The 57671-nt window shown below is 45.9% G+C and carries 41 protein-coding genes and 1 other RNA gene (1 of these 42 running past the window's edge); 29 read left to right on the forward strand and 13 right to left on the reverse strand.

The genetic code is table 11. From position 1 onward, the window contains the following. Positions 1 to 297: 297 nt before the first annotated feature. Both ssrA and smpB read right to left on the reverse strand, forming a co-directional pair. Positions 298 to 653, reverse strand: a transfer-messenger RNA (tmRNA) gene (ssrA, locus tag KO533_RS04705). Between the two features lie 71 nt (positions 654 to 724). Beyond that, on the reverse strand, positions 725 to 1216 hold the full coding sequence (smpB, locus tag KO533_RS04710; protein ID WP_006080832.1) for an SsrA-binding protein SmpB: 492 nt from the start codon (positions 1214 to 1216) through the stop codon (positions 725 to 727). A gap of 278 nt (positions 1217 to 1494) precedes the next feature. Between smpB and KO533_RS04715 the strand changes: the two genes are divergently transcribed. Continuing rightward, positions 1495 to 1932 carry a type II toxin-antitoxin system RatA family toxin gene (locus KO533_RS04715; RefSeq protein ID WP_028760728.1) on the forward strand — a complete coding sequence of 146 codons (438 nt, stop codon included), beginning with the start codon at positions 1495 to 1497 and terminating at the stop codon, positions 1930 to 1932. Then, positions 1922 to 2254, forward strand: a complete 333-nt coding sequence (locus KO533_RS04720) for an RnfH family protein (RefSeq protein WP_106651167.1) — start codon at positions 1922 to 1924, stop codon at positions 2252 to 2254. Before KO533_RS04715 ends, KO533_RS04720 begins: the two co-directional genes overlap by 11 nt. Positions 2255 to 2343: 89 nt before the next feature. Here KO533_RS04720 and bamE read toward each other — a convergent pair whose 3' ends face one another. Next, positions 2344 to 2835 carry an outer membrane protein assembly factor BamE gene (gene bamE / locus KO533_RS04725; protein ID WP_028760727.1) on the reverse strand — a complete coding sequence of 164 codons (492 nt, stop codon included), beginning with the start codon at positions 2833 to 2835 and terminating at the stop codon, positions 2344 to 2346. A 429-nt stretch (positions 2836 to 3264) separates the two neighbouring features. Here bamE and KO533_RS04730 point away from each other — a divergent pair, with 429 nt between their 5' ends. The 4 genes from KO533_RS04730 (at position 3265) to KO533_RS04745 (ending at position 8225) form a co-directional block, all read left to right on the forward strand. Continuing rightward, entirely contained in the window at positions 3265 to 4056 is a 792-nt protein-coding gene (locus tag KO533_RS04730) for an SAM-dependent methyltransferase (protein ID WP_219234076.1), read from the forward strand. 58 nt (positions 4057 to 4114) lie between these two features. Continuing rightward, complete coding sequence (locus KO533_RS04735) at positions 4115 to 4327, forward strand: hypothetical protein (RefSeq protein WP_219234077.1); 213 nt, start codon at positions 4115 to 4117, stop codon at positions 4325 to 4327. Positions 4328 to 4390: 63 nt separating this feature from the next. Further along, positions 4391 to 6124, forward strand: a complete 1734-nt coding sequence (locus KO533_RS04740; RefSeq protein ID WP_219234078.1) for a GGDEF domain-containing protein — start codon at positions 4391 to 4393, stop codon at positions 6122 to 6124. Positions 6125 to 6455: 331 nt separating this feature from the next. Then, entirely contained in the window at positions 6456 to 8225 is a 1770-nt protein-coding gene (locus KO533_RS04745; protein WP_028760723.1) for a monovalent cation:proton antiporter-2 (CPA2) family protein, read from the forward strand. Positions 8226 to 8317: 92 nt separating this feature from the next. On the opposite strand, the gene KO533_RS04750 is transcribed toward KO533_RS04745, so the two are convergent. Next, the gene (locus KO533_RS04750; protein ID WP_219253065.1) at positions 8318 to 10762 is read right to left on the reverse strand and encodes a TonB-dependent receptor; all 2445 of its coding nucleotides are present in this window, start codon (positions 10760 to 10762) and stop codon (positions 8318 to 8320) included. Between the two features lie 859 nt (positions 10763 to 11621). Between KO533_RS04750 and aceB the strand changes: the two genes are divergently transcribed. From aceB to KO533_RS04765, 3 genes are all read left to right on the forward strand, one after another. Then, positions 11622 to 13271, forward strand: coding sequence for a malate synthase A (aceB, locus tag KO533_RS04755; RefSeq protein ID WP_219253067.1), 1650 nt, complete (start codon positions 11622 to 11624; stop codon positions 13269 to 13271). Positions 13272 to 13411: 140 nt separating this feature from the next. Further along, positions 13412 to 14737: an isocitrate lyase gene (gene aceA, locus KO533_RS04760; RefSeq protein WP_028760720.1), complete on the forward strand. Its 1326-nt coding sequence runs from the start codon at positions 13412 to 13414 to the stop codon at positions 14735 to 14737. A gap of 536 nt (positions 14738 to 15273) precedes the next feature. Continuing rightward, positions 15274 to 15642, forward strand: a complete 369-nt coding sequence (locus tag KO533_RS04765) for a hotdog domain-containing protein (protein WP_006080843.1) — start codon at positions 15274 to 15276, stop codon at positions 15640 to 15642. An 80-nt stretch (positions 15643 to 15722) separates the two neighbouring features. Here KO533_RS04765 and KO533_RS04770 read toward each other — a convergent pair whose 3' ends face one another. From KO533_RS04770 to yiaY, 3 genes are all read right to left on the reverse strand, one after another. After that, on the reverse strand, positions 15723 to 15929 hold the full coding sequence (locus tag KO533_RS04770) for a hypothetical protein (RefSeq protein WP_028760719.1): 207 nt from the start codon (positions 15927 to 15929) through the stop codon (positions 15723 to 15725). A 288-nt stretch (positions 15930 to 16217) separates the two neighbouring features. After that, positions 16218 to 16583: a hypothetical protein gene (locus tag KO533_RS04775; protein WP_028760718.1), complete on the reverse strand. Its 366-nt coding sequence runs from the start codon at positions 16581 to 16583 to the stop codon at positions 16218 to 16220. An 850-nt stretch (positions 16584 to 17433) separates the two neighbouring features. Beyond that, complete coding sequence (gene yiaY, locus KO533_RS04780) at positions 17434 to 18582, reverse strand: L-threonine dehydrogenase (RefSeq protein WP_219253069.1); 1149 nt, start codon at positions 18580 to 18582, stop codon at positions 17434 to 17436. 601 nt (positions 18583 to 19183) lie between these two features. Here yiaY and betI point away from each other — a divergent pair. The 6 genes from betI (at position 19184) to KO533_RS04810 (ending at position 25814) form a co-directional block, all read left to right on the forward strand. Beyond that, positions 19184 to 19795, forward strand: a complete 612-nt coding sequence (gene betI / locus KO533_RS04785; protein ID WP_219253071.1) for a transcriptional regulator BetI — start codon at positions 19184 to 19186, stop codon at positions 19793 to 19795. Continuing rightward, positions 19780 to 21249, forward strand: coding sequence for a betaine-aldehyde dehydrogenase (gene betB / locus KO533_RS04790; RefSeq protein WP_219253073.1), 1470 nt, complete (start codon positions 19780 to 19782; stop codon positions 21247 to 21249). The genes betI and betB overlap by 16 nt, the downstream gene beginning before the upstream one ends. 9 nt (positions 21250 to 21258) lie before the next feature. After that, positions 21259 to 22944, forward strand: a complete 1686-nt coding sequence (betA, locus tag KO533_RS04795; protein ID WP_219253075.1) for a choline dehydrogenase — start codon at positions 21259 to 21261, stop codon at positions 22942 to 22944. A gap of 354 nt (positions 22945 to 23298) precedes the next feature. Then, a complete protein-coding gene (locus tag KO533_RS04800; protein ID WP_219253077.1) occupies positions 23299 to 24516 on the forward strand; it encodes a BCCT family transporter in 1218 nt (405 codons plus the stop codon). Between the two features lie 14 nt (positions 24517 to 24530). After that, entirely contained in the window at positions 24531 to 25235 is a 705-nt protein-coding gene (locus KO533_RS04805; RefSeq protein WP_173246025.1) for a TorF family putative porin, read from the forward strand. A 102-nt stretch (positions 25236 to 25337) separates the two neighbouring features. Further along, a complete protein-coding gene (locus KO533_RS04810) occupies positions 25338 to 25814 on the forward strand; it encodes a MarR family transcriptional regulator (protein ID WP_011846259.1) in 477 nt (158 codons plus the stop codon). Positions 25815 to 25943: 129 nt separating this feature from the next. Here the strand turns inward: KO533_RS04810 and KO533_RS04815 are convergent, their stop codons facing one another. Further along, positions 25944 to 26573: a peptidylprolyl isomerase gene (locus KO533_RS04815; RefSeq protein ID WP_173497052.1), complete on the reverse strand. Its 630-nt coding sequence runs from the start codon at positions 26571 to 26573 to the stop codon at positions 25944 to 25946. A gap of 566 nt (positions 26574 to 27139) precedes the next feature. Between KO533_RS04815 and malQ the strand changes: the two genes are divergently transcribed. The 9 genes from malQ to KO533_RS04860 all read left to right on the forward strand — a co-directional run bounded on the left by malQ (position 27140) and on the right by KO533_RS04860 (position 45929). After that, complete coding sequence (malQ, locus tag KO533_RS04820) at positions 27140 to 29566, forward strand: 4-alpha-glucanotransferase (protein ID WP_219253078.1); 2427 nt, start codon at positions 27140 to 27142, stop codon at positions 29564 to 29566. A gap of 128 nt (positions 29567 to 29694) precedes the next feature. After that, on the forward strand, positions 29695 to 31929 hold the full coding sequence (gene glgB, locus KO533_RS04825) for a 1,4-alpha-glucan branching protein GlgB (RefSeq protein WP_219253080.1): 2235 nt from the start codon (positions 29695 to 29697) through the stop codon (positions 31927 to 31929). 1 nt (position 31930) lies between these two features. Then, the gene (gene glgX / locus KO533_RS04830) at positions 31931 to 34147 is read left to right on the forward strand and encodes a glycogen debranching protein GlgX (protein ID WP_173246012.1); all 2217 of its coding nucleotides are present in this window, start codon (positions 31931 to 31933) and stop codon (positions 34145 to 34147) included. Continuing rightward, positions 34140 to 36674, forward strand: a complete 2535-nt coding sequence (locus KO533_RS04835) for a glycogen/starch/alpha-glucan phosphorylase (RefSeq protein WP_219253082.1) — start codon at positions 34140 to 34142, stop codon at positions 36672 to 36674. The genes glgX and KO533_RS04835 overlap by 8 nt, the downstream gene beginning before the upstream one ends. Positions 36675 to 36857: 183 nt before the next feature. Next, positions 36858 to 38120: a glucose-1-phosphate adenylyltransferase gene (gene glgC / locus KO533_RS04840; RefSeq protein WP_006085131.1), complete on the forward strand. Its 1263-nt coding sequence runs from the start codon at positions 36858 to 36860 to the stop codon at positions 38118 to 38120. Between the two features lie 103 nt (positions 38121 to 38223). After that, complete coding sequence (locus KO533_RS04845; protein WP_219253084.1) at positions 38224 to 39843, forward strand: glycogen/starch synthase; 1620 nt, start codon at positions 38224 to 38226, stop codon at positions 39841 to 39843. A 128-nt stretch (positions 39844 to 39971) separates the two neighbouring features. Continuing rightward, positions 39972 to 43019 (forward strand): EAL domain-containing protein, encoded by a 3048-nt coding sequence (locus tag KO533_RS04850; RefSeq protein ID WP_219253086.1) that lies wholly within the window; start codon positions 39972 to 39974, stop codon positions 43017 to 43019. 129 nt (positions 43020 to 43148) lie between these two features. Further along, positions 43149 to 44567, forward strand: a complete 1419-nt coding sequence (locus KO533_RS04855; protein ID WP_131522993.1) for a DEAD/DEAH box helicase — start codon at positions 43149 to 43151, stop codon at positions 44565 to 44567. Positions 44568 to 44822: 255 nt separating this feature from the next. Further along, entirely contained in the window at positions 44823 to 45929 is a 1107-nt protein-coding gene (locus KO533_RS04860; RefSeq protein ID WP_219253088.1) for a GTP-binding protein, read from the forward strand. Positions 45930 to 46008: 79 nt separating this feature from the next. Here KO533_RS04860 and KO533_RS04865 read toward each other — a convergent pair whose 3' ends face one another. Then, the gene (locus KO533_RS04865) at positions 46009 to 46770 is read right to left on the reverse strand and encodes a transporter substrate-binding domain-containing protein (protein ID WP_219253091.1); all 762 of its coding nucleotides are present in this window, start codon (positions 46768 to 46770) and stop codon (positions 46009 to 46011) included. A 380-nt stretch (positions 46771 to 47150) separates the two neighbouring features. Here KO533_RS04865 and KO533_RS04870 point away from each other — a divergent pair, with 380 nt between their 5' ends. Beyond that, complete coding sequence (locus KO533_RS04870) at positions 47151 to 47675, forward strand: DUF3087 domain-containing protein (RefSeq protein ID WP_219253093.1); 525 nt, start codon at positions 47151 to 47153, stop codon at positions 47673 to 47675. Positions 47676 to 47774: 99 nt separating this feature from the next. Here KO533_RS04870 and KO533_RS04875 read toward each other — a convergent pair whose 3' ends face one another. Beyond that, positions 47775 to 49316 (reverse strand): MFS transporter, encoded by a 1542-nt coding sequence (locus KO533_RS04875; protein WP_219253095.1) that lies wholly within the window; start codon positions 49314 to 49316, stop codon positions 47775 to 47777. 400 nt (positions 49317 to 49716) lie between these two features. Between KO533_RS04875 and KO533_RS04880 the strand changes: the two genes are divergently transcribed. From KO533_RS04880 to KO533_RS04895, 4 genes are all read left to right on the forward strand, one after another. Next, entirely contained in the window at positions 49717 to 51072 is a 1356-nt protein-coding gene (locus KO533_RS04880) for an MATE family efflux transporter (protein WP_219253097.1), read from the forward strand. A 388-nt stretch (positions 51073 to 51460) separates the two neighbouring features. Beyond that, positions 51461 to 52972: a hypothetical protein gene (locus tag KO533_RS04885; protein WP_113941018.1), complete on the forward strand. Its 1512-nt coding sequence runs from the start codon at positions 51461 to 51463 to the stop codon at positions 52970 to 52972. A 121-nt stretch (positions 52973 to 53093) separates the two neighbouring features. Beyond that, positions 53094 to 53561 (forward strand): DUF6386 family protein, encoded by a 468-nt coding sequence (locus KO533_RS04890; protein WP_242068337.1) that lies wholly within the window; start codon positions 53094 to 53096, stop codon positions 53559 to 53561. A 108-nt stretch (positions 53562 to 53669) separates the two neighbouring features. Then, positions 53670 to 54023 carry a hypothetical protein gene (locus KO533_RS04895; protein ID WP_251073351.1) on the forward strand — a complete coding sequence of 118 codons (354 nt, stop codon included), beginning with the start codon at positions 53670 to 53672 and terminating at the stop codon, positions 54021 to 54023. An 11-nt stretch (positions 54024 to 54034) separates the two neighbouring features. On the opposite strand, the gene KO533_RS04900 is transcribed toward KO533_RS04895, so the two are convergent. From KO533_RS04900 to KO533_RS04910, 3 genes are all read right to left on the reverse strand, one after another. Further along, complete coding sequence (locus KO533_RS04900; RefSeq protein WP_219253101.1) at positions 54035 to 55213, reverse strand: AAA family ATPase; 1179 nt, start codon at positions 55211 to 55213, stop codon at positions 54035 to 54037. Positions 55214 to 55845: 632 nt separating this feature from the next. After that, positions 55846 to 56415 carry an LUD domain-containing protein gene (locus KO533_RS04905; RefSeq protein ID WP_219253103.1) on the reverse strand — a complete coding sequence of 190 codons (570 nt, stop codon included), beginning with the start codon at positions 56413 to 56415 and terminating at the stop codon, positions 55846 to 55848. A gap of 1 nt (position 56416) precedes the next feature. Then, positions 56417 to 57671, reverse strand: partial view of a lactate utilization protein B gene (locus tag KO533_RS04910; protein WP_219253105.1) — the 3' portion only. Its footprint extends 140 nt past the window's final position; only the last 1255 of its 1395 coding nucleotides appear in the window; the start codon falls outside the window, past its right edge; it ends in the stop codon at positions 56417 to 56419.

The following is a 57671-nucleotide window of genomic DNA, read 5'->3' on the forward strand; positions in this document are numbered from 1 at the left end:
CATTAAACCGTTTCTAAAACCGAAACCACCTTGCCGTGGATCTTGGTGGTATTGGGGTCGACTTGGTACTTATCACCAGCATGGAACAGATAGACATGGCCATCTGGCAGCATACGTAAATCACCAATTTGGTAAGTATCATTAATCGCAAAACAAATAACAGCCGCTTGAAACTAATGTTTCATTTGAGTTGATTAAAAGCAATTTACCTGACTCTTCGACAACGCGCTACACGTTAGCGTTATTCAAGGCAAACAAAAAGGGCTTAACCTTGCGGTTAAGCCCTTCTGGTAAAATTGGTGGAGGCGGCGGGACTTGAACCCGCGTCCAGAACACCTACATCCAAGGCACTACATGCTTAGTCTCTCTTTTAATTAACCCGAATAAACTCCGAAAGACAGGATTTCATCGGGCGAGTCCGGTACTATTTCGCGGTTCACCCCCGGACGGAGTTCCCTCGCTATCAAATGTAAGATGACCATCTGTATACACCGCCCATTTGAGAGACCTGTGTCAGATGGCTAGCTAGCCTAAGCTGCTAGAGCGTAGTTATCGTCGTTTGCAACTATAACTGTGCGGCTTTTTACGAGGCCAACCGCCCCTCGGCATGCTCCCAGGGTTTCGTGAATCCTGTCGAATCCAGAATCGCCCCCAAGAATTTGATTGTAACCCGTAGCACTATGATCACCTAGCATCATTTGCTTCAAGTTCAATCGTTTGTTCATTATCCGTGCGTTTTTTCTTTTTTCATCACGCGGGCTTTTTCAACTTCCCATTCACGCGCTTTAGTATCTTCGCGCTTATCGTGATCTTTCTTACCTTTACCTAGGCCAATTTCCACTTTCACCCATGCACCTTTACGCCAGTACATTGAGATAGGAATAATAGAGTAGCCTTGGCGCTCAACTAAGCCCGCTAGTTTATCTAGCTCTTTACGGCTGAGTAGCAGTTTTTTCAAACGTAGGGGATCGCAGACAACGTGTGTCGATGCCGTATTCAAGGGAATAATGGTGCAGCCATGCATAAAGGCTTCGCCATTTTTCAGGAATACGTAACAGTCGGACAAGTTGACCTTACCCATACGGATAGATTTCACTTCCCATCCCATAAGGGATAGGCCGGCTTCCATTTTCTCTTCGAAACGGTATTCGAAGGTTGCGCGCTTATTACGTGCGATAGTCGCAGGCGCGGCTTTGCTTGAATTTTTCTTTACCATAGTGGCGCCATTATACGCACGGTGATTCAATTTGGTATTGATATAAGGTTTTATTTAGTTAATTTCAAGCCTCTATCGTGTTGTTGCTTGTTTTTTGAACGCCATTAAGGGGTTGAGTATCAGCTTAAGTGCACAAGGGGTGCGTTTTTTACGTATCGTGATAAAATCCGTGCAAATTTTGATTGCTTGCCTAAGTTGTTTATTGCACGTGCGTTATTTTCGTGCGTTTGAGTTTGCTTAGGTCGCTGTGAATACGTTAGTGAAGAGTACTAAGTCCTATGCCGCAAATTTCTCGAAGTGTGTTAGTCCGTTTTAGTGCGATGCAAATGTATGACTTAGTGAATGATGTCGAGTCGTATAAGGAATTTTTACCCGGTTGTGTGGGTGGCAAAGTCTTAGAATTTGATGGCAAGACTATGTTGGCATCTGTTGATGTGAGTAAAGCGGGGATCCGTAAGACATTTACGACTCGCAACCAAGTGGTTCCTGGTAAGAGTATTGATTTAACATTGGAAAATGGGCCCTTTAAGCATTTATTGGGGCAGTGGCGTTTTACTGAGCTGACTGAAGAGGCCTGCAAGGTAGAATTCGAGCTGAGTTTTGAGTTTTCAAGTTCGTTAGCCGATATGGCCTTTGGTAAAGTGTTTAATGATCTTATGGTATCAATGGTGACGGCATTTACGAGTCGCGCTAAGGTGATTTACAGTGACAAATGAGACAGATAAGTTTGTAGTTGATGTGGTTTATGCCTTGCCTACACAGCAAAAAGTGATTTCGGTGAATGTGAATCCTGGCACGTCAGCGATTGAGGTGGTGCGTTTAAGTAACATAGTGAGTTTTTTTCCTGAGATCGATTTAGAGACGGTTAAGCTCGGTGTGTTTAGTAATGTGGTTAAGCATGACCAAGTGATTTTACCGGGGCAAAGGGTTGAGATTTATCGTCCTTTGATTGCTGATCCTAAGGATGTGCGTCGTCGCCGAGCAGATAAAGCTAAAGATGAAGGCCGCGCGAATAAAGTGACGGGTGGACGAGCTTAAATATTGGCATCATAGCTCAATAAAAAAGCGCCCTTGGGCGCTTTTTTATATTTGATTGACTGAGAAGAGCATAAGCAAAGTTTAGGATATTACTTAATTGGTTTTTGAACTTGCGCTTCAGCTTGATTTTCTTTAACTAATGGCTTTTCATCGGCGCGCTGTGCTGGAATTTGTGGTACTAGCTCAGTTTTATTACCTGTTGGTAAGCTGCTTTGCTCTAGCGGCGTACTAAATTCTTTGCTCAGTTCATAATCGCCTTTCACTGAGGTAAGTTTATCGCCCGTAAAGTGCAGTATGAGTTCTTTATGCGTAATGCTGGCATCACGCCCACTCTTGTAGTGATACACGTAGTACCAAGTATCGTCAGCAAAACTATCTCGTAATACCGGACGGCCGAGAATGTATTCGGCTTGTTCTTTGGTCATGTCAATGCGCAACTTTTCAACTTGTTGCGGTTCCATGTAGTTGCCCTGTGGAATATCGGGCTTATAAATCAACCAATCGAACACGCTACAGGCACTGAGTGAAACAGAGAGCGCCACAGCGCCCAGTAGGGTAAGACTTTGCTTTTTATTGATCATTGTATGCGCTACTTCTGAAAATCTGGCGGCCATAATACCCAAGCATTCCCCCTCATGACAAGGGCAATCGGGCTTTGCAACCGTCATAGATCGAATTGTGTGACTTTTCGACCCAGTATGTTGGCTTTAGTTCTCAATCTTTAAGGATATTTATTCGCTGAATTCATATGGGACTATGAGTATGATTTTCTGCTTCAGAGCCGTACAGGTTTACTGTTGGCTGGATTGGGAAAAGAGTAAATGTGAGCGATTTCTTCTTTAAAGCCAAGCAATTAGTTAGCAAGTCGATAGGCAGTATGTGTGGCGATAAACATAGTAATCTCATTAAAATCAGATTAAAGTTACCGATATGTTTTTATTGTGTTCTTGTACTGTGGCTTTTTTGCCGTAAGTTTGCAGTGTTCGAAATAAAATAGTGGGATAGATGCATTGGGTTCTTTAGTTTGCGTAGGTACGGGTTTACAACTGGCCGGACAGATCAGTGTGATGAGTCGTAGTTATATTGAACACGCTGATATCGTGTTTTCACTCTTGCCCGATGGTTTTTCGCAGCGTTGGATCCAGAACATTAATCCCAATGTCATCAATTTACAGCCGTTTTATGCACAAAATGGTGAAGTTAAAAATCGCCGAGAAACCTATGAACAAATGGTTAATTCTATATTGGAGGCCGTGAAGGCTGGCAAAAAAACCGTTTGTGCGCTCTATGGTCATCCTGGAGTCTTTGCCTGTGTTTCCCATATGGCGATTACGCGGGCTAGGGCAGAAGGGTTTTCAGCGAAGATGGAGCCGGGGATTTCTGCCGAGGCGTGTTTATGGGCTGATCTGGGTATTGACCCCGGCAGCTCTGGGCATCAAAGTTTTGAAGCTAGCCAGTTTATGTTTTTTAATCATGTGCCCGATCCGACAACCCATTTATTGTTATGGCAAATTGCGATTGCTGGCGAACATACCTTAACTCAGTTCCATACTACGAGTGACAGGCTGCAGATTTTGGTTGAACAACTGAATCAATGGTATCCGCGAGATCATCAAGTATTGATCTACGAAGCCGCTAATCTGCCAGTTCAAGCCCCTAGAATTGAGTATTTGCCGTTGAGTAAGCTGCCCGAGGCAAACTTGTCTCCGATCAGTACCTTACTGATCCCTCCAGCAAAAAAACTCGAATACAACTATGCTATTTTAACTAAATTAGGCATTAGACCTGAAGATTTAGGCTAATTGTGAATGCTGTACTTCTGAGCTGAATTCGGGAGTCACCATATAAATAAGGAAAGGTATGTCTGCATTATCCGATTTTTTTACCCAGTTAGGCCAAGATGCACAACTGATGGAAGCGTATCAACAGGACCCTGAGGCCGTAATGCGCGCCCATGGGTTAACTGATGAAGAAATTAGCGCTGTAATGACTGGGGATATGACAAAACTAAAAGTTTTGAGTGGCGACCAAAATTATCAAACATTTATTTTAGTCAATCATGGTAATAATTAACTAATCTTGAAACGGTTACGTTGTGTCCTATTAGCCATTTTCGCCTTGTGTTCGACAGCTTTGATGGCTAACTCTCTCGATTTTGATCAGGCACTTAATGAGCTTGATGTATTACTGCAATCTGATCTTAGTGCTGCGCAGAAAAAGCTTGCCGAATATGAGAAAGAATTCAGTCGTTTAACTACAATACAACAAGGACGACTGAGGATAGATAGAGCGATAGGTTATTTTTTCATCGGTGAATATACTAAAGCGTTAGATGATCTTCACCAAGCCGAAACCTTAGTGACAAATACTGATTTATTAGCGTCAGTTTATAGTTACAAAGCCACTGTATATATAGGGATACGTGACTATGACAAAGCCTTGGCTGCAGTCGCTCAAGCATTAGCCCTAGTGGTGAATATTGATGATGTCACGATTAAACGGCACTCATATTTAAGAATTGCCAATATTTATTCCGAAATGGATGCTTATAGCGATATGGGCCTTTATGCCAATAAGGTGCTACAACTCGCAAAGGAAACCGATGTCCGCGATATTTGCCATGCCAAATTGTTGCGCGCTATTTATTTACTCGGCGTGAAAAATCCCGACGCCTTCGATGCCTTCGAAGATAGCCGTCAATACTGTGATGCGAAGCAATTCCCCCTTCTGGCGACTATGTCGATGAAAGGCAAAGCTATGGTTTTGCAGGAGCGGGGCGACTTTTTAGGCGCGAGAGCGATTCTGCTATTAGCCTTAAAAGGGTATGAAGCTTTTCAATTTCAGTTAGAAATTAGCCATGTACATGCACTACTTGCCGAGAATTACTTTGCCATGGGTGAGCAGGTTCAAGCGAAAAGTCACGCCGTTAAAGTGCTTTCATTCCCCGATGATAATAGTTACATCGAACATAAGCATATTGCATATAAGGTATTTGCCGAACTGATGGCGGCGGATAAACAATTTGAGCAAGCCTATGAATACACAAGAAAAGAACAATATTATAATCAATTGATTTTTGACCAATCTAGAATGAAAACCCTCGCTTATCAGGCGGCTAAGTTTAATGCTGATGAACAGTCGCGTGAAATCAATTTACTCAATAAAGAGCGTGAACTTTACATCGCTCAGCAAATGGTAAAAGAGCGGGAATACACCAATATGCTGATGTTTATCACTATTCTAGTGGGTGGGCTGTTCTTCCTTGGGATTTTGTTAGCCGTAGGTCAGATGCAGAAACGTAAGTTTATGCGTATGGCGAGAATGGATGCCTTAACAGGCATATTGAATCGTGGTGCAGGGCAAGAGTTGGGAGAAAACCTTTTTGTGCAAGCCACGGCGCGTAGCGGGGGGTTCTGTGTCATTTTATTCGATTTAGATTTCTTCAAACGCATCAACGATTCTTTTGGTCATGGAACTGGCGATTGGGCGCTTAAAAAGGTGGTTGACTCCCTTAAATCCCATATCCGAAATGGTGATGTTTTTGCTCGTATCGGCGGTGAGGAGTTTGCGATTTTATTACCTTATGCCGATGAAGAGAAAGGCATGGAAGTGGCGGAGCAGTGCCGAGCTCGTATCGAGGCCATTGATACCCAACATTCAGGGCATAAGTTCGTCATAACGGCAAGTTTTGGCGTGAGCGGTTTAATGGCTGATGATCTGAGTTTGGATCCATTATTTCACCGAGCCGACATGGCGCTCTATGCCGCTAAGGCCAATGGCCGCAACACCGTAGTACGCTATTCTGACATATTAAAATGTGACAAGCAGGCAACTGATTTACGGCGTCATATCGCATCGCCCTCTGTGTAATGCAAGTCGAGTGAGCATTTAGTCTCATCCAGAGTTGGCAAGCCCTTACTGGTTTTATCCTTCCTTAGTTTATTGCTCGTTTTTTATTTTGCAGCCACTCACTAAAATGCAATAACAGTCTAAGGTGTCTCTAAGCGCTCTTTTACTCTGCTTTGTTGCTCCAGTTGATTTCCCCCACGCTTAAGTGTTTTCCGTATCAAAAATTTCTTATTTTTAATGAATTGCCTTGACCTTGTTAATAAATAAATGGGATATCATAGCTGATAATTGCCTAGCTATTGCTGGGTCCTTACATAGAACAATGCGCATTCCTTTTTCCGTTGGAGCCTTCATGGAACAGTCGAGTTTACTCACGTCGGTGCTGCTATTTTTATTGGCGGCGGTTATTTTTGTTCCCTTGGGTAAACGTTTTGGCGCGGGCCCTATTCTTTCCTATTTGGCCGCAGGGATTATTTTAGGCCCAGGTGGTATGGCGTTGGTTTCTGATCCTGCAGCCGTGTTGCATTTTGCCGAGTTAGGTGTGGTACTTATGCTGTTTGTACTTGGACTCGAATTGAATCCAAGTAAATTATGGGAACTTCGCAGTGCTATCTTTGGTTTAGGTAGTGGTCAGCTGTTGTTGTCATGGGCTGCGATTGGAGGTTTGGCTTGGGGCTTTGGCTTGTCTATTGAGGCGGCTTTAGTGGTTGGTGCCGCGCTATCTTTATCATCGACAGCCTTTGCCGTGCAGTTAATGAGTGAGCATAGGTTGCTCACAACCCCACTTGGACGTGATGCTTTTGGGGTCTTGTTAATGCAAGATCTTGCGGTTATCCCTATGTTGCTGCTGACAGCATATTTGGCGCCCAATTCTGCTCAGATTGAACATCATGCGGTGCCTTGGTACTGGACGTGTCTTGCGCTCGTTGGTTTTGTGTTAGTGGGGAAATATTTACTGCCTAAATTCCTTAAACTAGTGGCAAGCAGTGGGGTGCGTGAAGTGCTCACCGCTTTTGCATTATTGTTGGTCATGGGTAGCGCTGAGTTAATGGAGTGGTTGGGACTTTCCGCGGGTATGGGGGCATTTTTGGCGGGTATTATGCTCGCTAACTCAAGTTATCGGCACCAGCTCGAAACTGATATAGAACCTTTTAAAGGCTTATTGCTTGGGCTGTTTTTCATGGCTGTCGGTATGAGTATGGATTTGAAATTATTGATATCTGATCCGTTGCTTATTCTGGGCATTTTAATGGCTATGTTGCTGATTAAAACCTTTGTGCTTATGGTGCTGGGGCGCATTCGGCACCACAAATGGCGACCGAGTATTGCATTGGGGTTGATCCTTGCAGAAGGCGGTGAATTTGCCTTTGTGCTGTTATCCCAGGCGCAGTTATCTGGCATTGTCGGCGATAAAATTGCGCAAGTCCTTGTGCTTGCTATTGGTTTGTCTATGGCGGTGACGCCGATATTGTTTACCCTGTTTCGTGCGACTAAAGCCAAAGTGGTGGATACTCGTCTGCCAGATACGATTAATGTCACCGAATCTGAAGTGGTGATTGCTGGATTTGGTCGAGTAGGCCAGATCACGGGGCGTATTTTGGCCTCATCAGGTATCCCTTTTGTCGCATTGGATAAGGATGCGAGCCATGTGGATGTGATTCGCAAATATGGCGGTGAGGTCTATTTTGGTGATGCCAGACGCTTAGACATGTTGATGTCAGCGGGGATTGCTCGGTCTAGATTACTATTGCTTGCCGTGGACAGTGTTGAGGATTCCATTGAAATTGCTCAGCAAGTGAAAACGCATTTTCCCCATATCAACATAGTCGCGCGGGCGAGGGACCGTAACCATGCTTATCGTTTGATGAGCCTTGGGGTGACGGATGTGTTTCGTGAGACCTTTGGTTCGGCGCTATCGGCCAGTGAGAAGATTCTCCAAGGCCTAGGTTTATCGCAGGTACAAGCCAACGAGCGGGTAAAAATCTTTGCTGAACATGATAAGAAACTGGTGATTGCGAGTGCGGCTCATCAGAATGATTTAGCGACGTTAATCAATTTATCGAATAAGGGTAAGGCAGAGTTGGAATCCCTCATGCGTGGCGATAGGGAGAATGTGAGCTAATGTTGTCACTCTGATTTGGATATAAAAAGAGAGCATAAATGCTCTCTTTTTTATTGGTTTAAAACATCAAATATAACGCTGATGTTTAGGTGTTAAAAGCTATAGCTGTATTGCAGTTTGACGTTGCGTTCTTCACCCGGCATACCACCGAGGAACATGGCTTTACTGTAATAGTCTTTATTGAAAAGGTTATTGATGTTCAGCTGGATTTTCCAAGAATCCGCGTTGTAGCTCACTGCCGAGTCAACGACGGTATAGCTAGGCACGTAACCGTCTGGAATACCAAATGAGCTTGAGTGCGTACTGCGATCATCGACAAATTTTGCACCAAGGCTCAGCTCGATTGGGCTTGATAATCTAAACCAATCCGCGCCATAGGTAACCCAAGCACTGGCGGTGACATAAGGCACACCTTTTTGACGGCTGTCGTAATTTGCGACGTCATTCGGGTTTTGCTTATCCCTTGCATCTTGGTACATGCCATTAAGGTTAACGCGCCATTGATCATTCAGGTGGGCATTGAGATCGAGTTCGACCCCCTGAGTATCTTCGCTGCCATCGTAAAAATACACGGGAATATTAGGGGTTAATATGCCATTGGTATAATCAGGGTTGTTATAGGCGACATTAGTACGCGAGCTTTTAAAGAATACCAGTGAGCCAAGCAATTGATCCTCAAATGCTTTAAAGCGCATACCTAGATCATTGCTAATTGATTCTGAATCATCTCGGTCGGTAGCATTATCTTTTACTGCATCAAGTACACTGTAAGCGGTTCGCCCTTTAGAATGGTTGATGAAAAATGATAAATCCTCAATCGGCATGTAGGTTAACCCTAGGTTATAGGTCATACCGTTATCTGTGGTATCAGCTTCTGGTGTCGCTTGGGATTGGCTAGTGCTATAGCGTGGATCAACACCAAAGTGCTCATAGGCTTGTTTAATTTCATTAAAGGCAACACCAATACGTGTGGTAAAGCCGTATGGCAGATAACTGACATGTTGTAAGCCTACGCCCCAAGCGCTGACTTTTTTGTCATAGTTAGCGGTTTTGAGTGGGTCATAGTCCTCGAATTTACCTGTGCCCCAATTAGGATTGCGGATGTCGTATATATAAGGCAGAGATCCTTGGTAAATGATTTTGCCATCTTTGTTTTTAAAGATTTGATCCGCATCGTAGATAGAATATTGCTGGAAGCGAATATTACGGTCTTCATAGTTGGCATTGACCAATAATTCATTGTCTATATTGCCAATTTGGAAGTCATAACGTAAATCGGCAAAGTACTGCCACGAAGTCTCGTCGGCATCCACTTTACGGTATTCCTGACGTCTTGCAGCAAAAGGATAAAGTTCGCCGTTTTCAACTAATGGCGCGCGGGGATCAGCGTTGATCGGGTTTTTGCCTTGTTTCCAGTAGACGTAGTTATAAGCACCTGTTTGGCGGGCGAAGCCTGAAGTGTAGTCGCGATACTGTAATTGCTGATTAAGAAACAGATTATCGTTGAAGTAAATATTATGGGTTAGTTTAAATCTTAACTCTTCGCCTTCATTGTCCTTCGCCATGGGTGAAATCAGCCCTGCATCACCAAACGAATAGGGCCTTAAGCCGTCAGCGCCCGATAACGAGACCGCTAGCTGCTGACGCTGTGCATCGGTCAGTTGTAGACCCTTACCACTTGGATCGTTGATCAAATCCTGCCAAGTGACCTCTCCCGCGCTCTTACCGCCGACTGAATCGGCATTGTAAATTCGAATCGGGTGGCCAATAGAGTCAACGGCAATAGCATCTTTGATGTAAGCACCTGAAAGCATTACATCTTGGCTATCACTTAATACCCATTTTAAGGCGCCATAGATTTCGTCTCTGTCTGTGCCTATATCGCGATAGCCATCACTGCGGCCGGATTTGGCCACTAAACGGTAGGCGACATCATCATTCAGGGCGCCCGTGCTATCCAGAGCAAGAGAGTAGGTATCCCATTGCCCAACTTCGGCGGTAAATTTGTTTTTTGACTCGAATTGCGGTTTTTTCTCAATTAAATTGATGACGCCGCCAGCACTCCCCATGCCATAGAGTCCAGTCGCTGGGCCTTTTAATACTTCTACGGATTCAACGTTGGTTAAAGAGCGCGTGGGGTTAAAAGTGTTACCAAGGCCAGCACCGCCATACATACCGTCATAGGTGTAATTTGCGCCTAAACCACGGATGACTATGTTGTCACCGATGCCATAGTTATTACCCGCTTGAGTCACACCACTGATGTTACGGATCAAGTCTTGCAGATTATCAGTACCTTGGGTTTCGATCAGTTCTTGGTCAACAATTACAACTGCAGCGGGTGTTTCCATGAGAGACATGTCGGATTTAGTCGCTAGCCCTGAATTTTTCACCACTGAGTTTTGTCTGCCATAAACCGTGATGCGCTCAACGTTGGCTTCAGTATTTGCTGATACCGAGTTAGCTTCGGCGGATGCAGTTTGCGATAAAACGGAAAGGCAGGCGAGTGCAGTTAGTGACAAACGAAATGATTTCATTAATGGTTCCCCCAAATAAATAGGTCGCGAATAGTAATGATTTGCATTTAAGTTGGCAACATATGTTTCAGATGTCGTGGTTGAAATGTGCAGTGCTGCGAATAAGTGTTACGAAAAGGCATGTATTTGAGGAAGTAAGATATGGGTTCTCGCAGGAGAAAAGCTTCATAAAAAGTCGCGTCTAAGTTCCATCCCGCTGTAATGTCAAATTTGTTTCATTTTTTTTATAAAAAAGTGATTTATTTTTTGAGTTAACCATCACATCCCACCTTGTTGATCGGGAAACGCAACCTGGCACTTAGTTTGAATCGCACACGACACTTGTTTCGTTTACGTAAACGTCAGAATGAAACGGTCGTTTTAATTTGTGGCAATAGCAACAGTCTTTATCATTATGATTTATATGAATTTATCTGACTTACCTCTAGGTTAGTTCAAAACATTGAGCATTTTCTACTTAGGTCTAATAGAGTAAAAATGATGTAATAATAAATTTACTATTGGTTATTTAATTACGTAATTAATTACTTTGCGTATTGATTGGTAAAGTTGTCTGACAAGTTTCATTTAATTGCAATTGTCATATGTGATTAAAATGTTTAATTTCATATTTATCAGTTATTTGTTGTTTATTTTATTGCTTGGTCAGACCAATTTTAGCATGGTTTTTACTTAGGTTAATGCAGTTTTTGTCAATCTTGGACTGTTGCAAATACAAACGTTTGTCGGTAAGTTTTAGTTCGAAACAAACATTTGATGGTTTTTTGGTGAGTTTATAAGCAGTGGTGATTGGGGATGCTACTGCTTTATATGTCAGCGTTAAGCCTGTGATAGTGGAGCCTCTTGGGAGGGCATCAAGATGACGGAACACACTTTGAGTGAACAGCAATTGAATTCGACACTGGGTAAAGCTACAGCAAACGCCACGCTTAATATTGTGGGTCGTGACATTCCAGGCCAAGAAGTCATATTTACCGAAGGGGCTGTCGCCTTACTCGAATCCCTTTGTCGTGAGTTTGCCGACGAAGTACCCGCCTTACTCGCTAAACGTAAAGATAAACAAGCACGTATTGATAAAGGAACATTACCTGACTTTCTGCCGGAAACCCGCGCTATCCGTGATGGTGCATGGCAGATTCGTGGTATTCCCGATGACTTACTCGATCGCCGCGTAGAAATCACAGGTCCCGTTGAACGTAAGATGGTGATTAACGCACTCAACGCCAATGCCAAAGTGTTTATGGCCGATTTCGAAGATTCTTTAGCACCAAGCTGGGAAAAAGTCGTCGAAGGTCAAATCAATCTACGTGATGCCGTGCGTGGTGATATTGAGTACACAGCACCGGACACGGGTAAGCACTATAAATTAGGACCAAATCCGGCAGTGCTTATCTGCCGCGTTCGTGGTCTGCACCTTAAAGAAAAACACGTACAGTTTAATGGCAAAGCGATTCCTGGCTCACTGTTTGATTTCGCACTGTATTTCTACCACAACTATCGCCAACTTTTGGCCAAGGGCAGTGGTCCATACTTTTATATTCCTAAGTTAGAAAGTCATATAGAAGCGCGCTGGTGGGCAAAAGTGTTTGCTTTTGTTGAGGAAAGATTTTGTCTGCAAGCGGGCACGATTAAATGTACTTGCCTGATCGAGACGTTACCGGCCGTGTTCGAAATGGACGAAATTCTCTATGAACTACGTTCCAATATCGTCGCACTGAACTGTGGTCGTTGGGATTACATCTTCAGCTATATTAAAACATTAAAACGTCATAGCGACCGAGTCTTACCGGATCGCCAAGCCGTCACTATGGATACGCCTTTCTTAAGCGCTTATTCAAGACTCTTGATTAAGACCTGCCACAAACGCGGTGCCTTAGCGATGGGCGGCATGGCAGCCTTTATTCCTGCTAAAGATCCTGCTCAGAACGAAGCGGTATTGCAGCGAGTTCGTCGAGATAAAGAGCTTGAGGCGCGTAACGGCCACGATGGCACTTGGGTAGCGCACCCTGGCCTTGCCGACACCGCTATGGGGATTTTCAACGAATACATAGGCCAAGATCACTGTAATCAATTACATATTACCCGTGATGTAGACGCGCCAATTCTGGCTAGTGAGTTACTTAAAACCTGCGATGGTGAGCGCACTGAACAAGGGATGCGTCTGAACATTCGTATCGCCCTGCAGTATTTAGAGGCGTGGATCAGCGGTAACGGTTGTGTGCCCATTTACGGCTTAATGGAAGATGCGGCGACGGCTGAGATCTCTAGGGCCTCAATTTGGCAATGGATCCAACACGGTAAGTCGCTGTCCAACGGCAAACTCGTTACCAAACAACTCTTTAAAGACATGTTGGTTGAAGAGCTGTCGAACGTGAAAAAAGAAGTGGGTAGCGACAGATTCACCCATGGCAAATTCACCCAAGCAGCGGTGTTGCTTGAAGACATTACCACCTCCGACGAGCTGGTCGATTTCTTAACCTTACCCGGTTACGAAATGCTGACAGCTTAGAATGAACTCATTTGCTTGAACCGTTTTAGGTAAACCAGATTTAGCTGTGGCGGGGCTACCGTCAACCAAACAATTTAGCAGAGTGAAACTGGGGGGCAGTTTCATGATAGCTACAACATCAAAGATAAAGGAGCGACACTATGACTAAGGCAACGACTCAGACTTCACGTCAAGAACAGATTGATGCAATCAAGCGAGATTGGGCTGAAAACCCACGTTGGAAACACGTGCGTCGTCCTTATACCGCAGAAGAAGTGGTTGCACTTCGCGGTTCAATCGTGCCAGAGAATACTATCGCTAAGCGCGGTGCAGCTAAGTTATGGGAATTGGTTAACGGTGGCGCTAAAAAAGGCTATGTGAATTCACTGGGTGCGTTAACGGGTGGTCAAGCGGTACAACAGGCGAAAGCGGGTATTGAAGCGATTTACCTTTCAGGTTGGCAAGTGGCAGCCGATGCTAACTTAGCCGGCACTATGTACCCAGATCAATCTTTATACCCAGCCAACTCAGTGCCAGCTGTGGTGTCACGCATCAATAACTCATTCCGTCGCGCCGACCAAATTCAGTGGGGCAATGGCGTTAATCCAGAAGATGAAAAGTTTGTTGATTACTTTCTGCCAATTATTGCTGACGCAGAAGCGGGCTTTGGCGGTGTATTAAATGCCTTCGAACTGATGAAGTCGATGATCGACGCGGGCGCTGCCGGTGTTCATTTTGAAGATCAGTTAGCTTCAGTGAAGAAATGTGGTCACATGGGCGGCAAAGTATTAGTGCCAACCCAAGAAGCGGTACAAAAGCTGGTTGCTGCACGTTTAGCGGCGGACGTGAGCGGTGTCGATACACTAGTTATCGCCCGTACCGATGCTAACGCGGCCGATTTGTTAACTTCAGATTGCGACCCATACGATCGTGATTTCGTGACTGGCGAGCGCACCAATGAAGGTTTCTACCGTGTGAAAGCGGGTCTTGACCAAGCGATCTCTCGTGGTCTTGCTTATGCCCCTTATGCAGATTTGATTTGGTGTGAAACCGCTAAACCGGATCTTGAAGAAGCGCGTGTTTTTGCTGAAGCGATTCATGCTCAGTACCCAGATCAGCTGCTTGCTTACAACTGTTCGCCTTCGTTCAACTGGAAGAAAAATCTGGACGACGCCACTATCGCGCGCTTCCAACAAGCATTGTCAGACATGGGCTACAAGTACCAGTTCATCACTTTAGCCGGCATCCACAACATGTGGTACAACATGTTCGACCTCGCTTACGACTATGCGCGCGGCGAAGGTATGAAGCATTATGTCGAGAAAGTTCAAGAAGTTGAGTTTGCTGCAGCGAAGAAAGGTTACACCTTTGTGGCGCATCAACAGGAAGTGGGCACAGGTTATTTCGACCAAGTGACTACGGTTATTCAAGGTGGCCATTCTTCAGTGACTGCACTGACAGGTTCCACCGAAGAAGAGCAGTTTTAAGCAGTAAGCAGCGCTTAGGATGATCCATTGTGATTGTGGATCACTCCTCAGCACGCCTTACATTGATATATGTGGTGAGGCGTGGTTAAAAACTCGAAATAGAGGGCAAGGGCGGACTGTGATGAGTTACCGACCTTGCAGCCTAAATCTCGAGTCGAGTATGAAAGAGTGTTACCCGTAAGCCTGTGTTTAGCTGCTCTGCAGCTGTTGTCCCCCGTGCAGTTCGCCTACATGTGCTGTGCGGGTTTTTAAGTCAAATTTTGTGGCTTAACTTCCTACCCAGTAAGTTTTTGCTTGCCTTAGCTTGGCGACTCTATGAGTCGCTATTTTTTTGCTTATTGGTTCACTATTACGCTGATTAATATGGTGCAACTCTGATACGACTTGGTGCAATAATCGGATTATTTTACAGCAGCTTATTGCTATCTCATTGTTATTTAATGGCGATCAATAGTGGCCTGAAAAATGCTCTGAATAATGTGGAAAGTTATAGCGTATTAAAGCTGATTATTGGCATTCACATTGAGGTCATCGCCATGAAATATTACAGTCGCCGTTTAGTTAAACCTGAACATTTAAATCCAGCAAATACACTGTTTGGCGGTCAGTTGCTCAGTTGGATAGACGAGGAGGCCGCCATCTTTGCTGCCTGTCAGATGAAGAGCACGAGCCATGTGACTAAGCTGATTTCTGAAATCAACTTTATGACGCCAGCGCATCAAGGGGATGTGATTGAGTTTGGTCTGGAGCTCGTGAGTCTCGGCCACAGTTCTATTACCGTAAGCTGCCAAGTACGTAATAAGATGACGCAGGCGCCAGTGGTGAGTATAGATAAGATGGTGTTTGTGCATGTGAATGCCCAAGGATTGCCTGTGCCCCATGGTATTCGGGCGAATGCGGCTTAAGGGGCGTGGCGCTTAAAATGCGTGATGCTTAAATGTATAAGATGCTTAAAATGAGCAGTGACGCCTAGGCGTCACTGTCATTAGTCTTTGGTTAAATCCTCTTTTACCGATTTGACCGCATCCCGTGAAGCATGACCTATGGCTTTTGTCGTGTCTCGAGTCGCGTGGCCTATCTCAGTGGTGACTTCTTTAGTCGTTGTGCCGATGGCACGGCCTGCGTCCTTTAAATCCGCACAGGCGGATGTAGCGAGTAATAAAGGAATAATAATGAGCGTCGCTTTATTCATTGTGATGCCAATCCTCAATTTAAGTTCGTAACTCAATTTACTGGGCCTTGCCATTTTTACTGTGCTAAATGACATTCGGGACAATATAACAGATCTTGAGCTGAATCACGCTATGGTGACATTATCTGCTGAGCCGCTGTTGCAATGCTTCTGGGCGAGTATCAACCGAGTGAGTGAAACTAAGAGCATTAAATGACGTCGCGGGTTGAGTTATCGAACTCGACAAATAAAAACGCCAGTGGCGTTTTGCGCACTGGCGTCTAAGGTCGCTAAATAATACTGCAAAGATTATTCGAGTTTGGCTAAGCGTTGTTGATAGTCTTCAATCAGGTGCTGCATAATTTCTTCTGGCGCCGCATCGTCACAGCAATCGTCTAAAAAGATTTTAAAGGTGACTAAGGCATGGCCGTCATTTTTGAGTCTGTCACTCTGCATTGAGAAGTAAGCATCTTCATTTTCGGCTTTACGAACCACAAACTTATTTGTTTCGAAGGTTTTTTCCCCAGAAAGCTCGTGCCATTTAGTGATGCGATTTAACGCGATCTCACAGGACTGGTTCATTTCAATATGATTTAACCAAGTAACGGGATGTTCAGGATCTTTGTAATGTGGACATCTAACTGTGTAGTTATATACATGGGTGATTGCAGTCATAGCGTACCTACCTGTTCGAGGATATTGTTGCCATCATAGGCATCGTTTTTGAATTCGGTCAATCATTAATTAAGTCTATATAGCCTTGATGTTTTTTGACGGAGAAGGATAGTTACTGCATGAAAATTAACCATTTACTTAATCTGTCATGTCTCTATTTAGCATGAGTTTTATGCCAATAACTTTGTGCTAGATCTCAGTTTTGGGTGAAGTTTCGCTTTTGCTGAATTACTGATTAATAAAGCAACAACTTGGTCGTCAGTAAGTCTTATTGATAAAAAGAGCGAACAGCGGAGTAAATAGGTTAATTAAACTTTGATGGGAGCTATATGAGTAAGTGGCAGCATAAGTTGTCGCAGAGGAAACGCAGAAGGTAGAATGGACAGAGGCCCATTCGTTAGAACGGGCCTCTCAGCTGGCTTCATCTTTTGCAGGGAAAAAGCGAACTGGGGCCATCTTATCGGATCTGTAACAGTCTGTAACCCACAGAGATCACGTTTTTTATATCATTTTGCTATGAATATTTGAGGTTCAGATCCTTTCTTCTTGAATATGCAGATTTGTGAGTGTTTTGTCAGTGCAAAGGTGCATAGACACTGAGTTTTATGTTGGTTTTTGTTACTCAATTTTTAAGATAGTAACTTACCTCACCATCTTGTTGATACAGGTGTAAAAAAGGCCCCAATAGTGCAGCAATAATCTGTGCACTATTGGAGCCTAAAACGAATTCATTGGAGGATGAAGTCGTGTTTACGCACTAGCAGGACAATAAGTCGTTATCCAGCAAGTTAGCGCACGATTGTTGTGTGCTAACTTGCGATTGGTAAGGTATGGCGATTACAGCGCACAATTACAGCGCATTAGTGAAGATCTGACAGATCTCCGCATGGGTCGCTTGTTTTGGATTGGTGAATCCACAGGCATCTTTTAACGCGTTATCCGCAAGTGTTGGAATATCTTCCGCTTTCACGCCTAACAAGGTCAGGTTTTCTGGGATCTTAACCGCAACAGACAGTTTTTTGATTGCCGCTATCGCCGCACTAGCACCTTGCTCATCTGTCATCGCAGACACATCGACACCCATAGCCTTGGCAATGTCTTTTAAGCGAGCAGGGACGACCTGGGCGTTGTATTCCTGCACATGTGGCAGCAGCAGAGCGTTACACACGCCGTGGGGCAGATCGTAGAAACCGCCTAATTGGTGCGCCATCGCATGCACATAACCTAAGCTGGCATTGTTAAACGCCATACCTGCTAAGAACTGGGCGTAGGCCATTTGTTCACGGGCGTTGATGTCTTGACCGTTTTCAACTGCGTTGACTAAGTTAGCTTGAATCAATTCCATAGCCTTGATCGCACAGGCGTCGGTGATCGGGTTCGCTGCAATAGACACATAGGCTTCAACCGCGTGAGTCAGTGCATCCATACCTGTTGCGGCAGTTAGGCTCGCAGGCTTTTTCAGCATTAACTCAGGGTCGTTGACCGACAGCAAAGGCGTGGTGTGTTTATCGACAATCGCCATTTTAATGTGGCGGGCTTCGTCGGTAATGATACAGAAGCGCGTCATTTCACTGGCAGTACCTGCCGTCGTATTAATGGCCACTAACGGCAACTGTGGTTTCGCGGATTGATCTAACCCTTCGTAGTCTTTGATGCTGCCACCGTTGGTGGCAACAAGGGCGATACCCTTGGCACAATCATGGGGTGAGCCGCCGCCGAGTGAAATCACAAAGTCACACTTGTTAGCTTTTAACAGGGCTAAACCCGCTTCGACGTTCGTCACGGTTGGGTTAGGTTGTACACCATCATAGATGGTGGAGGTAATACCATTTTGACCGAGTTTTTCGGCCACTTCAGCCACTAAGCCAATCTTGACTAAGGGTTTATCTGTCACTATGAGTGCGTGTTTAAAGCCTAAGGTTTTGATGTCACCGATAGCATCATCCACTGCGCCTTGGCCTAATACGTTGACAGAAGGAATAAAAAATTTAGCAGCCATAAAATCCACCTATTTGCTTATAAAGATTAAGTTGTGTTCTTTTCTGGTGATCAAGCTACCAATTTGGAGGTAGTGAAAGTGTGAGCTTGATCGAGTTCGGCGCTTATCTGAGGGTAATTTCCCACTAAAGTTGGAACTGGGTAACTAAATTTCGGACTTTTATGACGGGTATTAGTGTTGGCGTACGATATGGTTTTTTTAGCGTTGTTAGCGCCCCTGGTGATGCATCATTTCTGTGCATTTTTCGTTTACTTTTTATCCCACTTTCTTATCCAGAGTTTGACGGCTCAATTGTTAAATCTAACAGAGGTTAAACCTCATGAATACTCTCATTTGTAGCATTAACTCCAATTAATTAGTTTGATATCTAATATTAATTTATGCGTGCTGCAGTGGTTGTGGTAGGGCCGTAAGTCAAAGAAATCTATACATTTAACTTGTTTTTACACATTAATTCTTTTTTACATAACTAACTTGTGAGCTTTGTCACTGTGCTATTTTAGGTTGATAGTTACATCACTAATCATTATCATGATTGTTAATTGAACGTTCAATTAACGTCGTTCAGAGTATTGAGAGAGTGGTTATTCCTTGAGTATTTATGCCTAAAGCCGCAATGAAATTGATACGCAGACAGCAGCTTATCGATGCGACATTAGCATCGGTTGCCTTGCATGGATTGCAGCACACGACCATCAACAGCATTAGTCAGTTGGCGGGGATGTCGTCGGGGATCATCAGTCATTATTTCAGTGGTAAGCAGGGCTTAATCCAAGCGACGCTGCGCCACTTGCTCGAGCAGTTAAAGCAGGCGTTGCTCAATCGAATCCAAGGACAAGTGTTGGCGCCAACAGAGCGCTTAATGATGATAGTTGAAGCGAATTTTACCGAGTTACAGCGCTCACGAAATGTCACTCACACTTGGCTGAGTTTTTGGGCACAGGCCGTCCACGATCCCCAGTTAGCCCGTTTGCAGAATATCAATTGTCGCCGCTTATACAGCAACTTACATTTTTCCTTTCGGCACGTGTTGCCCAAAGAGTTTGCCCTGATGGCTGCTGAGCAAACGGCGGCGATGATCGATGGATTCTGGTTACGCAGCGCCTTAAGTGAAACCCCTGAGCAGGATTTTGTTCAGGCCGAAAAATTATGTAAAACCTTTATCCATAACGTGATAAAGCAGCATGGAGTTAATACATGTCAGTATCAGTAGAAGTTCAGTACAACTTTATTGCGGGTCAGTTGCTCGCTAACGACAGCGGCGAAACCTTCGACGTCGTCAATCCTGCCACGGGGCAATTGGCGTATCGAGTGCAAGTGGCCGATGAAAAAATTCAGCAAGCGGCCATCGATAGCGCCAAAAAAGGCTTTGCTATTTGGTCTACCATGAGTGCCACCGAACGCAGCCGTATTCTGTTAAACGCGGTCGCATTATTGCGGGCTCGTAATGATGAACTCGCGGCAATCGAAGTGTGCGATACAGGTAAACCTTGGCAAGAAGCCTCAGTGGTTGATGTGGTCACAGGCGCAGATGTTATCGAGTTTTTCGCCCATATTGCCCCTGGGCTTGAAGGTGCGCAGCAGCAAGTCGGTGGGGATTTTTATTACACCCGCCGTGAGCCTTTAGGCATTTGTGCTGGCATTGGCGCGTGGAATTACCCATTACAAATCGCCTGTTGGAAGGCCGCACCTGCCTTAGCTAGCGGCAATGTGATGATTTTTAAACCTTCGGAAGAAACGCCGCTTGGCGCACTGAAATTAGCGCAACTCTTAAGTGAGGCGGGTTTACCTGATGGCGTATTTAATGTCGTAATGGGCGATGGCAAGGTTGGCGCTTGGTTAACGGGGCATCCGGATATTGCCAAAGTGTCCTTCACGGGCGAAGTCGGTACTGGCAAGAAAGTCATGGCCGCGGCGGCAAGTTCATTAAAAGACGTCACTATGGAACTCGGCGGTAAATCACCGCTTATCGTATTTGACGATGCCGATATCGATAATGCCGTTTCAGGTGCCATGCTCGGTAACTTCTATACCCAAGGTGAAGTCTGTACTAATGGGACGCGGGTGTTTGTCCATGAGTCGGTTTATGCACGCTTTATCGAAAAACTGCTTATGCGTACTCAAACCAATATTGTGGTGGGCGATCCTATGGCGCCAGAGACTAACTTTGGCGCCTTGATCTCCAAAGACCACCAGCAAAAAGTACTCGATTATATTCAGCAAGGTATCGATGACGGCGCAACTCTGCTCACAGGTGGCACAGCACTAACGCCGGAAAATGCTCCCAATGGTTACTTTGTTGCCCCGACGATTTTCACCCATTGCACCGACGAGATGCGCATCTGTAAAGAGGAAATCTTTGGCCCTGTGATGTCGGTACTCACCTTTAAAGAGGAAGCCGAAGTGATTGCTCGGGCAAACAATACCGCCATGGGCTTAGCCGCTGGGGTGTTTACCCAAGATATCAGCCGTGCTCATAGGGTAATTCATCAGTTACAGGCGGGTATTTGCTGGATCAATGCTTATGGCGCCTCGCCAGCCGAAATGCCTGTGGGTGGCTATAAGTTGTCGGGTATTGGCCGTGAAAACGGTAGCGAGACACTCAAGCATTACACCCAAATTAAAGCCGTTTATGTGGGTCTGCAGCCCTTAGAAAGCCCATTTTAAGGAGGCATTTTGACTCAGTCATTAGAGCAAAAATATTATAACTACATCATAGTTGGTGCAGGATCAGCGGGTTGTGTGCTCGCCAATCGCTTGTCAAAGGATCCTAAAAACGAAGTGCTGTTATTAGAAACCGGTGGTAGCGATAAGAGCATCTTTATTCAAATGCCGACGGCGTTATCAATTCCGATGAACAGCCCTAAATATGCTTGGCAGTTTGAAACTGAGCCTGAGCCATATTTAGATAATCGCAAGATGCATTGCCCTCGGGGCAAGGTGCTTGGCGGTTCATCCTCGATCAACGGCATGGTGTATGTCCGTGGTCATGCCAGGGACTTTGATGAGTGGCAGGCGCAAGGGGCGACCGATTGGGATTACAGCCACTGCTTACCGTACTTTAAGAAGGCGGAAACCTGGGCCTTTGGTGGTGATGAGTATCGCGGTGAGTCAGGGCCGTTAGGGGTGAATAACGGTAATCAGATGCAGAATCCTTTATATCAAGCCTTTGTGGATGCGGGCATTGCGGCGGGGTATTTATCGACCGCCGATTATAATGCGGCGCAGCAAGAAGGTTTTGGCCCTATGCACATGACGGTCAAAAAAGGCGTACGCTGGTCAACCGCCAATGCCTATTTACGCCCAGCGATGGCCAGACGTAACCTCACGGTTGTGACCCACGCTTTAGTGCATAAAGTGTTATTGGAAGGACAAACGGCTGTTGGCGTTCGCATTGAACACAAAGGTAAAGTTGAAGATATTCGTTGTAACAAAGACGTGATTTTAGCTGCTGGCTCAATAGGTTCGCCGCATTTACTGCAATTATCAGGCATTGGCGATCCCCAAGTATTGGCCGATGCAGGGGTCGAGTTACAACATGAGTTGCCCGGTGTTGGTCAGAATTTACAGGATCATTTAGAGTTTTATTTCCAATTCAAATGCCTTAAACCGATTTCACTCAATGGCAAGTTAGATCCTTTCAGCAAGTTCTTAATCGGTGCTCGGTGGATTTTAGATAGATCCGGTTTAGGGGCCACGAATCACTTCGAGTCCTGTGGTTTTATTCGCTCAAAAGCGGGTCTGGAATGGCCAGATTTACAGTACCACTTTTTACCTGCGGCTATGCGTTACGATGGCAAAGAAGCCTTTGCGGGTCATGGGTTTCAGGTACATGTAGGCCATAACAAGCCTAAGAGTTGTGGTGCCGTGACCTTAGTGTCGGCAGATCCTAAAGCGCCGCCCAAAATTCAGTTCAATTATTTACAGCATCCCGATGATATTGAAGGCTTTAGGGCCTGCGTGCGTTTGACTCGTGAGATCATCAATCAAGCGCCATTCGATGAGTATCGTGGTGAGGAAATTCAACCCGGCACACAAGTGCAAACCGATGCGCAAATCGATGCCTTTGTGCGTCAATCGGTTGAGAGTGCTTATCATCCTTCTTGCTCGTGCAAGATGGGCACGGATGCGATGGCGGTGGTGGATCCCGAAACCCGCGTGCATGGCTTGCAGAATTTACGGGTGGTGGATTCTTCTATTTTCCCTACTATCCCGAACGGCAATTTGAACGCGCCGACCATAATGTTGGCTGAGCGCGCCGCGGATATGATTTTAGAGGCTGAGATGTTAGCGCCAGCGGACTGTGCCGTTGTGGTTGCCAACGCTTGGCAAACTACACAAAGAAGTACTGCGACAAGTTAACGGCGCAAGTTAACGCCATAAGTGCCTGCTCGGTCCGTCTTATCGATGGACTGGCAGCTTCAATTTTGAAATGACTCATTAATTGATGACTCAAAAGAGTCATGATTCATTTTGTCTAAAGGGTCGGTTAGCCCGCAGTGAGTGTGCAAATGACCGCTTTCACGACTGATCATCTATCAGGGTTTAACTATCGCGGAGTGTTTTTAAGTAGCGATATTTAAGGCTTGAGGGCAGAACGTTGCCTTTAAAAATGGTTCAGTTTTTATTATTAAATAAAAACATGGAGTTACATTTTATGGGTTTATATCCAGATGCCGACTTATACCCAGTATCGACTGGGACTGAGTGCTCATTATGACTTGGTTATTATCCGCAGGGATACTGTTCACTTTTACCGCGATTGCGTTTGTGATTTACCGTTGGGGCAATATTCGTTGTATCGGCGTGACGCCTGTGCGTACTTTTACCTTTATCGCGATTCTGTTTACCTCAGGCCTTGATGTTGGCTTGCTCATGTTTCCGCTCACCGAGTTTGCGGGTTACGCCAATGTGGCGGCGAGTCCTGAATACGGCTTTAGTAATCCGCTGGCGATTGAGTTTGGCTTCTGGGCCTTCTTGATTTGGAGCTTCTACTTTTTAACCTGTTTCTATTTTTGTGTCATCGAGCCTAGGGTGAGATTCTTCGATATTCCTTGGGTTAAGTTCATCAATAATATCGTAATTATTGGCACCTGCGCCTTTACCGCCTATTTGCTATTGAGCAATTTACCTTGGTATTTACCCGAATTAGGTGATGGCGAAACTATAGTCGGTAGCTTCTATTTAATCGTATTTATGGTGATCGCCGCGGCTGTGTATTCCAGCACTAGCATACGTTATGTGCGTATCTTGAGTCTGGCTAGCACTTGGTTGTTTTTAGGCTTGATTGCCATGATGTGGGCCAGTGCATTTTTATCGGCTGACTCGAGTGTGGGCGAGTTCTTTACGACCTTTGCCATGCTGGGTGACTACTTCGGCAATATTCAACATTTTGTGTTACCCATCAACGACTACCATGAGTTTTATCTGTTCTGGTGGTTTGCGTGGAGCATTATGATCGGTCAATTTACTTCACGCTTTGTCGGCGGCATGAAAACCTACCAAGTGCTGTTGGCCATGATGGTGTTTCCGTCTATCCCCATCGCGATTTGGTTCACTGTACTTTATTACTACAGCGCCAATGGCTTAGATACCTCGGGCTTCTATAATCTGGCGATGGTGATTGTGGGAATTACCTTTGTAATCAATTCACTCGACTCATTGGTGCGCCTCTATACCGATAATCTTAATTTGACCATTGAGCGGTTAGGCAAGTTTAAATATGTCAGTTTTAACTTAGTCTTGCTCTGCAGTCTGACATTACTCTTTCAATTAGACTTTCTTCAAATTCAATGGGTTGGTGCAATCGCACAGGGCCTGATCTTTAGCTGTTTTGGTTACATCATGATGACGCAATTGCAAACTGTTCGTGCCATTGAGCGCTCGCCAAAAGAGAACAAAATCGACTTTACTAAAATTGAGCTAGCCAACTAATGGAAAAATTAATAATGAAATCAAAATGTTTTTATCTTGTCGCTGGAGGGTTGTTATTGATGTCAACAGCGGCCAATGCCGGATTATCGGCCACTGTGACGGCAACTTCGGATTACACTTTTAACGGTGTCAGCCAAACGGATAGCGGCCCAGCACTGCAAGGCAGTCTAGATTACGGTTTTGATTCGGGATGGTATGTGGGTGGGTTTACGTCGAACGTCGACTTTGGGGGGAACGACAGTACTTGGTTGGAACTCGATGCCTATGCGGGTAAATTTTATCAGCTCAATGAGCAACTGAGTTTCGATGTCGGACTGGCTTATTACACTTACCACGGCGAGTCGTTTTCCGATGAGTACAACTATCCTGAGCTGTATAGCAAGTTAGGATATGATAGTTCACTGGGTCACTCTGAGGCTAAGTTGACCTATACATGGGATTACTTTGGTTTGGGTGGTGAGCATTACACTATGTTGCTTGGCCATACTGTCAGTGTCGCTGAAGGACATGATATTCGCTTTAGTGTCGATCGCTCGACATCACTCGATGAAGATAAATGGTCATGGGATGGTGGCAAATCCTTTAATCATTTCCGTATCGCCTATCTGACCAGTTGGAGTGGCTTTGATTTCAGTCTTGCCGCCGAAGATACCAGCATGAACTTAGATACCAGTGACGAGCGTCTAGTGTTGTCAGTATCGCGTCAATTCATGTTGTAATCTAAGGGACTTTTACCATAAAAGTGCCTCCTCTTGGTGAGTTCAGTCGCGCTTTCTGGTAAGGTGCACTCGTTGCTTAGAATGGGGAGAATGAAAAGAACGATGGAAAAGTACGAACAACTGCTTATTTCGCTGCGCCGAGTGATACGCGCTATCGACATTCATTCTCGCCAACTGAACAAACACTCAGGTTTAACTGGGCCGCAATTGATGGTGATGCAGAAAATCGCCCAATTGGATGCGCCATTGGCTAAAACCGTGGCGAAAGAAATTACGCTGAGCCCTGCAACTGTGACGACCATTATCGATCGACTCGAGGGCCGTGGTTTAGTGATCCGTCTGCGCAGTGAGACTGACAAACGTAAGGTGCATTTATACCTTAGCGATGCGGGCCGAGCGCTGTTACAGGACTCACCTAAACCGCTACAGGATCATTTTATTAAGCGTTATCAGAATCTTGAAGAATGGGAGCAGAGTCAATTGCTCTCAGCCGTTGAGCGTATAGCGACTATGATGGACGCCGATAAAATTGATGCGGCGCCTATGCTCTTGGTGGGGAAGATCCAAGGGGATGAGTAATCGTTTAGCTCATGCTTTAAATTGATTAGACGTTAAAATCGATTAGATTTTAAAATGAAAAAGCACTGAATCTTCAGTGCTTTTTTGCTTTTTAGTTAGATGTCGTTTAGCTGTGCGTCTTTTAGATGCTTAAGCAGCAGGGCAGCTTGTTTTAGCAACAGAGTTAATCAGGATTTCTTGCACTGGCGTATTAGCAAAACCACCGCTGTTTTTTGTCGGTACTATGCTGATTTGATCCGCCACATCCATGCCGTCGACCACTTTGCCAAATACGGCATAACCATAATTACTCGCAGACGCATCCAAATGTGGATTATCTAACACATTGATAAAGAACTGTGATGTTGCAGAGTTAGGATCATCCGTGCGAGCCATGGAGATAGTGCCACGTTTGTTGCTAATACCGACAGCGGCTTCATTCTTGATGGGGGCATCGCCTGGTTTGCTTTTGAGCCCAGTGGTAAAACCGCCGCCTTGGATCATAAAGTTATTAACGGTTCTATGGAATAAGGTGCCGTTATAGAATGACTTATCAACATACTGCTTAAAGTTTTTACCTGTGATTGGCATGTTAGTTAAGTCAATGGCAAGTGTGATATCGCCTTTCGTGGTTTTCATTAAATAACACACATCCGCAGCTAAGGCTGGCGGAGTGGGATCGGGCGTCGGTGGCGTCGGCGTTAAATCACCATCTGTACTTCCTTCACAACCCGTCAAGGCAATGCAGCCGACAAATAGTAATCCTGATAACTTCTTCATTTCATATCCTTATTCTCAATCATCATTGGGGTGTTTTTGCTTTAGCATTCCATGGGCTTGAGCCACTGGCGTATATGTGAGGGCATATCAGGTTCCATGAATTTAATGTTGTTATTATGTTTCTATGCTGTAGCGAGACGAGATGTTGACAGAGGAGAGATAGGCTGTTCAAGTTATAAAACACAATTGATACAAAGTGTTGCACTGATATCTGTGGTTAATATGTAACTTGACGTATTTGTTAGTATTAGTCTGAACACAATGACATAAAAATGACTTACGCTTGTCATGTTATTTCTATCCCTTTGCTCTTCACTTATTGCATGCTTTAGGAGCCATGCTTGCCCTCTTGCTGAACGCATGCCCCAATTTAGTGCATTCCACTCTTTATATCCTGATAGCTACTGAGCGCCAACTTAACTGAGTGCTTCTAGTAAGTTACTGATTTTTTGAAAATGTTTTTTGTTATTTCTCTGAAATATTTATGTCATCTTCTTGTTACTTTTCGTTGGCATGGTTACTGTATATCTAAAGCTATGGATGAGCGGTCGCGGGGGCGACAAAATATGGGGCTGGAAAAGTTGCTGTATTTGCGGGGAGTTGGAGCAGAATTTACTGATTGTTTTGGCCAAAATATCCATATTTCCGAGGTAGACAGGCAAGGTATCTTGACCTGTATGTTACAGGAAAAAAACAGCGTGGCAGGGACTGCCATTGATGCTTCTGCTACAGAAGCGTTATCGAGTGATGCTGGGCTGACCTGTGTCGATGCGGTATTGACCGAAGCACTGATAGCGTCGCAAATTGATCTACTGGATGCCCGTCCTTGGACTCAGGTGCTACCTGAATTCCATTGGTGTTTTGTGGATGAACCTTGGATAAGCCTTTGTTTACCGGAAACCTACACCTCAGATCTGAGTGTGGCGATTGAATGTGAACAGGGTGAGTCCATCGTATTCGATGTGCCTTTCTCGGCGCTTAAGTCCATTGGCGATTACCGCATTGAACAAACGCTTTATCTACACTATCGCCTTGATCTTACGCAACTGGGATTCGCACGCCTCGATTTAGCTGAGGCCAAGACCCAAGCTTCCCCTGACAACTTAATGCCCGCCGAGACTGAAGCGGTGAATTTAGCGTCCTATTTCCTGAGCAGCCAAGAGTTCACTAACAACCCTGCATTTACAAAAAACCAAGACTCATTTGCGCATGCAGCCGACAAAAATGCGAGTGATTTATCTATGTTAGGTTTGGGCTTTCATCGCATAGCCTTAAGCTTAAAACATGCCCTATCGACAAGTGCACAAGCGGCAAGCTTGGCGCTAGAGAGCAGTGTGACGGCAGAAGCTGATATCAGCACTTTGTTCTCTGGCACCTTAATGGTGGCGCCGCGGGCCGCCTACCAAGGCGTACTCACGGCTGTCGCCCAAGGTAAACGCCATAAACCTTGGGGGATCAGCGTTCAACTCTACAGTTTGCGCAGTGAGAGCCAATGGGGCATTGGCGACTTTGGTGATTTAGAACAACTGATCGGACTGGTGGCGGCGCAGGGCGCGGATTTTATTCAACTCAATCCCTTGCATGCCCTCGATATCGCGGCGCCAGAGCATCCGAGTCCCTATAGTCCGTGCGATCGCCGCAGACTTAATCCTCTTTATATTCAATTACAAAGCGTTCCTGAATACCAAGCTCTTGCCACTGAATTTTTAAGCGCTACTTGGGTAGAGGCTATCGCCTTACTGAATCGTGATAATTGGCTCGATTATCCAAAAGTCAGTGAGCTGAAATACCGTGCCTTTGAGCAGTTATATCGCGTTTTTTGTGATACGCATCTGGCGAACGACACGCCCAGAGCGCAAAGATTCCATGAGTTTGTACGTGAGCAGGGCAGTGGGCTACAAGAGTTTGCTCAAGCGGAATATTTACGTAGTCCTAAAGCGTTTGTGCAAGAGGAAGGTTTCTATCTTTACCTGCAATTTGTTGCTGAAAAGCAGTTACACCTCTGTCAGCTAAAAGCTAAAGAGGTGGGGATGGGGTTGGGATTGATCCGTGATTTGGCCGTTGGTGCAGCGCTGCACGGCAGTGAAGTGCAGGCCAATGCCGAGCAGTTTTGTTTGAATGCCAGCATAGGTGCACCGCCCGATCCCTTTGCACCCCAAGGACAAAATTGGGGTTTAACGCCACTCGATCCGGTGAAGTTAAAACAACATAATTTCAGCCATTTTATCGCCTTGATCCGAGCCAATATGGAAAGCTGTGGTGCCTTGCGTATCGATCATGTGATGGGCTTACTGCGACTCTGGTGGTGGCCGCTGGATAAGCAACTCGGTCACGGTGCCTATGTGTATTATCCCGTCGAAACCTTGCTTGCCATCGTTTGCCTTGAGAGCCAACGTGCTCGCTGTGTGGTGATTGGCGAAGATTTAGGACTGGTGCCACCTGACATTATTCATCGTCTCTACACTTCTGGCATTTATTCCAACGAGTTGTTCTATTTCTGCAAAGACCATCAAGGCTTTAAATCACCGGATCAATATAAGTCCCAAAGCTTAATGATGCTGGCGAACCACGATGTGCCGACTTTAGTGGCTTGGTGGTGTGGCAGCGATTTACACCTGCGTCGACAGTTATCCCTGTTTGAAACTGACGAGCAGCTAGGCGAGGCGCTCGCGGGGCGTGAACATGAAAAGCAGCAACTCATTTCACTGTTAGTCGCTCAAGGTCTGTTAGCCGATGTGACGATAGCCGAACTCGATATTCAAACCTTACTCACGGCTTGGATGACCTTAGGAGCTCGCGGCAATAGTGCGCTATACAGCGTGCAACTGTGCGATTTATTAGCCGATCGCCATGCGGTGAACATTCCCGGTACTTGGCTCGAATATCCAAATTGGCAGCGTCGCCTGCCGCTGAATTTAACGCAAGTGTCGACTTCGCCAGAGATACTGCAGCGATTACAAAATATCGCTGTGGCGAGACAGCTACCGAGCTAAATCTAGCACCAGCGAAAGGCTGCCTAAGTCGCACCACATTATGCCATCCCTAAAGATGAGATTATTAGGGGGGATGTGGGTAAAGAGTGCCAATTTGCAAGTTTAATTGACTGATAAACGGAAGAAAAATGATGACTCAAGCCAATGCCTATTTCTACGATGGTGCCGACGTCGCCCTACTTAATGGTCAATACACTGATGTTTTTTCGCTCTTGGGTATGCACAGTGACAACGAGGGTAAGGCATTAATTGTTCGTTGTTTTTTACGCAATGCCCTCAGTGTAGATGTGATCAGCATTAAAGATGGCCGCAAAGTAGCGAGTCTGGACAAAGTCAACGAGCAGGGACTGTTCGCCGGCACTCTGGGACGACGCGTCAAGCCGTTTCTCTACTTGCTACGGGTGGAATATCCCCTGTGTCAGTTAGATATAGTCGACCCTTATCAGTTTGATTCCCTGCTCAATAGTGACGATATTTACCTGTTTGGTGAAGGCAGCGCCGAGCGCGCCTATGAATTTTTGGGGGCCAACTGGCGTCAAACCCAAGGCGTCGAAGGTGTGCATTTGTGTGTGTGGGCACCCAATGCTAAGCGGGTTTCAGTGGTGGGAGATTTTAACCATTGGGACGATACTCGCCATGTGATGCGCCAACATATTGCCAATGGTTTATGGGAGCTATTTTTACCCAATGTGGCTGAAGGTGCACACTATAAGTTTGATTTGGTTTATCAAAATGGTGAGCGCCATACTAAATCCGATCCTATGGCAACCCAAATGGAATGCGCGCCCCACAATGCTTCTATCGTGCCCCAAAAAGCTCACCATAGCTGGAATGATACCGCTTGGATGAGTAAGCGAGCGGCGACTGCTTGGCATAAAGCGCCCATGTCGGCCTACGAAGTGCACTTAGGTTCGTGGCGTCGTAAGGGAGAGCAAGGCGAGCAATATCTTGATTATCAAGACTTGATTGAACAGCTTATTCCCTATGTGAAGGAGCAAGGCTTTACCCACATCGAACTGATGCCGATCAGCGAGTTTCCCTTTGATGGTTCGTGGGGATATCAGCCTGTGGGTCTCTATGCGCCGACCCACAGATTTGGCGATGCCAATGGGTTAAAGGCCTTTGTGGATGCCTGCCATCAGGCGGGGCTTGGTATTATCCTCGATTGGGTGTCGGCGCATTTCCCTAAGGATCCCCACGGCTTAGTGCGTTTCGATGGCACTTGTCTGTATGAGCATGAAGATCCTCGCAAGGGTACACATCCCGATTGGGATACCCTAATTTATAACTATGATCGCGGTGAAGTGCGCAGCTTCTTGTTGAGTAATGCTTGTTATTGGCTGCGGGAGTTTCATTTTGATGGCCTGCGTCTCGATGCCGTGTCTTCTATGTTGTATCTCGATTACAGCCGCGAGCCGGGCCAATGGCTGCCTAATGCCTATGGTGGACGGGAGAATCTCGAGGCCATCAGTTTCTTACAAATTTTGAATCAACGCTTGTACCAAGCTTTCCCCGGCATTTGCATGATTGCCGAAGAGTCCACCGCCTTTGCGGGGGTGACTAAGCCGACGGATCAGCAAGGTCTCGGCTTTGGCTTTAAATGGAATATGGGCTGGATGAACGACAGCTTAAGCTACTTAGGCCGTGATCCGCTTTACCGCCAATTCCACCATCATCAATTGACCTTCAGTTTGATGTACGCTTATACCGAGCAATTTATGTTGTCCGTGAGTCACGATGAAGTGGTCCACGGCAAGGGCTCGTTGCTGCATAAAATTCCCGGTGATGATTGGCAGAAATTTGCAACTCTGCGTGCTTATTATGGTTTTATGTGGGGGCATCCAGGTAAGAAATTACTCTTTATGGGCTGCGAGTTTGGTCAGCGAAATGAGTGGAACCATAACCAGAGTTTAGATTGGCACTTATTGGCTTACGAGCCGCACCAAGGCGTCCAGCGTTGGCTTAAAGATCTCAATCACTTATATCAAAAAATGCCAGCCTTATCGGTTCAGGATTACGAGGGCGCAGGATTTAGTTGGCTAGATTGTGAGAATAGCCGCGACAGCATCTTTACCTTTGTGCGTTACGGTTTAGCAGGTGATGCGCCGTTAGTGTTTGTCATCAACATGACGCCTCAATTGCACACTGGGTTCCGTATTGGTTTGCCTTTGGCGGGGGATTACCGCGAATATCTTAATAGCGATAGCCAGATTTATGGTGGCAGTAATCAAGGTAATGCGGGCACTGTGGTTGCTGAGCCGCTGTCGTGGCAAGGAATGGCGCAGAGCGCGCTGATCACTGTGCCACCCTTGGGTTGCCTAGTGATAGGGCCTGCGTTAACCGGATTGGCTGAGGCGAACTAGCATGCAAAAGCCCACGGCTGATGATATCAAGCTCAACCCTGACGCTAAAAAACACCCATTTCAAAGCGAAAAATGGGCGTTAGGGGTAGGTGAGCCTTTTCCGCTCGGTGCTAATGTTGAGGGCGATGGCGTCAATTTTGCGTTATTTTCAGCTAACGCCACAGCGGTTGAGTTATGTTTATTTGATGACAATGGCGAGCAAGAAGTCGCGCGTATTGCGTTAACTGAACAAACCCAGCAAATCTGGCATGTGTTTGTGCAAGGGCTTAAGGCGGGGCAACTCTACGGTTATCGCGTTTATGGCTCCTATGAGCCTCAGCTTGGTCACAGATTTAACCCCAATAAATTATTGCTCGACCCCTATGCGCGCCAGCTCGTCGGTGAATATTGCGACCATGAGTCTAACTATGGTTACGAGCTGAACCACATGGATGAAGACTTATCTTTCAGCAAGTTAGATAACGCTGCCTATGTGCCAAAATGCAAGGTCGTGGACATTCGTCCATTAATCGAGATAGCTGCCAAGCAGTCGATTCAGCCCCTTGCGACGAGGTTTCAGCCCAAACCTCTAGAGCGCAGTATCATTTATGAGATGCATGTTAAAGGCTTTACGGCGGTGCATCCTGAGATTGAACCCCATAAACGTGCCACCTTTGCGGGCTTAGCGACTCAGCCGGCTATCGATTATTTGGCCGAACTTGGGGTGACGTGTGTCGAGTTACTTCCTGTACAGGCCTTTTTCACTGAGCCATTTTTGCTCGAGAAAAAGCTCACTAACTATTGGGGTTACAACAGTATCGGTTTTTTTGCCCCTGAGCCGAGTTATCTATCATCCGACAACATTGGTGAGTTTCGGGCCATGGTGGATGCACTTCACGGCGCAGGTATCGAAGTGATCCTCGATGTGGTCTATAACCACAGCGCCGAGGGGAGTCGACTTGGGCCGACCTTTAGTTTTCGTGGCATAGATAATCTCAGTTATTACCGTCTGCATCCGAATGATAAGCGTTTTTATATTAATGATACGGGTTGCGGAAACACCTTAAATATCAATCATCCACGTATGTTACAGCTCGTACTAGATTCGCTGCGTTATTGGGTAGAAATCATGGGCGTCGATGGGTTTCGCTTCGACTTGGCGGCTTGCTTAGGTCGCGAAGCCTATGGTTTTGATCCCGGCTCAGGTTTCTTCGATGCGCTGTTGCAAGACCCTGTTTTGTGCCGAGTGAAATTAATTGCTGAGCCTTGGGATATTGGCCCTGGCGGTTATCAATTGGGCAATTTCCCCGTGGCTTTTAGTGAATGGAACGACAGATATAGAGACACTATGCGCCGCTTTTGGCGCGGCGATCACAGCATGTTGCCCGAATTTGCTCGGCGTTTTCACGGCTCGGGGGATTTTTTTGAGCACAGTGGCCGTCCACCTGCGACCAGTCTTAATTTTTTAACCAGTCACGACGGTTTTACCCTTAAAGACTTAGTGAGTTATACCCAGCGCCATAACTTGGCAAATGGGGAGGATAACCGCGATGGTCACCAAGAAAACTTCAGCCATCATTATGGGATTGAAGGGGAAACCGAAGATAGCTCAATTCTAGAACTTCGCAGTCGTCAACAACGTAACTTATTGACTACGCTATTTTTATCTCAAGGTGTGCCTATGTTGTTGAGCGGTGATGAGACAGGCCGCACTCAGCAAGGCAACAATAATGCCTATTGCCAAGACAATGAACTGAACTGGTTTGATTGGTCGGCAAAGGGCATGGACACTGAGCTGTTGGCCTTTACTCAACAGCTTATTGCCCTGCGGAAACGTTTCCCGCTGTTATGTGCTAAGCGCTTCATTCACGAACAGTTATTGGCTGAATCCTTAGCCGATATTGGTACTCGATTAGATTGGTTTAGTCGCCAAGGTGAACAAATGACCAAGAGCTTGTGGACCGAATCTATGTGCCGCAGTTTGTCTGTGGTGCTTTCCGGTGATTTAGAAGATCAAGGCAAGCAGCAAGCTTTGCTGTTGATGGTTAATGCCGACGACAATCCTCTCGCTTTTACCCTGCCGACTTTCGAGCACTTGAGTCCGTGGCAATGCCTTATTCATACCCAAACTGAGCCGCTGGATGTTCAGATCTCTGCGACGCGATACTTACTGCAAGATCGTAGTCTCATGCTTTTTCATGCTGATTTTATAGGAAATGAAGGAATTAACTATGAGTGACAAAAGCGAGCTGAGCCCCAATACCAGCGAAAAACCAGTAACACTAGCTCAGTCAAAAGCAGCGAGCAAGAAGGCGCCCGCTAAGCGTCAGACTAAGTCTAAAGCCGCTGAGCCTTGTGAACCCTGCGATGCTTTGCCCGCTTCCTTTGAGCGCCATTTACGTTATGGACTCAGCCGTGGCGAAGGCGTGAGCTGCGAATTATTTCAAGCGTTAGCTTACAGCGTGAAAGAACAGATGCTAGATAATTGGCGTCAGACTCGAGTGGATGACAGCCATTTTAAGCGCAAGCAAGTGGCGTATTTATCCCTTGAATTTTTGATGGGCCGTGCACTAGGTAATGCACTACTGAGTTTAGATTTGCAACAAGATAGCCGTGATGCCTTGAGCAACTATGCCGTATCGTTAGAAGAGTTAGAAGAGGCCGAACATGATGCCGGTTTAGGCAACGGCGGCCTAGGTCGATTAGCCGCGTGTTTCCTCGATAGCTGCGCCAGCATGGACTTATCAGTGACAGGCTATGGCATACGTTACGAATATGGCATGTTCGCCCAGAAGATAGTCGACGGTTACCAAGTTGAACGCCCTGACCGTTGGTTGCGCGAAGGCAATCCGTGGGAAGTGCGTGTCCCTACCCACAACGTGATTGTGCCTTTTTTTGGCCACACTGAATCCTATGTCGATAAACAAGGCCGTCGGCACATTATTTGGGTTGAAACCCAAGATGTGCTCGCCGTCGCCTATGACATGCCAGTTCCCGGTTATCGCAATGGGCGGGTAAATACCCTGAGATTGTGGAAGGCTGAAGCGACCGATGATTTTGATTTAGCTGAGTTTAACCAAGGCGACTACACGGAAGCCGTGGCCCGTAAAAACTTGGCCGAGCAGATCACTATGGTGCTCTATCCAAATGATGCGAGCGAGAACGGCAAAGAGCTGCGATTACGTCAGCAATACTTTTTATCCTCCGCTAGCTTGCAGGATTTACTCAAACGTTGGGTGAGTCGTCATGGTCATGATTTTACGCAGTTTGCCGCTAAAAATGTCATGCAGTTGAATGACACTCACCCTAGCATTGCCGTGCCTGAGTTGATGCGGTTATTGATCGACGAATACAGTTTGGAATGGGACAGTGCATGGGCTATTACCAGTCAGACCATGGCTTACACTAACCATACCCTGTTGCCTGAAGCACTAGAGCGTTGGCCCGTGCGTATGATGGCGCAAATGCTGCCACGCATCTTAGAAATCATTTATGAAATCAACGCCCGTTACTTAGATATAGTCGCCCACCATTGGCCAGGAAATAGTGAGAAATTGGCGAGTATGTCAATTATTCAAGATGGTCCACATCCCCATGTGCGTATGGCGTATTTGGCGATTGTGGCGAGTTTCTCGGTCAACGGTGTCGCGGGTTTACACACGCAACTACTCAAATCTGGGTTGTTTAAGGATTTCTATGAGTTGTGGCCGCATAAGTTTAATAACCGCACTAATGGTGTGACGCCAAGACGTTGGCTTGCCCATTGTAACCCTGCCTTAGCTAAGTTACTGACCGCCCATTTAGGTCAAGAATGGGTGACAGACTTAAGCCAGTTAACGGCGCTCAATGCCCTCACACAGGACAATGCGTTTATCCAAAAATGGCGTGATGTGAAGCAAGCCAACAAGGCTTTGCTGGCTAAGATGATTGTTAAGGAATGTGGAGTTGAGTTCGATCCGGCTATGCTGTTTGACGTGCAAGTGAAGCGTATTCACGAATATAAACGTCAGTTACTCAACATATTGCATGTGATTCATCTCTATCATCAGATCCAGCAAGGCCACACCGAAAACATGGTGCCACGTTGTGTATTGATCGGCGGTAAAGCGGCGCCCGGTTACTTTATGGCTAAGTTGATCATCAAGCTCGCCAGCAATGTTGCTCATATGGTCAATTCCGATCCTATGGTGACGCCTTACCTACGCTTTGCTTTCTTACCAAACTACAACGTCAGCGCCATGGAAAAAATCTGTCCGGGGACTGATTTGTCCGAGCAAATTTCAACCGCGGGCAAAGAGGCATCGGGCACGGGCAATATGAAGTTCATGATGAACGGCGCCCTGACAATCGGCACTATGGATGGCGCCAATATCGAGATGTTAGAGGAAGTGGGCTCTGAGAACTTCTTCCTGTTTGGACTCAATGCGGAGCAGGTCTCGCAGGTACGTAACCATTATCATCCGCGCAGCATTATTGACGATTCACCGGCGTTATCTGAGGTGATGAAGTTACTCAAAAGTGGTCACTTCAATCTGCTTGAGCCGGGGATTTTCGATCCCATTATTGCCGCCATCGAAAGCAGCGACGATCAATGGATGACGGCCGCCGACTTTGACAGTTACCGAGTCGTGCAAGAAGCCGTGGCGCGGGCCTATAAAGATCCGCAGGTGTGGACGCAGATGAGTATTCGCAATACCGCCGCCAGCGGACGTTTTTCGAGTGATGTGACGATCGCAGGTTATCGCGATGAAATTTGGAAACTGTAAGGGCTGGGCTCTGGGTTATAAGTCTTGTTATAGCGGTTGAGTATAAGTGTTTGAAAGGAATGCAGTAATCAATGGAAGGAATGGGGAATGCAAGTGAGAAATACTCAGGGGAGTACGGCAGTATCTGCCGTATCGATAAGCCATTTATGGGCAATCAGTTTGCCGATTTCGGAGTAAGAGCCTATGTCTAATGTTCGTTATATCAGTAATTTAACTCGTGAAACCTATGCGTTGATTTTAGCTGGTGGGCGCGGGTCTCGCTTGCATGAACTCACGGATTGGCGTGCTAAACCTGCACTGTATTTCGGTGGTAAGTTTCGTATTATCGATTTCCCGCTCTCAAATTGTATTAACTCGGGTATTCGTCGTGTCGGGGTTGTGACTCAGTACAAGTCGCATTCTTTGATCCGCCATGTGATGCGCGGTTGGGGCCATTTTAAGAAGGAGCTGGGCGAGTCGGTGGAGATTTTACCCGCTTCACAACGCTATTCGGAAAACTGGTACCAAGGCACGGCCGATGCGGTATTTCAAAATATCGATATCATTCGCCACGAGCTGCCTAAATACGTGATGGTGTTGTCTGGCGATCACGTGTATCGCATGGATTATGCTGGGTTATTAGCTGCCCATGCCGAGTCGGGTGCAGATATGACTGTCTCTTGCCTTGAAGTGCCGATTGCCGAAGCTGCGGGTTCGTTTGGGGTGATGGAAGTCGATGAAGAGATGCGCATTTTAGGCTTTGAAGAAAAGCCGCTGCAACCTAAGCATTCTCCGGGTAATCCTGAAATGTGTTTAGCATCTATGGGCAACTATGTGTTTAACACAGAGTTTTTGTTTGACCAGCTCAAGAAAGATGCCTTAAACGAAAGCTCAGATCGCGATTTTGGTAAGGATATTATTCCTGCGATCATCGAAAAACATAATGTGTTCGCCTATCCCTTTAAGAGCGCTTTCCCGAACGAGCAAGCCTATTGGCGCGATGTGGGTACGCTAGACTCTTTCTGGCAAGCGAATATGGAACTGTTATCGCCTACGCCAGCACTGAATTTGTACGATGCGAAATGGCCAATTTGGACTTTCCAAGAACAATTACCACCCGCTAAATTTGTGTTTGATGACGATGATAGACGCGGTATGGCGTTGGACTCGATTGTTTCGGGCGGTTGTATTATTTCGGGGGCGACAGTGCGCCGTAGTGTATTGTTTAACGAAGTGCGCGTTTGTTCTTATTCGTTAGTTGAAGATTCAGTAGTGCTACCCGATGTAGTCGTGCTGCGCCATTGCAAAATCAAGAATGCGATACTTGACCGTGGCTGCATTATTCCCGAAGGCATGGTGATAGGTTATAACCATGATCACGACAGAGCTAAAGGCTTTAGGGTGTCGGAAAAAGGCGTCACCTTAGTGACCCGTGACATGCTAGGTTTGCCTGTAGGCTATGAATAGTGCTTTGATCATTAAAGTAAACTGATCATTAAAGTAAAAATGGCTTAGGTATAGGCAGCTTAATAAAAGCTGCACAGTTGAAGTAGCGGGAGTATCCAATTAATTGAAACAACGCATTTTGATGGTCGCGGCTGAAAACGGTGCCCTTGCGGGCGCTAAGGTTGGCGGTATGGCGGATGTCATCCGTGATTTACCTGCCGCTCTGGCGGGTGTTGATTTGTGCGCCGATGTGATCATGCCAAGCTATGGCTTTTTGACTGCGGTAGCGAATCAACCCCAAGATCTGGGTGAGTTAACTGTGGCCTTTGGTGGTCGATTGGAGCGGGTGCATTTGTTTTCCATGCCCCATCCCCATGTGCCAGAGGCGATGATTTATCTGCTCGAACATGCATTATGGCAATCCGTACCTGGGCAGATTTATAGCCAAGGCAGTGCCGAGCGTCCTTTCGCCGACGATGCGACTAAGTTTGCTTTCCTTTGCGCGAGCGTCGCGACAGCATTAGTTTCTGGTAGAGTGCCTATGCCGACTGTGCTGCATTTACATGACTGGCATGCGGGCTGCTTAGCTATGTTAAGAGTATTCGTGCCTGAGTTCAGTGTTCTCAAAGAAATTGAGTGTGTGTTCTCTATCCACAATCTTGCACTGCAGGGGATACGTCCCTTAAGCCAAGACTCATCCTCCTTTGCGGCTTGGTTTCCCGAGCTGTTTGCCACTTTGACGCAGGGGCAAAAACAGTTAATTACTGATCCCCGTTATCCCTACTGTGTTAACCCTATGCGCATGGGCATAGTGCTGAGCGACAAAGTGCATTTAGTCTCACCCAGTTATGCCAAGGAAGTGTTGCAGCCCTCCAGACCCGAAGCGGGATTCTTTGGTGGCGAAGGGTTAGAGCAAGACTTACAGGTCAAGGCCAATGATGACAAAGTGGTGGGGATTTTAAATGGCTGTGTATATTCGTCAGTATCGGATTTACCCGCTAAGCCACCTGCGCGTATTCAAGTACCCGAGTTCAAGCAATTGCTCAGTGCGATTGAAACTGCGTTAGTACAATGGCAGGGGCATCAAACGCAAGTGAGTGGCGTGGACATGATTGCTTTTGTCCGCACCCAAGCCCATTGGCGTCAAGCGATGGCGGAGCAAGTACCGAGTCTGTTATTGACTTCGGTGGGCCGTTTGACCGATCAAAAAGTATTATTGCTGCGCCATCAATTACCCTCGGGTTTATCTGTGCTTGAAACCTTACTTAAAGCATTGAAGCAAACAAAACCGACGGCGCTGCTGATTTTACTCGGCAGTGGCGATGCATCGATTGCTAAGTCTTTCCAAGCGTTAGGGGCTAAATACGATAACCTATTATTTTTGCAAGGATACAACGAGGCGTTATCCGAAGCGCTGTATCAGCATGGCGATCTATTTTTGATGCCAAGCTCCTTTGAGCCCTGTGGCATCAGTCAAATGTTGGCCATGCGCGCGGGACAGCCATGCTTAGTGCATAGTGTAGGCGGTTTAAAGGATACCGTTGAGGATGGAATTAATGGTTTTGCTTTTAACGGCAATAGCTTAAATGAGCAGGCTGAAGCGTTTTTGCAAAGGTTGACGCAAGCCATTGCTTGTTTCGAGGGGAAAACATGGCCACAAGTGCGTGCTGCGGCCATGGCACAGCGTTTTGACTGGCATTCTATTGCAGAGCAATATCGTCAACAACTCTATTGCAAAATGTAATGTGGTAAGTCCAAAGTGTGATGCGGCAAAAGGAATTAACGCATGATTTCTAAGTGATTCTGCTACACTTGTGGGGGAATGTTAAAATGGTATCAAGCCCCCTCATTTTTGGAGTCGCTCTCTGAGTTATGGATAAAGGTATTCTCTTTCCGTTAGTACAAAATGCGGCTTTATTGCTGGCGTTGGTATTTTTGTACGATGTGATCCCTAAAAAACACCAGCGGCAGTATTTTTTACTGTGGCGCATCATTATTGGGATGCTCATCGGTGGTATTGGTATCACTATTATGAGTACGCCTTGGGTATATTTGCCTGGCGTTTTCTTTGATACCCGTTCGGTTATTCTCTGTATTTCTGGTCTATTTTTCGGTGGTTTACCGACCTTAGTGGCTGTCGTGATGACGGCGCTGTATCGCATCAGTATCGGTGGCGCTGGTATATGGATTGGCGTCGGCGTGATAGTGTCATCCGGTTTAATCGGGGTGATCTGGCGTCAATATCGTAAGTCTCTGTTAGCCAATATTTCAGGTGGAGAAATTTTTCTCTTTGCCTATACCGTTCATATCGTGATGTTGTTGTGGTTCTTATTTCTACCCGATGGCATAGCAATGCCATTACTCGCCAAAGTGACCCTCCCAGTATTGACCATTTTCCCGATTGCGACTTGGCTATTGAGCCGCTTGTTATCGCGACGTTTTGAATTAGAGCGTGATGAACAAATTCGTCTGCAGGATGATTTTCTTTTTAGGAGCCAATTCAACGCGGGCAATATTGGTATTGCAATAACGGGGATAGATCAAAAGTGGATAAAGGTGAATCCCCGGTTATGTCAAATGCTCAAGTATTCAGAAGCTGAATTGCTACGGATGACGTGGGCACAAATTACTCATCCCGATGATTTAGAAGCGGATGCCCTGAAATTTGAGCTTATGCTGCGGGGGGATATCGATAATTACGAGATGGATAAACGTTTTATCGTTAAAGACGGCAGCGTGGTTTACACCCATATGACAGTCGCCTGTAAGCGCGGTGGTAATAATGCCGTGTTGCTTGTTATTGCTGGATATTTAGATATCACCTCACAGGCCATTGCTGACCAAGAGGTGCTCGCTAGCCGTGAACAACTCGAACTGGTGTTGAGCAGTAGCGATCTTGGGGTGTGGGATTGGGATATTCGTAATGATCGTATCGAACGTAACGCCCGCAGCGCCGATATACTTGGCTGCGATGTTGATATGCTCAACGCTAATAGTCGCCAATGGATGGATGCGATAGTCGCCGAAGACAGGCCTAAAGTGCTGCATTCGATTGAGGCCCATATTCGTGGCGAAACGGCGCAACATAAGATGGAGTACCGCTTAAATACCGTAAACCGTAAGGTGCGGTGGATCCTTGATACAGGTAAAGTCGTGAGCAGAGATGCAAACAACAATGCTCTGCGTATGTGCGGAACCTATACCGATATTACCGACGCAAAACTTATCGAAGAATCCTTAAAATTGTCGGCACTGGTTTACGATAACAGTTCAGAAGCCATGAGTGTCCTCGATGAAAAGGGTGTGATTATTACCGTCAACGCCGCCTTTAGTGTGATGACGGGTTATCGCGAATTTGAAGTGCGGGACCAACATATTCGGCTGCTTTATTGTGACCTCAATGGCCGCGATTTTTACACCAAAATGAATAATGATATCCGCGAGAAAGGCCAATGGCAGGGGGAAATGTGGCAGCGGCGCAAAAATGGCGAGGAATATGTCATCTGGTTAACCATCAATACCATTAATGACAAAGAAGGCCATCCCTATCGACGTGTTGCCCTGTTCTCAGACATTACCGATAAGAAGCAAAATGAACATCTGATTTGGAAACAGGCTAACTACGATACGCTGACGGGGTTGCCTAATCGGCGCATGTTGTTGGAGTATTTAAGCAGTGAAGTGAAAAATGCCGACCGCAATCGCAACCACTTTGCTTTATTGTTCTTGGATTTAGATTTCTTTAAAGAAGTGAATGACACCTTAGGCCATGCCATGGGCGATTTACTGCTGATAGAAACCGCGAGTCGATTGAAATCCTGTGTGCGTGATGCCGACGTCGTGGCGCGTCTTGGCGGCGATGAATTTACTGTGGTGTTAAGTTCGATGGAAGACCATAAGGGGATTGAGCGCGTCGCCGAGAATATTTTGCGACGAATTGCCGAACCCTATGTGTTAGGGGAAGAAACCGCTTATATCAGCGTCAGTATTGGGATTACTTTATATCCCGATGATTCGACCAGTATTGAAGGGCTTCTCAAGCATGCGGATCAGGCGATGTATGCGGCGAAAGATCAAGGGCGTAATCGCTTCAACTATTTCACCCCATCGATGCAGGAATACGCCAAATACCGCATGCGCTTGATCCAAGACTTACGTCAAGCGGTCGTGAATAAAGAATTTGAACTGCATTATCAGCCGATTGTTGCCTTAGCAACGGGTGAAGTGACCAAGGCTGAAGCCTTGATCCGCTGGCATCATGCAGAGCGTGGTGCTGTGTCGCCTGCAGAGTTTATTCCTGTTGCGGAAGACACCGGCTTGATTGTTGAAATCGGCAATTGGGTGTTCGAGCAAGCCGCTCGCCAGAGTGCGGCGTGGCGTCATGAATTAGGGGTTGAAATCCAAATCAGCGTCAATAAATCCCCAATCCAATTTCGTGATGAAGGCACGCTGCTCAATGATTGGTTGAAGTTATTGCAAGATCTTAATATTACAGGCGCGGGAGTCTGTGTTGAAATTACCGAAGGCCTGTTATTGGACGCCAGTATGGGTGTAACCGAAAAACTACTGGCCTACCGCGATGCGGGTGTGCAAGTGTCGCTGGACGATTTTGGTACTGGCTATTCGTCACTTGCCTATTTGAAAAAGTTTGATATCGATTATCTTAAAATTGATCAATCTTTTACCCGCCATATTGATACCGATTCAAACGATCAAATTCTCTGTGAGGCGATTATCGTGATGGCCCACAAGTTGGGAATGAAGGTGATTGCCGAAGGTGTCGAAACCGATGCGCAGTGCCAAGTGTTGTTGGCTGCAGGTTGTGATTACGGCCAAGGTTACTTGTTCTCAAGACCTGTGCCTGCGGGTGAATTTAGCCAAAAATACTTACAGGATCCGCTTTTAGTCTCCCATGTCTGAGGAGATATTAACTTAGTGGCGATAATTGCCTATAAAAACGCCGCGGATTTTGCTAGACTCCGCGGCCCCGCATTGGGGCATTGAGTATCACCTCGCATCAAAGTTTTACTACTTAGCTAAAGAGTCCCTATGAAATTTGAAACACTCGGTTTATCTTCTCCTATTTTGAATGCGATAACTGAGTGTGGCTATCAGCAACTCACTCAAGTGCAAGAGAAAGTGATCCCGCTTGCCTTTGAAGGCAAAGACATTATGGCCTGCGCCCAAACGGGTACAGGTAAGACGGCTTCCTTTGCTCTGCCTGTACTTGAAAAGTTGGCGGCTGAGTCTTTAACAAGCGACAGCAATGATAAACCGATTTTACGCGCGTTGGTGATGACACCAACCCGTGAACTTGCGATTCAAGTCTGCGAAAATATCCAAAAATACAGCCAGTTCCTACCACTGAAAACCTTAGCGGTTTACGGCGGCGCCAACATGAATCCCCAGCGTAAAGGGGTAGAGCAGGGCGTTGATATTTTGGTGGCAACTCCTGGTCGTTTATTCGATATTATCGGCCAATTCCAGTTAGATTTGTCGAGCGTTACCACATTAGTGATCGACGAAGCCGACCGCATGTTAGACATGGGTTTTGTGCGCGACATTGAAAAAGTGAAACGCTTAATTGCGCCGCAGCATCAAACCATGTTGTTTTCAGCGACCTATAGTGATGCCGTCAAACAACTCGCCGAGAAAATGCTGAATGAACCTCAGTGGGTGAATGTTGCTGACACGACTACCGCATCCACAGTTGTGCAGGAAGTCTATCGCGTTGATAAACGTCGCAAAGCCGAGCTGTTGTCTGAATTGGTTGGCCGCAACAATTGGCGCCAAGTGCTGGTGTTTGCCAGCACGAAAGAAAGCGCCGAGCATTTATTACAAGAATTAAAGCTGGATGGCATAGCCGCAGGTGTATTCCACGGCGATAAAACACAAGGCGCCCGTAATCGGGTGTTGGAAGAGTTTAAGGCCGGTAAATTACGGGTGCTGGTGGCGACCGATGTGGCCGCTCGTGGTTTAGACATTCATGCCTTGCCTATGGTGATCAACCTTGAATTACCTTTCCTCGCCGAAGACTATATCCATCGTATTGGTCGTACTGGCCGAGCTGGATTAACGGGTCGCGCGATTTCGTTTGTTTCACCTTCTGACGATGAAATGCTCGCTGAAATTGAAGCTTTGATTGAGCAGAAACTGCCCGTGTCGGTACAACCGGGTTATGAAGAAGGCACGCCTTTGCCTGCCCGTTACCGTGATGCGCCCGCGGCACCGATTAAGCCGATTGGAAAGTGGAGCCATAAGGCGCCGCAGGATCGTACTATTGGCCAGTCTCGTCAGGGTAAGTACGCGAAAGGTAAAGCGCAGGATAGCAAAACCAGTGCCGATAAATCCTCTAGCCGTGCTAAGCCAGCTTCTGGCTCAGGTAAGCCGTTTAATGCAACTAAACCTAAGTCGAATTTGGTGAGCAATAAGTCAGGTTTTGGCTCTCGCACCAATAAGTCAAAATAAGTTAAGTCAAAATAAGCTAAGTCAAAATAAGCTAAACTCAACAATCAAGGCTAATAAGTGCAAAGTGCCTATTAGTTTAGCCGTCTAACGGTTACCTAGTTTGTTGATTTGACAGTTGAATTGTCAGTTGCATATTTTGCTACATAGTCTGTCGCTATTCTAAAAGCGCATCCTCACCGATGCGCTTTTTGTTGAGCTTCGAAGCCAATACTTCTACACTCGAGCGCCAAGCTTTCTATTCGAGCGAGTTTCCTTATGATTATCAAAGCGATTCCCACCAATATCATTACAGGTTTTTTAGGTGTAGGTAAAACCTCTCTGATTAAGCAATTGCTGGCAACTAAACCCGCGGATGAAATTTGGGCAGTGCTGGTCAATGAATTTGGTGAGGTCGGCATTGATGCTGGGTTACTTAATTCCTCCGATAACGGCATACAAATTCGTGAGGTTGCGGGTGGCTGTATGTGCTGCGCCGCGGGCGTACCGACACAAGTGGCCATCAATCAGTTGATTGCGAAAGCGAAACCTGACCGCTTATTGATTGAACCGACTGGGCTTGGGCATCCTAATGAAATCATTAAAGTACTGAGTGCACCTCATTATCAGAATGTGATTTCACTGCGTAGTACCCTATGTTTGGTGGACGCGCGTAAGATCCACGATCCTCGCTATCGCGAACATGCAAATTTTATCCAACAGTTGCAAGTGGCCGATGTGATCATCGCAACTAAGTCTGACTTGTATGATGCTGAAAATACTAAGTTACTCTATGAATTGCAGACTTATTTAAGCCATATTGAACGTACTGATATTCCTGTAGTGAGCCACTCTAATCAACAGCCTTTACCTAGCGCTTTACTGGACTATCTTAACCAACCAAGGCGCGTGTCACTCAATATAAATGGGCATGCTAGCGCGGGCCTAAAGCTGGGGAGCCTACCGACGACTGCCCCAAGCTTGTTTCGTGCTGGTGGTTCTCGCTTGAGTGAGTTGAGCCTCTTTGCCGAAGGTGCAATCGAAGCCGCACTTGATTTTGATGATCGCGGTATAGTGCGAAAGCAGAATCAAGGTGAAGGTTGTTTTAGCTGCGGCTGGGTGTTTGAACCGAGTCAAGAATTTGATTTTGATAAATTAATGGATCTTATTCAGCGGCAAGCTCAGTCATCCAACGTTGGGCAAGTGTTGCTTAGATTAAAGGCCGTGATGATCACTACTGATGGAATTGCGGGATTTAACTGGATTGACCATGAGTTTACTGTGGTTGAACTCGATGACACCTTAGATTCCAGACTAGAAATGATTACCATGGACGACGTCAATTGGGACGAGATTGAGCTGCAGTTGATTGCTTGTCTTAGCTAACAGAGTTCCCCATCACTCTTTATTACAGGTGTGAGCATCGCTAAGAGGGGTCAGATTTGGTGGGAATAGTAAGGCCGGATCAGTAAGGCAAGGTTACGCGGTATTTTTGGCCGAGTGTCGTGAGTGTGCCATTTTGGATCATCTCCTCGAAGAAGCTGTCAAAACGAGTTCTTAGCGGATCAAATTTAGCTTGTTTCGGAAAAGCCATAAAGCCATCTCGGACATCGATTATCGGCATGATTGGCGTAATTGCTTTAGGGATTTTGATTTGGGCGAGTACTGCATTTGTATTGCGACTATTGGTGGCGAGTAAATCTAAATCACCCCGCGAAAGCCGTTCTATGCCACTTTTAATATCGACAAATTCATTGATATTTAATGATTTAGTTTGTTCAGTAAACCTTGTGCCATAACTCCAGCCCTGCATTTTTCCAATCCGTTGTGTTTTAATACTGGCATAGTCGCTATTCCACACTATTTCATTGTCTGCCCGAGCATAAAACACCATATCATCGCGGTAAAATGCCTTCGCCGCAAAAACCAAGTTGGCATTACGCTCTGGGGTATCGTAGGGACCAATAAGAATATCCGCTTGGCCACGTTCAACCATAGAGATAGCGCGGCGCCATGGGGTAATTTGATAGTGAATGTTCACACTTTGCTGCTGGGCGAAGCGATTCAAAATATCGACACCTAAGCCGGTATATTCGCCATTGGCTTGTAGTTCAAAAATTTGACTGAAACTCGAACCCACTGCGAGCAGGTCTTTGGCCTGTGCAGTCAAGCAAAGGCTGCTGAGCGCCAAAAGGACGACTTGTGCAAAGCCTTTGCTGAGTATCATGGCATTCCTTGTGTGGTTTGAATGCGGGAGGTTAGAACACTGTCTCTCGTAAAAGCGGCGATATCGTTATGCAATTCACTAGGGTTAAGGTTAGCAAATTTTACCCAGATTTGATTGCACGTTAACATTTTAATGTTTTGAAATAAATGGAAGATTAATCGTAAGGGCATTAAGCCGTTGATATTCAATCGATACATCATCCTATCCCTCAGCCTGCTTAGTGACACTTAAAGGTGTCAATTTGTATCTTCATTGATGGGTTGAAATGTATTTTAGCTATGCGTTTAAATCAGTTAAGGCCGAATAAAGGGGATTGGGGTATGCTCTGCCATTGATTGATTTATACGCCAATGCTGGGCGGTTTATTTGAGCGGGATGTTATGAAGCTGCAGGAAATAGATAAAACCTTGTATCGTAAAAACATGAATTTATTCATTGTTATTCTAGTTGTTAGCTTAGTCGTGTTATCACTGATTTTTGGTACTGGACTCATTGCGCTGTTTGGTGCGACGCCTGTGCCGGGTGAGCCTACAGGTAATTTTCACTTGAATCTCTTAGGCGTGATTTTCAGTCTGGGTCTGTGTAGCGCAGTGATTTACAACTTGAAGGATAAATCCTTCTTCAGCGAAATTTATTATGTGTGGCAATTAAAGCAACTCCATAATCGTATCTATCGCAAGTTGATAAAGATTAAAGCCGCTGCGGCGCAAAATGACGTGAATGCTTTGATTATATTGCTGTTTTATTACACCAGTTTAAGACAAGTGTATGTACTCGATGATAATACGCTGACCTTACCAGCACTGACTCAAGATCTCAATCGTTTGAATGCACAAATCGAAAGCCTAGGCTTATTGCTGTCGCCCGAACAATTTACGCCTGAGTTGCTGACGCGTCCTTTCTGATACTGATGAGGCAAGATGAGGATCGCTCCTCACCTTGCCATATCTAGCCCTTATCTTTTCTTTGTCGTCCTTGCCCAGAATGAGGTCAGCGAGTTTCACTTAGGCGGCTTGCTGGGCTCTTTGTAGTGTGAGTAACCACTTACCATAGATGTAAATTCCTACCGCTGAGATAGTCCCTATGGCGGCTATGATGTACCACGCCATGCCAATGTTATGGCTGTGGTATAGCAGTTGGGTGAGATCGTGTGCGTTTTCACCTGTGTAACTCACCAAAGTGGTAAAGGCTTCACCTTGGGGAATGGCGCTGATCTCAGTGCTGTTCATGCCGCGCTCTAGCAATAAATCCCGCGAAAACAATTCCTTTGATGCATAAATCTCGTAGAGTTTAGGGCCAAAGTAGCCTTCTAATCCCCAGCCGATCCCTTGGGGCAACATCACAAATCCCAAGTACATGGCTTTTTTACCTTCGGGAGCAATATTACCCATAAACTCGTTTTTCTTCGGGCTAATCATCATTTCGCCAATGGAGAACATGGCTATCGCGAATACGATAAACCATGCCGCATGGAAAGCACCGATAAACACAAAAGCTAAAATACTCAGCAAACAACCAATAAACATAGCGGTAGTAATACGGTATTTAGCCGTCAGCGCCGCAACGATAAAACAGCAAGTCATAATCAGGCCCGCATTGAGGTTTAACATGCCTTCGGGCATCACCTTAGTGCCTTCGTTATTGAGGCCAAGCCAAAATTGTAGAATGCCGTTACTGGTGCCTTCGCTGCCAAAGAGGGAGGTGACGATTACGCTGGTATCGACCCATTCGGAAATATGGATAGGCAGCACATCGAATAGGGCATTGAACAAGAACCAAAATCCTGAAAAAACGAGCATATAGTAGATCACAATCGGCTTTTTCAGCTCGCGCCAAGCATCACGCCACAGGGATTCTTGTTCGACTTCACCCGATTTTATTTGCTTATTGCGTTCCAGTCGCTCGGCTTTACCTGGCTCGGTATAGGTGAGTAAGAATAAGAAGTTGAGTGAGATAATTGCGGCGCAGGCGAAAAATACATTGTCCCACGACAATTGGCGCATATGCACAGCAACTAAAGGCCCGAGGAAACCGCCAATGTTTACAACTTGGTAAAAAATGCCCCAAGCCATTGAAGTGTTATTGCGATTAGTGGACAGCACTAAGGTGCCTTGAATGCCCGGTTTAAATATCCCTGTGCCTATGGCAAGGAGTAATGCACCGACAAGGAAGCCCCAAAAGCTGGGGAAGAATGCCATGACGAGATAGCCAAAGATTTTAATGATGGTGGAGCCGAAGATGGTTTCTTTGTAGCCCACTCGGTCAGACATGCCACCAGTGAACACGGGCACAAAGGTTTGCATGATCGCCCAGAGGGAAATAATAATGCCGTAGTCACTCAGGCTGATCCCAAGGCCGCCCGCAGACTCTGGCGCCTTAGCATACAGTCCTGCACTGGCTTTAACACCGTAGTAGGCGATACGCTCGACTAACTCCATACCGCCAACTAACCAAAACACATAACCTAAGCTAGTAATGGAGGCCCACATGCCGAGCTGTTTGACTTCTCGCAGATCGTTGCCTGCATTTGGACTATTCTGACTCATGTCCTTCCCTTATTATTGTTATTGAATTTATTTCTGTTTAACCCATTAATTATCAAAAACTTAAATTTATAAAGTTAATGATTTCATCTTGCTTAAATACGTTAATGGGCTTGCTTGAACGGATACTTTACCTAATTCGGCCTTAAACACCAAAAAAGTAGCAGAAAATGATGAATTAACCCACATCTGTTATTGAACTGTACTGAGTTTGTCATTTGGCTGAAATTGGACTGTTTCTGCTTAAGTCATTGTGATGATTAATCTTTATTGTTAATTATTCACAATGAACATGCTTTGAGTTCTCGCTATTTTTAGGTACAATCCATTGTCGCATTTTTGTTCACCCGATCATTTTTCTAGATAGATACGACTCTAGCCCCCCTTTTTGTGAGAAACGCTAATGACAGCAACAACATCTAATCATGCTCCTGCGGATATGAGCTTGCTCGAGGAGCCGATTGCGAAGCTTTTTTGGCGCTATACCATACCCACCATAGCCTCTATGTTGGTGACGGGCGTATATGTGACAATTGATGGCATCTTTGTTGGTCACTATTTAGGTGAAACAGGGCTGGCGGGGATGATGCTAGCTTACCCTGTAGGCGCGATTTTATACGCTATTGGCGCCATGATAGGTATGGGTAGCGCGGCATTAGTGTCAATCAATCTTGGTCAAGGTAATGTAGTCAAGGCCCGTAAACTACTGGGTAATGCCTTTACGTTATGTTTATTAACCGGATGCTTTTTTGCCCTTGTTGGCGGGATATTCTCGCGAGATATTTTGGTCGCCCTCGGGGCGCAAGGGGAGATGCTCGAAAATGCTAATGAATACTTATTCTGGTATTTTGCACTGTGTCATTTCCCCATAATTTCAATGACCTTCACCACACTGCTGCGTAATGATGGCAGGCCATCCATGGTGACTTGGGTGCTGATTTTGGGTGGTGTATTAAACACTTTCTTAGACTGGCTGTTTATTGTGGTTTTCCCCTTTGGTTTAGCGGGCGCAGCGATTGCGACTATGTTGTCGCAGGCGGTAACGGGGCTTTTGTGTTTACAGCATTTTTTCAGTCCGCGCACTCAGCTTGAAATCACTTTTGAGCAGATGAAGCTCAAGCTCGATAATTGCCTTAATATAGCCCGCGTTGGTTTCCCCAGCTTTTTGATGAATCTCTATTTGTCGATAGTGTTAACCCTGCATAATACGGCTTTTTTGTGGGTTGGCGGTCCATTACATGTGGCCGCCTATGGTGTGGTGAGTTACACAGAAGCGTTTTTCTATCTGATTTTTGAGGGCATTGCGCTTGGTACTCAACCCATTTATAGCTTTAACGCAGGAGCTGGGCGTTTTGACAGGGTTAAACAAGCGCGCAATATTGCCTTTGGTATGACGTTACTCACCGCAACCTTAGGTTTAGCGCTGATTTATTCTCGCCCTGAATGGTTAGTGTATTTGTTTGCCGGTGATAATCCGAATTTAACACCAGTGGCGATTGAAGGTATGCGCTGGTATTTTTGGGGCTTGCCTATGGAAGGCTTAATCTTAGTCGGTGCGAGTTTCTTCCAAGCGATTAATTGTTCGAAACAAGCTTCTATGCTGACGGGCGCTAAGCTTATTCTTATCGCTGCGATCATCTACTGCTTTGCATGGGCGTTCGGCGTGATTGGTGTGTGGGTGTCGCTCGCGACCTGTAGCACTATCTTGACGATATGGATGTTTTACGCCATGAAGCGAGTCGAGGCACGTTTGCATTAATCCTTGCTTTGGGTTGTATTGGTTTCGCCTGATTTATTGACAAGACAAGGGGCGAGGCAAGTAACCAGTAGCTGGGGCATAAGTGTTTAGTTTTACGTAAATTTTACAATTGGGGCGATTAATGGCCCCGATTGTAATTGCCCACATATCTTTCGTCGTTAAACATGACTTAGGGCTAGCGTGGGATGATGGCCTCTGGTACATTTCGCTGGTTTAATCTGCAATCAAAAATGACTTATCCAAGCGGGCTGTTGAGCCGAGGCTATAGCCCTCAATTAACAGACTGAGTTCGCTTAGGCTTTTGGGTCGATTGATTGTTGATATAACTGGGTATTGAGCCGAATGACTCGCTCGTTGATTTTAGTAATTTATGTTTTATGAGGCCCTTATGCGCACCACTGCAGTCATTTCTATGCTGTTGCTTGGCGTGTTAACGACAGTTAATGCCAGTGCCAAAGAGAATGAGTTAGTGTTTGCCAGCGACTTCGAAGGCAATCGTTTATCTCAACCTTGGTCGTGGATCATGGGTTGTCAATTTGAAGGCGCTGAACCTCACACAGGTGAAAGTGCGCTGCTTTGCGTCGAAGGTAATAGCAGTATCGTCAGTAAGTACCCTATTTCTGAAGCGGGTCTATTAGAGTTTTGGGTCAAAACCCAGAATACTCAAACCCAATATCGAATCAATGTATTGACCTCTCCGGTATTAAAGCTCGATGCCCAGTGGCAGCATGTTGCTTTAATCGATATCACCCCTGGGGCTAACGAATATTTAGCACACCGAGTGTCTATTGATGATCCGAGTCGCCAATATATCCGTCTTGATATTGAGGCCATTAATGGCCCTATCAGTTTGGACGATTTGAGCTTAGGTAAAATTCGCCTTGATATGGCCCTGCAAAAAAATGAGCAGAAAATTATCGGCGGGATTTTAGATAAGCTGAAAGCTGACAAGAATTACGAAGTGCAGTCTGAGTCATTTCGTACTTTAGGTAAAAATTATGCCGCCCAGCTAGAGAGCCAAAGACAATACCTCGAGTACTCGAATGCTATTTATTCAAGTATCACCTTTGTGTTGGCGACGTCTGAACGCAATAAAATGTCTAACCCTATGGGATATAACACCTTTAGGTCGGTTTTAACTGACGCTAAACGTGTGGCATCACCTCTCCAACAGGCGCGTTTAGGCTCTATGGTTAAACCCTTTGGTGACTTGGCTACTGCCACCTTAAACGTGGTTAGTGCCGGTGCGTATTCCGCCTTTGCCGAACCCTTTAAGTCATTCTTAGCTGCGACTTTTGATCGCTCTAATTATGACAACAGTGACTTAAGCCGTAGTGATAAAAAGTTTGCTGAAGAAAATGGCCTGAAAATTTATCAGCAGGCCGAACGGTTTATGTCTGAAATCGAAAAAGAACTGCAACAAGTCACTGCACTCGACAATGATTTAGTCAGTATGCAGAAGAACTTAGATAATTTCCGTAAGGATCTCGACAAGCATCTGCGCAGTTACTTACAGCATGCCAGTATTGCCCGCACACCTGAAAATTACAGCCGAGTGATGAGTAAAGACGAGCAGGCACGCGCGCTGGTGATTGCTGAGGCGAGTGCCAATATCAGTGCTAAAGCTGAGGCGCTATTGGCTTCGAACAGCAATGCAGAGTTAGTGCAGTACATGATTAAAACCACTGAGAAGATTGATGAATTTCAAGAGTTCAAGGAACGTTTTAATCAGATCACTTCGGCCATGCTGACCTTCTACGACAAATTTGAGCGCTCTATTGCCGCCGAGCAAAACCCCTTTACCGATCCTAGCGATCGCGCCGTGTGGGAGCAGCACGCCAAAAGCGCCCGTAACTACATTCGCCAGTCGAAGGAAGCGTTCACTAAAGCCTTTATGTAAAGGATTGTTGTAAGTAAGTGGTAGTAACGGCCTAAAATTATGGCGATTTTTCTATTTTAGGTTTGGAGTTATCAAGGATAAAACAGGTAGTCAGAATCATTTCTGTTAGTGGGCAAGGATGATGAGTAAACCCTATACAACAACTCGGTTTGACACAGATACCGCCACAATGGCGATATTTGATCCCGCGGCATTAACTCATCGCTGTGAAGATACGGCTGATTGGTGGTCTGTGCCGAGTGACGAAATTTTGGAAATCAATCAAGGTCATGTGCTATTCGTAGGACTTGGCGCCGATGGCTGTTATGAGGTTGAAATTTTCCGTAAGCTAGGTGAGGCTGGGCTCAATTCGAATTATCTCTCTGCAAACTTAACAATATTGTCAGGGTGCCTGTATATTGGCGCCGCCGAGCAAGTTCCAGCAGGAGATCTTGGGCCTGAAACAACCTATGGCGGCGCTTTAATTTATGCTGTGCGAGGGAATATTGAGGTGAGGGTGTATCGGCTTACACCCCATAAACTGGTGGTTGAATATGAGTCAACCTCAGAAGATGTACTAAACGAGTTTACGTCTAGCCCATTACTTTAAGCGGCTTACTTTATTCGCTACCATTTTTAATCCCTATACGGGCTGTTAAACACCAAAGGTAACTTGTTAATCATCAGGGGTAAAAAGCAATTTAACATTATGAGTTCTATGATGAATAATACTAAATGGCGCGAATGTATGACGCTGTTAGCTTCTCGTCCTGTGTATTTGCAACTACAGTTGGTCGGTGAAGAGGACTTTCCTCTCGATTATGAAGCCTCAAATCAAGTGTTATCCGAGATCATGGCTACTGATTGTCTTTTTGTGCAAAGGTGTATTCGCTATAAATCCATTAACGCGATTAGAATTGCGAAAACCGTTTTTCCCGCCGGTTTGGCGGATGACAATGTATTTCTGCTTGCTGAATTAAAAATCAAATTACAGCAACTCGGCCAGTTACCACTAATTGAAGACGATCAGTTTATTGTTATTCATGGCTATCATGACCTCATGGTTTGTTGAATCCAGAGCATCTACACTGGCTTACAACACACACCATATCTTAAGCTCGCTCTGCGATGGAGTTCATAGACTTCACAACCTAACAATGGCTCAGTTCTATTAAGAACTGCGCCAAAACGCTCAAAGTAGTCTTCATTAACTTGTTTTGCACTGATAAGTGGTACTTCAATACTGACATCTACACGACCTTTACGTATCAACGCTGGGTCAAGATTATCAGGATGATTTGTGGTCATTATTACAAGGCAGTCATCAAGAGGAATGATTCCGTCTAACGCGTTTAGAACGCCACCTAAAGTGAGTGGTGGGTTATCTACATTGCTTTCAGCAGTACGTGATACCGTAGCCTTTACACAGTCACAGTCCTCTATTAACAACATAGCTCCGGGTGGTACCTTTCTAATCGCCTTATGAATAGTGGCATCATTTACAGTCGATAGATTCAATATGTATAGATCGCGATGATACTCAACAGCTAAGGCTCTCGCTATACCCGTCTTACCTGTACCCGTTTTGCCATGTAACAGTATGGTTAGCTTACTTACAACCGATTTCCCTCTACTTGCGAAGTTATCAACTTCTCCCATCAACTTCTGCTTAAACCCTTCATCTAGCACTAATTCACTAAAACCCGATGATTTCAATGTGCCATAGCGACACCATTCGGTTTCTTCGAAAATATTAACTTTTGGCTCTGTAGAGATGTCTCCACGAGTATCTTCTAAAAAACTATATAGTTTATCTTTTGCCCACCATGGTGCACTTACAGTAATAGTATCGTATGCCATCGTACTATCGACCTTAGAGCGGGTAGCCAACATGAAACAACCACCGTATTTAAACAGGTGCATACCGTAGCCGATAGACTTAACACTGACACGCCCGTCGTAACTCACACTATAGTCATAGTACACAGCCTCAGAGATAGAGCGTGAAAAAAACGGAATGGTAGTATTACTGATCAAAAAGGACAGTTTATTGAATACCTCTGTGCGCGCCTGATGGCTATCGTCTATAGTGAGCCGCACAAACAGCAGACTACTGAGCCAACTTAACAGCTTCGCGGGGACATCTTTTAGCATATAGCCTACGAGTCCAATTAACGTTAATGTTAATACTCCAACAATGACAGCCGTCAATAAAGGATCACCATTGGTGAGCGCCTTTATTTGTAGTAATACCTCGTTCATTTACTCACCTTTACTATAAATGCCTCATGGACATAATCGAGAATACTATCAACCGAGTCGAGGATACTACCAAGGTATCCTCAGTATGTGCGCTATCGCATGTGTTAAAGCGACTTGATAAAGATCCCCTGCCTATCACTAACGATTGCCTTATAACGTAGTAATATCACATTTTAAATCAATATCTTAATGTTGGGTTTATATTTAAGCGTCACTAACGTACACAGATAAATATCAGAGATGGCGCCGTTCATCAAAGAGTAGGATGGGGCGGCCCTGCATCCACGGATTGACTTGAACAACATCCGTGTTTAACTGCCAGTTCGCTATCTGATAGGCAGGACGCCTGAATGTCGTGCAATGCAGGGATGCATGAGAACGACCATGGCTCTCGTTCATAAGCTTAAAGCCCTAGGTTTCTATTCACCGAGTCGGCGAGTGAATGCCATGGCAAGCCTGTAACCTGCTCGTCAATAAACGTTAATTGGTAAGCAGTGTTAGTGGTTTATCAGCCTACAACTCAAATATCATTCAGCGAAATCTCAATAAGAAAGCCGCTAATGGAGGCGGCTTTTGTGTTTCGATGATTCCATAACCCTTGAATTTTCTTGGTTACATTAAATCTTGAGGCATTAGAGCAAATACACGTTTAAGCTGCAGGCACCGTGGGCGCCGACGACGAGGGCTTGTTCGATATCGGCGGTTTTTGATGGACCCGCGATAAACACCCCGAACTCACCTGATGCTAACGTGATTTCTTTAGCTGCCTGATGTAGGGTCGGCACAATCTTATTCGTTGGCAGGGCTAAGATCAGGTTTTCACAGATAAAAGGTGTCACTCTGTGGCCTAGATTTTTATTGTTAACCCAAATGGCACCGTTTTCGGCAACGCCAATGTCACCAGGGATCACTGCATAATCTATGTTTTTGAGCTCGTGGGCAGTGGGTGGCATTTCACGGTTTGCCGTGACACCCTCTACAAGGGAGATGACCTGTAACCCTTGGGCGATAAGTTCATCGACTTTGGCTTGCAGGGCTTTGATGCCACCTTCTTTATGCAGCGTACCCGCGACAGTATTGAGGTTGGTCTCGAACTGGCCGACGAGATTTTCGACTCTTGGCGTCACATCTATGCTTGGCATAGGATGATTTGTTAAGGCCGACAGTTTGAGCGCATTGATAATTTCAAGTTTACTAGACATCTTATAGGCTCCTGTGTTTCTTAAACCAAGCTTCGAAGCTGGAGTTCGGGGCAACGGGCAGTTCACGGTATTTACCCCATGCACCGCTAAAGGGTTTTAACAGACTACCCGGTAGAATGCGCAGCGCAGTTCTCGCCACACTCATAGAGCAGTTCAGCATGGTTTCGCTTGCCATAAATTTACCCACTAATGGCATGTAACTGTTTTTGCCATAGGGGAGTTTTCCGGCTTCAGCCTTAAGGCGTCTGTGGTGGAAAATAATCTTATCGAGCGGCACCTTCGTCGGGCAGATATAGGTACAGCTGCCACACAAGGTACAGGCCCAGGCAATCGAGTTAGTGTCATCAATCTTAGCGCCCACTGCGATACCAATTGGGCCAGGAATGGTGTAGTTGTAGCTGTAACCGCCGGAGCGACGATACACAGGACAGGTATTGAGGCAACCACCACAACGAATACATTTCAATGATTCTGCGAGGATTTTATCCTTGAGCATCTCAGTGCGGCCATTGTCGACGATAATAATGTGCATCTCACCTTCGGGCTGTGGGCCACGGTAAAAGGCGCTATAAGTCGTGACAGGTTGGCCTGTGGCGTTGCGTGCCAGTGTGCGTAGCAAGACGGCTGCGCTATCGATATCGGGCACCACTTTATCGATCCCCATTGAATGCAACTGCAACTTAGGCAGGTTAGCACCCATGTCGGCGTTGCCTTCGTTCGTGCAGACCACCACGGCGCCTTTATCGGCAATCGCCATGTTCACGCCTGTCATCGCGGCATCGGCGCTAAGGAACTGTTCACGCAGGTGGGCACGGGCGGCGCGGGTTAAATACAAGGGATCGGATCCCCCCGCTTTAGTGCCGAGTTTTTCATGGAAGAGTTCGCCGACTTCTTCTTTCTTCATATGGATCGCGGGCACGACTATGTGTGATGGCGGCATTTTAGCGAGCTGAATAATCCGCTCACCTAAGTCGGTATCTATGACCTCAATGCCACGTTGTTCTAAGTACGGATTGAGGTGACATTCTTCGGTCAGCATAGACTTAGACTTCACCAACTTTTTGACTTGATGGCGGGATAAAATGTCATGCACGATACGATTATGCTCTGCGCCATCTTTGGCCCAATGGACTTGTATGCCGTTGGCGATACAGTTTTGTTCAAAGGTTTCAAGATATTGAGCAAGATGGGTTAGCGTGTGGAGCTTAATTTCTGAGCCAAGCTGACGCAGTTGTTCCCATTCTGGGATGCTACCC

Source organism: Shewanella sp. NKUCC05_KAH (genome assembly GCF_019345585.1).
In the GTDB taxonomy this organism is placed as follows: domain Bacteria; phylum Pseudomonadota; class Gammaproteobacteria; order Enterobacterales; family Shewanellaceae; genus Shewanella; species Shewanella oncorhynchi.

Bases quoted from the DNA above. Each gene is read 5' to 3' on its own strand.
- smpB (WP_006080832.1), bottom strand. From the start codon at position 1,216: ATGGTAAAGAAAAATTCAAGCAAAGCCGCGCCTGCGACTATCGCACGT.
- KO533_RS04715 (WP_028760728.1), top strand. From the start codon at position 1,495: ATGCCGCAAATTTCTCGAAGTGTGTTAGTCCGTTTTAGTGCGATGCAA.
- bamE (WP_028760727.1), bottom strand. From the start codon at position 2,835: ATGATCAATAAAAAGCAAAGTCTTACCCTACTGGGCGCTGTGGCGCTC.
- KO533_RS04735 (WP_219234077.1), top strand. From the start codon at position 4,115: ATGTCTGCATTATCCGATTTTTTTACCCAGTTAGGCCAAGATGCACAA.
- KO533_RS04740 (WP_219234078.1), top strand. From the start codon at position 4,391: ATGGCTAACTCTCTCGATTTTGATCAGGCACTTAATGAGCTTGATGTA.
- KO533_RS04745 (WP_028760723.1), top strand. From the start codon at position 6,456: ATGGAACAGTCGAGTTTACTCACGTCGGTGCTGCTATTTTTATTGGCG.
- KO533_RS04750 (WP_219253065.1), bottom strand. From the start codon at position 10,762: ATGAAATCATTTCGTTTGTCACTAACTGCACTCGCCTGCCTTTCCGTT.
- aceB (WP_219253067.1), top strand. From the start codon at position 11,622: ATGACGGAACACACTTTGAGTGAACAGCAATTGAATTCGACACTGGGT.
- aceA (WP_028760720.1), top strand. From the start codon at position 13,412: ATGACTAAGGCAACGACTCAGACTTCACGTCAAGAACAGATTGATGCA.
- KO533_RS04765 (WP_006080843.1), top strand. From the start codon at position 15,274: ATGAAATATTACAGTCGCCGTTTAGTTAAACCTGAACATTTAAATCCA.
- KO533_RS04770 (WP_028760719.1), bottom strand. From the start codon at position 15,929: ATGAATAAAGCGACGCTCATTATTATTCCTTTATTACTCGCTACATCC.
- KO533_RS04775 (WP_028760718.1), bottom strand. From the start codon at position 16,583: ATGACTGCAATCACCCATGTATATAACTACACAGTTAGATGTCCACAT.
- yiaY (WP_219253069.1), bottom strand. From the start codon at position 18,582: ATGGCTGCTAAATTTTTTATTCCTTCTGTCAACGTATTAGGCCAAGGC.
- betI (WP_219253071.1), top strand. From the start codon at position 19,184: ATGCCTAAAGCCGCAATGAAATTGATACGCAGACAGCAGCTTATCGAT.
- betB (WP_219253073.1), top strand. From the start codon at position 19,780: ATGTCAGTATCAGTAGAAGTTCAGTACAACTTTATTGCGGGTCAGTTG.
- KO533_RS04800 (WP_219253077.1), top strand. From the start codon at position 23,299: ATGACTTGGTTATTATCCGCAGGGATACTGTTCACTTTTACCGCGATT.
- KO533_RS04805 (WP_173246025.1), top strand. From the start codon at position 24,531: ATGAAATCAAAATGTTTTTATCTTGTCGCTGGAGGGTTGTTATTGATG.
- KO533_RS04810 (WP_011846259.1), top strand. From the start codon at position 25,338: ATGGAAAAGTACGAACAACTGCTTATTTCGCTGCGCCGAGTGATACGC.
- KO533_RS04815 (WP_173497052.1), bottom strand. From the start codon at position 26,573: ATGAAGAAGTTATCAGGATTACTATTTGTCGGCTGCATTGCCTTGACG.
- malQ (WP_219253078.1), top strand. From the start codon at position 27,140: ATGGGGCTGGAAAAGTTGCTGTATTTGCGGGGAGTTGGAGCAGAATTT.
- glgB (WP_219253080.1), top strand. From the start codon at position 29,695: ATGATGACTCAAGCCAATGCCTATTTCTACGATGGTGCCGACGTCGCC.
- glgX (WP_173246012.1), top strand. From the start codon at position 31,931: ATGCAAAAGCCCACGGCTGATGATATCAAGCTCAACCCTGACGCTAAA.
- KO533_RS04835 (WP_219253082.1), top strand. From the start codon at position 34,140: ATGAGTGACAAAAGCGAGCTGAGCCCCAATACCAGCGAAAAACCAGTA.
- glgC (WP_006085131.1), top strand. From the start codon at position 36,858: ATGTCTAATGTTCGTTATATCAGTAATTTAACTCGTGAAACCTATGCG.
- KO533_RS04850 (WP_219253086.1), top strand. From the start codon at position 39,972: ATGGATAAAGGTATTCTCTTTCCGTTAGTACAAAATGCGGCTTTATTG.
- KO533_RS04855 (WP_131522993.1), top strand. From the start codon at position 43,149: ATGAAATTTGAAACACTCGGTTTATCTTCTCCTATTTTGAATGCGATA.
- KO533_RS04860 (WP_219253088.1), top strand. From the start codon at position 44,823: ATGATTATCAAAGCGATTCCCACCAATATCATTACAGGTTTTTTAGGT.
- KO533_RS04865 (WP_219253091.1), bottom strand. From the start codon at position 46,770: ATGATACTCAGCAAAGGCTTTGCACAAGTCGTCCTTTTGGCGCTCAGC.
- KO533_RS04870 (WP_219253093.1), top strand. From the start codon at position 47,151: ATGAAGCTGCAGGAAATAGATAAAACCTTGTATCGTAAAAACATGAAT.
- KO533_RS04875 (WP_219253095.1), bottom strand. From the start codon at position 49,316: ATGAGTCAGAATAGTCCAAATGCAGGCAACGATCTGCGAGAAGTCAAA.
- KO533_RS04880 (WP_219253097.1), top strand. From the start codon at position 49,717: ATGACAGCAACAACATCTAATCATGCTCCTGCGGATATGAGCTTGCTC.
- KO533_RS04885 (WP_113941018.1), top strand. From the start codon at position 51,461: ATGCGCACCACTGCAGTCATTTCTATGCTGTTGCTTGGCGTGTTAACG.
- KO533_RS04890 (WP_242068337.1), top strand. From the start codon at position 53,094: ATGAGTAAACCCTATACAACAACTCGGTTTGACACAGATACCGCCACA.
- KO533_RS04895 (WP_251073351.1), top strand. From the start codon at position 53,670: ATGATGAATAATACTAAATGGCGCGAATGTATGACGCTGTTAGCTTCT.
- KO533_RS04900 (WP_219253101.1), bottom strand. From the start codon at position 55,213: ATGAACGAGGTATTACTACAAATAAAGGCGCTCACCAATGGTGATCCT.
- KO533_RS04905 (WP_219253103.1), bottom strand. From the start codon at position 56,415: ATGTCTAGTAAACTTGAAATTATCAATGCGCTCAAACTGTCGGCCTTA.